General features: G+C 47.5%; 60 protein-coding genes (2 of these 60 only partly in view). 18 read left to right on the forward strand and 42 right to left on the reverse strand.

The window, feature by feature from the left end; translation table 11 throughout:
• From strainIA91_RS11430 to strainIA91_RS11440, 3 genes are all read right to left on the reverse strand, one after another.
• Positions 1–55: the 5' portion of a hypothetical protein gene (locus tag strainIA91_RS11430; RefSeq protein WP_400166923.1), read on the reverse strand. The gene continues 977 nt to the left of window position 1, outside the view; only the first 55 of its 1032 coding nucleotides appear in the window; its start codon is at positions 53–55; its stop codon lies off the left edge, out of view.
• A gap of 76 nt (positions 56–131) precedes the next feature.
• Positions 132–341 (reverse strand): KTSC domain-containing protein, encoded by a 210-nt coding sequence (locus strainIA91_RS11435; protein ID WP_400166925.1) that lies wholly within the window; start codon positions 339–341, stop codon positions 132–134.
• A gap of 146 nt (positions 342–487) precedes the next feature.
• The gene (locus strainIA91_RS11440; protein ID WP_400166927.1) at positions 488–1468 is read right to left on the reverse strand and encodes a helix-turn-helix transcriptional regulator; all 981 of its coding nucleotides are present in this window, start codon (positions 1466–1468) and stop codon (positions 488–490) included.
• 96 nt (positions 1469–1564) lie between these two features.
• Between strainIA91_RS11440 and strainIA91_RS11445 the strand changes: the two genes are divergently transcribed.
• A complete protein-coding gene (locus tag strainIA91_RS11445; protein WP_400166929.1) occupies positions 1565–3622 on the forward strand; it encodes a hypothetical protein in 2058 nt (685 codons plus the stop codon).
• Between the two features lie 23 nt (positions 3623–3645).
• Positions 3646–4011, forward strand: a complete 366-nt coding sequence (locus strainIA91_RS11450) for a hypothetical protein (protein WP_400166931.1) — start codon at positions 3646–3648, stop codon at positions 4009–4011.
• A gap of 169 nt (positions 4012–4180) precedes the next feature.
• On the opposite strand, the gene strainIA91_RS11455 is transcribed toward strainIA91_RS11450, so the two are convergent.
• From strainIA91_RS11455 to strainIA91_RS11495, 9 genes are all read right to left on the reverse strand, one after another.
• Positions 4181–5209 (reverse strand): FAD:protein FMN transferase, encoded by a 1029-nt coding sequence (locus tag strainIA91_RS11455; RefSeq protein ID WP_400166933.1) that lies wholly within the window; start codon positions 5207–5209, stop codon positions 4181–4183.
• A gap of 108 nt (positions 5210–5317) precedes the next feature.
• A complete protein-coding gene (locus strainIA91_RS11460; RefSeq protein WP_400166935.1) occupies positions 5318–5728 on the reverse strand; it encodes a hypothetical protein in 411 nt (136 codons plus the stop codon).
• Between the two features lie 97 nt (positions 5729–5825).
• The gene (locus strainIA91_RS11465) at positions 5826–6260 is read right to left on the reverse strand and encodes an RrF2 family transcriptional regulator (RefSeq protein ID WP_400166937.1); all 435 of its coding nucleotides are present in this window, start codon (positions 6258–6260) and stop codon (positions 5826–5828) included.
• Positions 6261–6584 carry an iron-sulfur cluster assembly protein gene (locus tag strainIA91_RS11470; protein ID WP_400166939.1) on the reverse strand — a complete coding sequence of 108 codons (324 nt, stop codon included), beginning with the start codon at positions 6582–6584 and terminating at the stop codon, positions 6261–6263. It lies immediately after the preceding gene.
• A gap of 11 nt (positions 6585–6595) precedes the next feature.
• Complete coding sequence (locus tag strainIA91_RS11475) at positions 6596–7810, reverse strand: aminotransferase class V-fold PLP-dependent enzyme (RefSeq protein WP_400166940.1); 1215 nt, start codon at positions 7808–7810, stop codon at positions 6596–6598.
• Entirely contained in the window at positions 7803–9176 is a 1374-nt protein-coding gene (gene sufD, locus strainIA91_RS11480; protein ID WP_400166942.1) for a Fe-S cluster assembly protein SufD, read from the reverse strand. The genes strainIA91_RS11475 and sufD overlap by 8 nt, the downstream gene beginning before the upstream one ends.
• Entirely contained in the window at positions 9173–9931 is a 759-nt protein-coding gene (gene sufC, locus strainIA91_RS11485) for a Fe-S cluster assembly ATPase SufC (protein ID WP_400166944.1), read from the reverse strand. Before sufC ends, sufD begins: the two co-directional genes overlap by 4 nt.
• 22 nt (positions 9932–9953) lie before the next feature.
• Entirely contained in the window at positions 9954–11396 is a 1443-nt protein-coding gene (gene sufB, locus strainIA91_RS11490; RefSeq protein WP_400166946.1) for a Fe-S cluster assembly protein SufB, read from the reverse strand.
• Positions 11397–11498: 102 nt separating this feature from the next.
• The gene (locus strainIA91_RS11495; RefSeq protein WP_400166948.1) at positions 11499–12089 is read right to left on the reverse strand and encodes an NUDIX hydrolase; all 591 of its coding nucleotides are present in this window, start codon (positions 12087–12089) and stop codon (positions 11499–11501) included.
• A gap of 220 nt (positions 12090–12309) precedes the next feature.
• On the opposite strand from strainIA91_RS11495, the gene strainIA91_RS11500 reads away from it, so the two are divergent.
• On the forward strand, positions 12310–15135 hold the full coding sequence (locus tag strainIA91_RS11500) for a PAS domain S-box protein (RefSeq protein WP_400166949.1): 2826 nt from the start codon (positions 12310–12312) through the stop codon (positions 15133–15135).
• A gap of 5 nt (positions 15136–15140) precedes the next feature.
• Here the strand turns inward: strainIA91_RS11500 and strainIA91_RS11505 are convergent, their stop codons facing one another.
• The 21 genes from strainIA91_RS11505 to rpmE all read right to left on the reverse strand — a co-directional run bounded on the left by strainIA91_RS11505 (position 15141) and on the right by rpmE (position 38608).
• Complete coding sequence (locus tag strainIA91_RS11505; protein WP_400166951.1) at positions 15141–16457, reverse strand: hypothetical protein; 1317 nt, start codon at positions 16455–16457, stop codon at positions 15141–15143.
• Positions 16454–17452, reverse strand: coding sequence for an L-glyceraldehyde 3-phosphate reductase (gene mgrA / locus strainIA91_RS11510; protein WP_400166953.1), 999 nt, complete (start codon positions 17450–17452; stop codon positions 16454–16456). The genes strainIA91_RS11505 and mgrA overlap by 4 nt, the downstream gene beginning before the upstream one ends.
• A 347-nt stretch (positions 17453–17799) precedes the next feature.
• A complete protein-coding gene (locus tag strainIA91_RS11515) occupies positions 17800–18759 on the reverse strand; it encodes a D-2-hydroxyacid dehydrogenase (protein ID WP_400166954.1) in 960 nt (319 codons plus the stop codon).
• Positions 18760–18762: 3 nt separating this feature from the next.
• Positions 18763–19149, reverse strand: coding sequence for an FMN-binding protein (locus tag strainIA91_RS11520; RefSeq protein WP_400166955.1), 387 nt, complete (start codon positions 19147–19149; stop codon positions 18763–18765).
• On the reverse strand, positions 19146–19919 hold the full coding sequence (locus tag strainIA91_RS11525) for an esterase/lipase family protein (protein ID WP_400166957.1): 774 nt from the start codon (positions 19917–19919) through the stop codon (positions 19146–19148). The genes strainIA91_RS11520 and strainIA91_RS11525 overlap by 4 nt, the downstream gene beginning before the upstream one ends.
• A gap of 112 nt (positions 19920–20031) precedes the next feature.
• Positions 20032–21123, reverse strand: a complete 1092-nt coding sequence (locus strainIA91_RS11530; RefSeq protein WP_400166958.1) for a glycosyltransferase — start codon at positions 21121–21123, stop codon at positions 20032–20034.
• A complete protein-coding gene (locus strainIA91_RS11535) occupies positions 21105–22790 on the reverse strand; it encodes a capsule assembly Wzi family protein (RefSeq protein WP_400166960.1) in 1686 nt (561 codons plus the stop codon). The genes strainIA91_RS11530 and strainIA91_RS11535 overlap by 19 nt, the downstream gene beginning before the upstream one ends.
• Entirely contained in the window at positions 22787–23884 is a 1098-nt protein-coding gene (locus tag strainIA91_RS11540; protein WP_400166961.1) for a glycosyltransferase, read from the reverse strand. The genes strainIA91_RS11535 and strainIA91_RS11540 overlap by 4 nt, the downstream gene beginning before the upstream one ends.
• Before the next feature lie 3 nt (positions 23885–23887).
• On the reverse strand, positions 23888–26074 hold the full coding sequence (glgB, locus tag strainIA91_RS11545) for a 1,4-alpha-glucan branching protein GlgB (protein WP_400166964.1): 2187 nt from the start codon (positions 26072–26074) through the stop codon (positions 23888–23890).
• A 15-nt stretch (positions 26075–26089) separates the two neighbouring features.
• Positions 26090–26641 (reverse strand): NUDIX domain-containing protein, encoded by a 552-nt coding sequence (locus strainIA91_RS11550; RefSeq protein WP_400166965.1) that lies wholly within the window; start codon positions 26639–26641, stop codon positions 26090–26092.
• A 179-nt stretch (positions 26642–26820) separates the two neighbouring features.
• Positions 26821–27498: a phosphatase PAP2-related protein gene (locus tag strainIA91_RS11555; RefSeq protein ID WP_400166966.1), complete on the reverse strand. Its 678-nt coding sequence runs from the start codon at positions 27496–27498 to the stop codon at positions 26821–26823.
• Complete coding sequence (locus strainIA91_RS11560) at positions 27495–28238, reverse strand: glycosyltransferase family 2 protein (RefSeq protein ID WP_400166968.1); 744 nt, start codon at positions 28236–28238, stop codon at positions 27495–27497. Before strainIA91_RS11560 ends, strainIA91_RS11555 begins: the two co-directional genes overlap by 4 nt.
• Before the next feature lie 144 nt (positions 28239–28382).
• Positions 28383–28871, reverse strand: coding sequence for a tRNA (N6-threonylcarbamoyladenosine(37)-N6)-methyltransferase TrmO (tsaA, locus tag strainIA91_RS11565; protein ID WP_400166969.1), 489 nt, complete (start codon positions 28869–28871; stop codon positions 28383–28385).
• Positions 28872–29290: 419 nt separating this feature from the next.
• Positions 29291–30289: a diaminopimelate epimerase gene (gene dapF / locus strainIA91_RS11570; protein ID WP_400166970.1), complete on the reverse strand. Its 999-nt coding sequence runs from the start codon at positions 30287–30289 to the stop codon at positions 29291–29293.
• Between the two features lie 39 nt (positions 30290–30328).
• Positions 30329–31639: a M20/M25/M40 family metallo-hydrolase gene (locus tag strainIA91_RS11575; protein ID WP_400166972.1), complete on the reverse strand. Its 1311-nt coding sequence runs from the start codon at positions 31637–31639 to the stop codon at positions 30329–30331.
• A 112-nt stretch (positions 31640–31751) separates the two neighbouring features.
• A complete protein-coding gene (locus tag strainIA91_RS11580; protein WP_400166973.1) occupies positions 31752–33080 on the reverse strand; it encodes a glycine--tRNA ligase in 1329 nt (442 codons plus the stop codon).
• Positions 33077–35398: a type I DNA topoisomerase gene (topA, locus tag strainIA91_RS11585; RefSeq protein ID WP_400166974.1), complete on the reverse strand. Its 2322-nt coding sequence runs from the start codon at positions 35396–35398 to the stop codon at positions 33077–33079. The genes strainIA91_RS11580 and topA overlap by 4 nt, the downstream gene beginning before the upstream one ends.
• Positions 35399–35463: 65 nt before the next feature.
• Positions 35464–36336 (reverse strand): peptide chain release factor N(5)-glutamine methyltransferase, encoded by an 873-nt coding sequence (gene prmC, locus strainIA91_RS11590; protein ID WP_400166975.1) that lies wholly within the window; start codon positions 36334–36336, stop codon positions 35464–35466.
• A gap of 4 nt (positions 36337–36340) precedes the next feature.
• A complete protein-coding gene (prfA, locus tag strainIA91_RS11595; protein ID WP_400166976.1) occupies positions 36341–37402 on the reverse strand; it encodes a peptide chain release factor 1 in 1062 nt (353 codons plus the stop codon).
• Positions 37402–38391 carry a DUF1385 domain-containing protein gene (locus strainIA91_RS11600; protein ID WP_400166977.1) on the reverse strand — a complete coding sequence of 330 codons (990 nt, stop codon included), beginning with the start codon at positions 38389–38391 and terminating at the stop codon, positions 37402–37404. Before strainIA91_RS11600 ends, prfA begins: the two co-directional genes overlap by 1 nt.
• A gap of 7 nt (positions 38392–38398) precedes the next feature.
• Entirely contained in the window at positions 38399–38608 is a 210-nt protein-coding gene (gene rpmE / locus strainIA91_RS11605; protein ID WP_400166979.1) for a 50S ribosomal protein L31, read from the reverse strand.
• A 372-nt stretch (positions 38609–38980) separates the two neighbouring features.
• Between rpmE and strainIA91_RS11610 the strand changes: the two genes are divergently transcribed.
• From strainIA91_RS11610 to strainIA91_RS11680, 15 genes are read left to right on the forward strand one after another with little or no spacing between them, the layout of a single operon-like run.
• Positions 38981–39241 (forward strand): ArsR/SmtB family transcription factor, encoded by a 261-nt coding sequence (locus strainIA91_RS11610; protein ID WP_400166980.1) that lies wholly within the window; start codon positions 38981–38983, stop codon positions 39239–39241.
• A 12-nt stretch (positions 39242–39253) separates the two neighbouring features.
• On the forward strand, positions 39254–39745 hold the full coding sequence (locus tag strainIA91_RS11615) for a Na+/H+ antiporter subunit E (RefSeq protein WP_400166981.1): 492 nt from the start codon (positions 39254–39256) through the stop codon (positions 39743–39745).
• Positions 39735–39995 (forward strand): monovalent cation/H+ antiporter complex subunit F, encoded by a 261-nt coding sequence (locus tag strainIA91_RS11620; protein WP_400166983.1) that lies wholly within the window; start codon positions 39735–39737, stop codon positions 39993–39995. The genes strainIA91_RS11615 and strainIA91_RS11620 overlap by 11 nt, the downstream gene beginning before the upstream one ends.
• Positions 39995–40339 carry a monovalent cation/H(+) antiporter subunit G gene (gene mnhG / locus strainIA91_RS11625; RefSeq protein WP_400166984.1) on the forward strand — a complete coding sequence of 115 codons (345 nt, stop codon included), beginning with the start codon at positions 39995–39997 and terminating at the stop codon, positions 40337–40339. Before strainIA91_RS11620 ends, mnhG begins: the two co-directional genes overlap by 1 nt.
• Positions 40336–40584 (forward strand): Na(+)/H(+) antiporter subunit B, encoded by a 249-nt coding sequence (locus strainIA91_RS11630; protein WP_400166985.1) that lies wholly within the window; start codon positions 40336–40338, stop codon positions 40582–40584. Before mnhG ends, strainIA91_RS11630 begins: the two co-directional genes overlap by 4 nt.
• Positions 40577–41263 carry a hydrogen gas-evolving membrane-bound hydrogenase subunit E gene (gene mbhE, locus strainIA91_RS11635; RefSeq protein WP_400166986.1) on the forward strand — a complete coding sequence of 229 codons (687 nt, stop codon included), beginning with the start codon at positions 40577–40579 and terminating at the stop codon, positions 41261–41263. The genes strainIA91_RS11630 and mbhE overlap by 8 nt, the downstream gene beginning before the upstream one ends.
• 3 nt (positions 41264–41266) lie before the next feature.
• Positions 41267–41617, forward strand: coding sequence for a sodium:proton antiporter (locus tag strainIA91_RS11640; protein ID WP_400166988.1), 351 nt, complete (start codon positions 41267–41269; stop codon positions 41615–41617).
• Complete coding sequence (locus strainIA91_RS11645; protein WP_400166989.1) at positions 41614–44745, forward strand: proton-conducting transporter membrane subunit; 3132 nt, start codon at positions 41614–41616, stop codon at positions 44743–44745. The genes strainIA91_RS11640 and strainIA91_RS11645 overlap by 4 nt, the downstream gene beginning before the upstream one ends.
• Complete coding sequence (locus tag strainIA91_RS11650) at positions 44742–45647, forward strand: respiratory chain complex I subunit 1 family protein (RefSeq protein ID WP_400166990.1); 906 nt, start codon at positions 44742–44744, stop codon at positions 45645–45647. The genes strainIA91_RS11645 and strainIA91_RS11650 overlap by 4 nt, the downstream gene beginning before the upstream one ends.
• A gap of 7 nt (positions 45648–45654) precedes the next feature.
• Positions 45655–46296, forward strand: coding sequence for an NADH-quinone oxidoreductase subunit B (locus strainIA91_RS11655; RefSeq protein WP_400166993.1), 642 nt, complete (start codon positions 45655–45657; stop codon positions 46294–46296).
• Positions 46297–46304: 8 nt separating this feature from the next.
• Positions 46305–46841 (forward strand): NADH-quinone oxidoreductase subunit C, encoded by a 537-nt coding sequence (locus strainIA91_RS11660; protein WP_400166995.1) that lies wholly within the window; start codon positions 46305–46307, stop codon positions 46839–46841.
• Positions 46838–48016, forward strand: coding sequence for an NADH-quinone oxidoreductase subunit D (locus tag strainIA91_RS11665; RefSeq protein WP_400166996.1), 1179 nt, complete (start codon positions 46838–46840; stop codon positions 48014–48016). The genes strainIA91_RS11660 and strainIA91_RS11665 overlap by 4 nt, the downstream gene beginning before the upstream one ends.
• Positions 48017–48018: 2 nt before the next feature.
• On the forward strand, positions 48019–49809 hold the full coding sequence (locus tag strainIA91_RS11670) for an FAD-dependent oxidoreductase (protein ID WP_400166997.1): 1791 nt from the start codon (positions 48019–48021) through the stop codon (positions 49807–49809).
• Positions 49806–50285 (forward strand): hypothetical protein, encoded by a 480-nt coding sequence (locus strainIA91_RS11675; protein ID WP_400166998.1) that lies wholly within the window; start codon positions 49806–49808, stop codon positions 50283–50285. Before strainIA91_RS11670 ends, strainIA91_RS11675 begins: the two co-directional genes overlap by 4 nt.
• Entirely contained in the window at positions 50285–50884 is a 600-nt protein-coding gene (locus tag strainIA91_RS11680) for a peroxiredoxin (protein WP_400166999.1), read from the forward strand. Before strainIA91_RS11675 ends, strainIA91_RS11680 begins: the two co-directional genes overlap by 1 nt.
• Here the strand turns inward: strainIA91_RS11680 and strainIA91_RS11685 are convergent.
• The 9 genes in view from strainIA91_RS11685 to strainIA91_RS11725 are tightly spaced (at most 47 nt apart) and all read right to left on the reverse strand, a layout consistent with a single transcriptional unit that may run on beyond the window.
• The gene (locus strainIA91_RS11685) at positions 50854–52527 is read right to left on the reverse strand and encodes a penicillin acylase family protein (protein WP_400167000.1); all 1674 of its coding nucleotides are present in this window, start codon (positions 52525–52527) and stop codon (positions 50854–50856) included. The two genes, strainIA91_RS11680 and strainIA91_RS11685, sit on opposite strands and share 31 nt — an antisense overlap.
• Positions 52524–53213 (reverse strand): DUF3108 domain-containing protein, encoded by a 690-nt coding sequence (locus strainIA91_RS11690; RefSeq protein WP_400167002.1) that lies wholly within the window; start codon positions 53211–53213, stop codon positions 52524–52526. Before strainIA91_RS11690 ends, strainIA91_RS11685 begins: the two co-directional genes overlap by 4 nt.
• A 47-nt stretch (positions 53214–53260) precedes the next feature.
• Positions 53261–54106 (reverse strand): lysostaphin resistance A-like protein, encoded by an 846-nt coding sequence (locus strainIA91_RS11695; protein ID WP_400167003.1) that lies wholly within the window; start codon positions 54104–54106, stop codon positions 53261–53263.
• A 9-nt stretch (positions 54107–54115) separates the two neighbouring features.
• Entirely contained in the window at positions 54116–54949 is an 834-nt protein-coding gene (locus strainIA91_RS11700) for a hypothetical protein (RefSeq protein ID WP_400167005.1), read from the reverse strand.
• Complete coding sequence (locus strainIA91_RS11705; RefSeq protein ID WP_400167006.1) at positions 54933–55637, reverse strand: DUF2225 domain-containing protein; 705 nt, start codon at positions 55635–55637, stop codon at positions 54933–54935. The genes strainIA91_RS11700 and strainIA91_RS11705 overlap by 17 nt, the downstream gene beginning before the upstream one ends.
• A complete protein-coding gene (locus strainIA91_RS11710) occupies positions 55627–56097 on the reverse strand; it encodes an NUDIX pyrophosphatase (RefSeq protein ID WP_400167007.1) in 471 nt (156 codons plus the stop codon). Before strainIA91_RS11710 ends, strainIA91_RS11705 begins: the two co-directional genes overlap by 11 nt.
• Positions 56098–56108: 11 nt before the next feature.
• A complete protein-coding gene (locus strainIA91_RS11715) occupies positions 56109–56579 on the reverse strand; it encodes a single-stranded DNA-binding protein (protein WP_400167008.1) in 471 nt (156 codons plus the stop codon).
• Entirely contained in the window at positions 56572–57081 is a 510-nt protein-coding gene (locus strainIA91_RS11720) for a hypothetical protein (RefSeq protein ID WP_400167010.1), read from the reverse strand. The genes strainIA91_RS11715 and strainIA91_RS11720 overlap by 8 nt, the downstream gene beginning before the upstream one ends.
• Positions 57078–57671: the 3' portion of a YggS family pyridoxal phosphate-dependent enzyme gene (locus tag strainIA91_RS11725; RefSeq protein WP_400167011.1), read on the reverse strand. The gene runs 90 nt beyond the window's last position; the window shows 594 of its 684 coding nt (coding positions 91–684); its start codon lies off the right edge, out of view; the stop codon is at positions 57078–57080. Before strainIA91_RS11725 ends, strainIA91_RS11720 begins: the two co-directional genes overlap by 4 nt.

Genomic DNA, 57671 nt, shown 5'->3' on the forward strand with positions numbered 1-57671 from the left:
CAAAGGGACTTATTTCTACACGTTTAAGCTTTTGATTGATTTTTAATATGGCCATTTGATTTCACCTCATTTTTCTAAATTTTTTGGGAATATCAAGATTTAATCCGGTGACTTATAAGTCAGCCCTGAAATCACATTTTATGATCAATATATTTATTACGGATATTAGCGTTAAAATATATCCCGTGTGAATCTGCACTCATCAATTCCTCATAAACCTTTTTGGGGACATCAAAATACTGATAGACGCCTCCATGCTGAAATTCAATTTCCAGAATTTCCTCATGCTCATCATAACCTACCGATGCCAAATTCGATGATTCAACTGCTTTTCTTTCCATGGTTTGCTCCTTTTATATTCACAATAAATCTATTTAAATCGTTGCTAAGCCTATTATGATTAGTCATAAATGCTTTTTTCTGCTTTATTTATAGTATGGTTCTTACATCTGAAAATCAAGACGAACAATAACTTTTTATGAAGTTTTTAATATAACTTGCACAATTCTTTCCCGATTTCTCTCATTTTCTTCACCAACCCCTCCGGTTCCAGCACTTTCATACCCACTCCCCAGCTCAAAATCCAACTGATAAAATCGGGCACAATGGGGACATCCAGGGTGAGGGTGAGGGATCCGTCATGGTTTTCAGTAAGGGTTTGCGATTCATGCCAGATTCGGCCGATGAAGTGACGTCGGATGTCTTTGCTAATGTTAATTTTCACATGTTCAGGTTCACCGGAGAAGACACCAAACCGGCTGACGGTAAAATCTTCCGGGGAGAAGGAAGGCCGTGTCCCGGTTTTCTTTTCACTTTTACTTATTGCTTTGATGTAATGAACCAGAAAAGAAACCGGCTTTTCATAATGGTAAACCGTAGCCAACATGTATAAACTACCGCGGTAGGTGTAAATCCGATGGGGAAAGATGGTCAGTGTTCGGCTCTTGTCGGCATCCACCGGGAAGTAATCCATATCTATCCAGGCTTTATCCCCGATCGCCTGAATCACACGGTTCAGAATATGATCGTAATCCGAATAGTCAAAATATCCCTTGTTCTGATCATAGACCAGTTCTTCATCTGTACACGTGGAGGGAAGGATCACATCCCCCGGAACCAGGGTTTCCAGTTTCTTTTCCAGGGCTTCAATGTCTTTGGCAATGGCACTGGTCTTAAGTGTTTTAATAAAGGATTTGAGATAGTGAAAGGCCAGCATTTCATTTTGATGAATGACGGGAAGGATCATCCCCCGGTAATAGCGGGGTAAAACAAACTCCTGCTCACGTCCCCGGACAGTCCGGTTATCCAGAGGAAGAATATCCGCAATATCCTGCAGGTCCCGCTGAAGGGTCCGTACGGTGACACTGTCCCCGAATTCTTTCTTTAACACCGCCGCCGATACGGCTTTGCCGCTGCTTAACAGTTCCAATATACGGATCAGGCGTTTTTTCTGTGACACATCCGGCATGTTGAAAAATCCCCCACTTTTTTAAAATAATGATTCTTTGCGACAATATATGTCGTTTTAAGGGTTAGTTTCAATGAAAAAGAAGGAGAATAAAGGATGGATAAAAAGAAAGGTGTTTTGATGGATTTTGATATGGAGGAACGGTATGAGATTCTGCAGCATGCCAAATCCCAACTGAAAAAGGAGTTATTCGGGATTGATAACGTGATTGATCAGGTGGTGGATCTGTGCAGTTCCTGGTATCTCTATCCGGATCTGCAGGAGAAACCGGTTGTGATCAATCTGTGGGGACTCACGGGTGTGGGGAAGACCTGTCTGGTGAAACGGCTGAGTGAACTGCTGAAGTTTGAGGAACGTTATTACCATATCGATGTGGGCGGCAATAAAGAGAGTATTTTCACGCTTCGGGACAAGATTGAGGATATTTACACCTACGATAACGGGTTTCCCGTCATGATTGCCCTGGATGAATTCCAGCATGCCCGGAGCCTGAATGAAATGGGTTTCGAAACAGGCAATTCGTACGCGCGGATTATCTGGGATCTTCTGGATACCGGAAAATTTCAGGCGGACAGGGATTTTCGCGATATAGAAGTCCTGTGTGAACTCCGGGATTTTCTCCGATTTCTCCAGGGGAAGGGGGTTGTGGTGAAACAGGGAAATGTGGTGAAAGGGCGGGAGATTTATCTGACAGCTGCTGAGCGACTGAAATTCCGGGCTTTTGCCGATGAAATCAGCAAACATCCGCCGATTCTCACATCGGAACAGCAAAATGTGATTTACGATTGCATGCGGGATCAGTATCTAAATTACGAAGTGCTGGAAAATCAGATTGCCCAATTCACCTTGCCTGAAGTCATAAAGCTCATTGAAAGGGCTATTATTCATGCCGGTAGCGAGCGGGAAGTGGATTGCACTAAAGCATTGATATTTGTCTTGGGGAATCTGGACGAAGCCTATACCATGAGCAGCAATTTCAGTACGGAAATGGATGCAGATGAATTTCACAAACAGTCCCTGACGATCACAATCCCCATGATAAAAAATGCCCTGAAAAACCGGCTTCGGAGTGAACAGATATCCCGGCTCGGGAATTCCCATATCATTTACCCGGCCTTCAACCGGAAAACATACATTCAGATCATCCGGGCGGAACTGCATAAAATCGCAGAGAAATTCGGCAGAAAAACCGGCTTTGCCATTCATTTTGAGGAAAGTATTGAAAAGCTGATTTATCGGGAAGGGGTTTATCCCACCCAGGGAACGCGACCCGTCTTTACAACCATCCATCAACTGATCACATCCTATATCGGGGATATCGTGGCGTACCGTTTTTTAGAGGATATCCGTGCGGAAAGTCTTCGCTTAGCCTATCATGAACATAAAATCCGTGCAGAGTTCTTCTATCAGGGAGCTAAAAGTGGGGAGACATCCTTTACACCTGTCCTTACCCTTCATACGCTCCGGAAAAGCCGTCAGGATGACCGGCAGGCGGTGGTTGCCGTCCACGAATCGGGACATGCCATACTCAGTTCCGTCCTTTTAAACAGAATCCCCGAAGGAGTCTATTCGGTGATATCGGATAGTGAAGGCGAAGGGGCAACACTCTTCTCACAGGATAAGCAGTTTACATCCAAAGATCAGATCATTCCCAGTGTAGCCATGCTTTTAGGGGGATATGCGGCTGAAAAGATCATCTTTGGTGAAGAAAGAATCACGGACGGATGTGAATCGGACATCTCCAGGGCAACAGGATTTGTCATGACGATGGTCCGGAGTTCAGGAATGGGAGGTTTTCCTGCCTCTTATCAGGTAAAATCCCATGAAACGCCGGAACACCTGCATGACACGGATGACGTTGTAAACGCATCAGGGAAGGAAATCCTCCAAAAAGGATTACAACTGGCGGAAAAAACCCTGACCCGGGAGCGGGCATTGCTCCTGCACATGGCGGATTATCTCAGTGATCATAGGATGATGGATAAATCAGGGATATTAACCTGTCTGAAAACTCATTCCGTTTTATACCCGCAAAAACAGACATCGTTTTCATACCGGACCTATTTAAAAACCCTTGTTCAGAAACCGGTCATGGAAACAGACGGACAGATATTCACAGAAGCGGTGCTCAATAAAGATAAAAAAAGTTATTAGTTTTATCCGAGGAGAGTTATAAAATGGCACAAGAAGACAAAGAATTCAGCAGAATTAAAGCATTTATCCTTGAGCAGGCCAAACAACATGATGACTGTGAAGATGAGGATGAATTTTGCTGGGCTGAAATTGAGCTGGACACATTTAAAGAGATCGTCAAATATGCCCAACAGGAAGGTTATAAACCGGTGGGATTTGATCTAGACACCTTTCTTCATTGGGAAGAGCATGACGACACCGATGAAAACAATGAATTCTGCACAGTCTACGACCTCATGGCAAACCTGCAGGATATCATGGACCTTGATATATCCAAAAGCAAACTCCCCCCAAAAACCGCGGAGCTTTACAGGAGTATGATGAAAGCGTTTTGGGATTGGGAGGTGTAATGGATCATTATATTAATTTAATATTTAATATGAAATAAAAATTCATCTTCTTGAAGATATCGAAAAAAATAACTGAAACTGTTTTGGGTTTTGGCGGCGGAATTCATTTCTTGATAAACTTATAAATGGAATGAACCTTTTCATCAACGACAGAAAAAGCGGCTTAATTCTATTTGACAAGATAATCAGCAAATCCGGGGGTCATTGTTTCCCGGATCGTCACAGAGTCCTGTCTGAAAATAAAATATCCCTCCACCGAATCCAGGCTTTCCAGCCATTCAGGTGCCGTATTACCCATGACGATGCAGGCTGTTGCAATGGCATCCGCCCGGGCACAATCGGGGGCAATAATGGTCACACTGGCTAAGTTATGCGTCACCGGTTCACCGGTCTTTGGATTGATGGTGTGTGAAATTCTCCGCCCTTTATCTATGTAAAAATTCCGGTAGTCTCCGGATGTGGCCACGCCCTGTCCTGAAATGGAGATGACAGAGCTGAGGCTTTCACCGGGGAGGGCAAAATCCTCGGGGCGGTCAATCCCCAGTTGCCAAGAGCGGTTTTTCACCTTTCCCATGGCAAACACTTCTCCACCGATCTCTACCAGGTGATTCGTGAAACCCCGGCTTTTCAGATATCGGGATACTGCGTCTACGCCAAATCCTTTGGCAACTGCTGCCAAATCCAGCCGGACACGGGAATCTTTTTTTGTCAGTTTCGTGACTTCCCACCCAATCAGATCAAATCCGGTATATTCCAGACAGGTTTTTATTTCATGGGGATCCGGAATTTTTTTTTCTTTTGACCCGGCACCGAATCCCCACACATCCACCAGGGGACCAACAGTCGGATCAAAGGCGCCGTCAGAGCTTTCCCAAATTCTTCCGGATATGTCCAATACCCGGGCAAACTCCGGTGAGATGTCCAGGGTATCTCCTGCTTTCAAACGGTTAAACCGGGAAATTTTACTTTCCGGATCCCAGGGGTTCATCTGTTGATTGATGGATTGCAACACGGAATCAATGCCATCATGTATCTGCAGATGCCGGGCTTCATCCATCTCCGGACCATAAACACTGATATGGTAAAATGTCCCCATGGTCTGACCGGACCATTTTGTAACAACCATTGGCGGTTCACAATGGGTCATTAGCACTATCAGTATTGAAATTAGCAGAAAGACTTTTAATTTTTGTGTCATGGTATATTGCTTGTCGGGGTTAAACCCCATGAAATACGCTTCACTTATTTCACAGGGAAGGTTGAGTGTGATTCTGCACGTCAATGGAGGTCTCTCTCCATCTCTCTATCAGCCCATAGGGTCCTGGGCTTTTTCCCGAAGTGTTTTCAGAATTTTCCATTCACTGTTGACGGCATCGTAATATTCCCAGAATATCCAGCCGTTGGTGTTTACGTGGGTAATGTCCATAACGGCGGCAGAGGGTGATTTAAACTTTTTCCCGTTGAAAATGATTTGTCCTTCGTTGACTTCCGCATAATACTGAATGCCCTTGTATGTCCCCCGGAGTTTGGTGCCGTTGGGTATCACGGTCCCCCGGACAGCCAATCCCGGCTCTTCACGGATCTCTTCTGTTTCATCCGGCATCAGGGCCGGCAATCCAAAATTCCGCCTTAATACATCATTGGGTGTTTCCTTGAAAGAACGACGGCGGCGTTCTATCTCTTTATGCACATCAAAATCAATCAGAATGGTTCGCATGTCTATCATAAGCCCCTTGTTTAAAAATTCTGCTAAATTTACTAATAGTTAGAGGGTTGGTCAATGGATCACATGAGAGAATGGAAAAAGCGCTTCCTCATTTTTTTGTATCCACGTTCTCGTCCAGGATATCCTGAAGGGTTACGCCATCCAGGACCCGGTCTACGGCCTTCTGTACAGAAAACCAGAGGGTGCGGAGAGAACAATATTCGACAGGTTCACATAATTTATGTGTGTCCGAATGATATTTGTAGCAAAAGTCTGACTCATATAATTTTCCACCAAGGGCGTTCACTACCTGGCTGACGGGAATATTTTTCGGGATATCGGCCAGGATATATCCTCCATGTTTCCCACGTTCGCTCAGGACCAGGTGCTTCAATCGCAAAATACGGAGAATTTTGGCGGTATAAGCTTCTGAAATGCCCTCTTTTTCACTGATTTCATGGATGGTAATGCCGTTTTCCTTGCCGGACCGGGCAATTCGCAGAATACAACGCAGGCCATACACTTCCTGTGTGGAGAGCTTCATTTACATCAACCCAAGAGCCAGTTTCCCGTCTTCGGTGATCATATCCTGGTTCCAGACCGGTTCCCACACAATTTCCACCTCCACGTGATTTACGCCATCAATATAACTCAGTTTGCTTTCCACTTTTTGGACCAAAGTTTCAGCGATGGGACAGGTAGGTGATGTAAGGGTCATCTTGATATAAACGTCCAGGTTGTCATTAATGTCAATATCATACACAAGGCCCAAATCGTAAATGTTAACCCATATTTCAGGATCATACACGGTTTTCAGCACCTTGATCACTTCTTCGCGGACCTCTTTCATACTTCGTTTTTCTGTCATGTTTCCTCCTTTCAGGTGAAGAGTTTCACCAGATCGCGGAGACTTTCCGCCAGGTAATCCACTTCATCAGTGGTATTATAAATCGTCAGGGAGGCCCTGGCGGTTCCAGGAATGCCATAACGCTGCATCACAGGCTGTGCACAATGGTGACCGGTCCGTACGGCAATACCCCGGGCATCCAGGAAGCTGCCGATATCCAGGGGATGAATCCCTTTAATAAGAAATGAAAAGATGGATGTTTTCCGTTCAGCGTCCCCATAAAATGTGAGTCCCGGAATGGCAGAGAGTTGTCTACGGCCATGTTCAAGAAGTTTTTGTTCATGTGCTTGAATCACATCATAGCCTGTATTCCGGATAAACCGGAGGGCTTCGGCAAATCCCACCACACCGGACATGTGGGGTGTGCCCGCTTCAAAGCGGTAGGGCAGTGAGGCAAAGGTGGGATATTTCCCAAAGGCCACTTCTTCAATCATTTCACCGCCGCCATGATAGGGTGGCCAGGATTCAAGATGCTTCTTTTTTACATAAAGAGCTCCAATACCTGTTGGGGCATAGGCCTTGTGACCCGATACGACATACATGTCGCAATCCAGGTCCTGAAGATCCACTTTTTCATGGGCAATGGCCTGGGCGCCGTCTACCAGGATGGGCACTCCGTGCTCATGGGCAATGGCCGTCATCTCTTTGACAGGATTTACTGTACCCAATACATTGGATACATGCACTACGCCCACCAGGCGTGTCCGGGGACTGAATGCCTCTTGATAGGCTTCCAGATCCAATTCACCCCGGTCATTAAAAGGAATCACTTTGATGGAAAATTTCAACTCACGGGCCAGCATCTGCCAGGGAACAATATTTGCGTGATGTTCCATCCCCGAGAGAATGATTTCATCGCCGGCATTCAGTTGGGATCGTCCGAAAGAAGCCGCGATCAGATTGATTCCCTCCGTCACTCCACGGACAAAGATAATTTCTTCGGTTGACGGTGCATTAAGGAATGACCGGACCTCCTCACGGGAGGCTTCAAAAAGGTCTGTGGCTTTCTGGCTCAGAGTATGAACTCCCCGGTGGACATTGGCATTCTGATGAAGGTAATACCTGGAGATGGCGTCAATCACCTGCCGGGGTTTTTGGGTGGTGGCTGCATTATCCATATAAATCAATGGATGTCCATTAATAGTCTCCTGAAGAATGGGAAAAGCTTTTCTAATATCATCAGTCATTTCTTGGCTCCTTTATGGTATGTAGCGATTCAAAATCCTCTGCAGATCCCCAGTCCCGTCCAAAGCGGTTATAAAGCCGTTTATAGAGGAAAAACCGGACCGATCCCAGGATAATGGAATCCACCACATCGTTGGCAAAGGCAAAGGTCAGCATGGAACGGGCGACCTCTTTGGCAATGCCCCGACTTTGAAGGTAAAACATGGCCGTTTTATCCAGCTGTCCCACTGTGGCACCATGGGAACACTTGACATCATCGGCAAAAATCTTGAGCTGGGGTTTTGAATCGGCGTGGGCATTGTCTGAAAGAATCAGGTTTCGGTTTAACTGATGGGCTTCGGTTTTCTGGGCATCCCGGGCTACCAGGATTTTACCATTAAAGACGCCTCTTGATGTTCCGTCCAGAATACCTTTGTACACCTGATTGCTTGTGGCGTGGGGTGTGTGATGGGTTATAACAGTCCGGTTGTCCATCCGTTGATGATCTTTGCCGGCATATAAACCAAAGAGCTGGCAATCACTGCCCGGACCGGTCAGGTCGGCATCCACATCCTTCCGGGCCAGGCGGCTTCCCAACGATACCCAGGTGTTCAGGTACCGGCTGTCCTGCGGGAGGGCAATATTTGTACTCCCGAAAAAAAAGCTCTTTTCATTCTGAAGTTGCAGGATGTGATGACGCAAATCAGCATTTTCTCCGGCAAACACTTCCGTGACGGCGTTCGTCAGAGCAGGTTGCTGATCCAGGCTGTCGTATGTTTCCACAACGGTCGCAGAGCTTCCGGCTCCCATCAGGATAATATTCCGGATGGCTGAGTAGCGAAGATCTCCATTCCCCACCGTCAGATACATCAGATGAATGGGGCGTTCGCATGCATAGTTTTCCGGAATGCGGATTACGGCTCCATCAGTAAAAAAAGTACCGTTTAAATAAGAAAAATAATCGTTTCCTTTTTTATCTGCCTTTCCCAGGTGGGCTTTGATTATGTCGGGATCTCTTTGGGATGCTTCTGTAAAACTTTCCACACACATATCGACGGGAAGATCATCTGTCCTGGAAAACCGGGGTGCGTAATGGCCGTTCACAAAAACCAGAACATGGCTTTTCATCTGATTGAAAGTATAGGGATATACCGCTTCAGGTGTAAGACCGTCCAAATCGGAGGAAGCTGACGGTGTTGGCACCTGTGTTGAGAGGTCTGTTAAATCTGTGTATTTCCATTCTTCATGTTTCAGTGTTGGAAAGGGTGCCTGTTCCAGTTTTTTCAGGGAAGCTTTCCGGAAATTTCTCAGAAACGGTTGTTGATTGTCAGGGGAGGGCATCCGGAGATTGTGATAGAAATGGTGAGTATCCGTCCTGCGTGATGTCATCGGCTCTCTCCCGATTTGGCTTTGATCCAGTCGTATCCCTTCCGTTCCAAATCCAGGGCCAGGGTTTTATCGCCTGATTCCACAATACGTCCGTCATAGAGCACATGCACGTAATCGGGCACAATATAATCCAGAAGCCGCTGATAGTGGGTTACCACCAGGGTGGCATTATCTTTGTTTTTCAGGGAATTCACCCCATTGGCCACGGTTTTCAGGGCATCAATATCCAATCCGGAATCGGTTTCATCCAGGATGGCCAGCCGGGGTTCCAGAACCGCCATCTGCAAAATTTCATTTCTTTTTTTCTCTCCGCCTGAAAAGCCTTCATTCACCGGTCGCCCCAGGAGGGAGGGATCCATATCCACCAGTTTCATCCGTTTGCGGACCAAGGTCAGAAAATCCATGGCATCCAGTTCAGGCAGTCCCCTGTGTTTCCGGATTTCGTTCAGGGCTGTTTTTAAAAAGGTGGTGTTGGAAACACCGGGAATTTCAATGGGATACTGAAAAGCCAGGAAGAGTCCTTCCCGGGCCCGTGCTTCCGGTGCCAGTTCCAAAAGGTTTTTCCCCTCGAAGATCACCTCTCCGTCTTCCACCACATACCCCTCCCGTCCGGCCAGGATATGGGCCAGGGTGCTTTTTCCAGAGCCATTGGGGCCCATTATGGCGTGGACTTCGCCGGGGTGGATTTCAAGATTGATCCCTTTGAGGATATGATTTCCTTCGATGGATGCTTTCAGATTCCGAATGCTTAACATACGCATGTCCTTTATTTTCAGATTAACCCACGCTGCCTTCAAGGCTGACGGTGAGAAGTTTTTGGGCTTCCACGGCAAACTCCATGGGCAGGCGTTTAAAAACCTCCCGGGCATAGCCATTGATAATCACACCGATGGCTTCTTCTGTGCCGATTCCCCGCTGATTACAATAAAAAAGCTGGTCTTCGCTGATCTTGGATGTGGTGGCTTCATGTTCCACATTGGCTGTAGGATTGTCTACTTCCAGGTAGGGAAAGGTGTGTGCGCCACATGTATCCCCAATAAGCAGGGAATCGCATTGGGAATAATTTTTTGCATGATCGGCCCTGGGACCGATTTTCACAAGACCCCGGTATGAATTGTTGCTATAGCCTGCGGAAATTCCTTTGGATATAATGGTACTCCGGGTGTTTTTACCCAGATGGATCATTTTAGTGCCTGTATCGGCCTGTTGCCGGTTGTTGGTAAGGGCCACGGAGTGGAATTCCCCCACTGAATTGTCTCCCCGAAGGATCAGGCTGGGATATTTCCAGGTGATGGCGGATCCTGTTTCCACCTGAGCCCAGGAGATTTTAGAATTATGACCGCATACCCCCCGTTTTGTGACAAAGTTATAGATGCCTCCCTTTCCATTCTTATCTCCGGCATACCAATTCTGCACGGTGGAATACTTGATCTCTGCCCCATCCAGGGCAATCAGTTCCACAACAGCGGCATGGAGCTGATTTTCATCACGAATGGGGGCAGTACACCCCTCCAGATAACTCACATAGCTTCCCTCATCTGCCACAATGAGTGTCCGTTCAAACTGACCGGTGTTGGCGGCATTGATGCGGAAATAGGTACTGAGTTCCATGGGGCAACGGACTCCTTTGGGGACATAGACAAAGGTGCCGTCAGTAAACACGGCTGAATTCAACGCCGCAAAAAAATTGTCTGTCGGGGGGACCACTGAGCCCAGATATTTTTTGATCAGATCGGGATATTCACGGATGGCTTCTGAAATGGGAAGAAAAATAATGCCCAGTTCTTTGAGCTTGCTTTTAAAGGTTGTTGCAACCGACACGCTGTCCATCACCGCATCCACGGCCACACCGGCCAGGGCTGCCCGTTCTTCCAGGGGAATGCCCAGCTTGTCAAAGGTCTCCAAAATTTCCGGATCCACTTCATCCAGGCTTTTCGGTCCTTCTTTCTTTTTGGGCGCAGCGTAGTAGTAAATTTCCTGATAATCGATAGGAGGATATGTGACAAAAGCCCAGGTGGGCTCCGACATCTTTGTCCAGCGCCGGTAGGCCTTCAGACGCCAGCGCAACATCCTTTCCGGCTCCCCTTTTCGCTCGCTGATAAGGCGGATGATATCTTCATTGAGCCCTTTCGGCGCCATTTCCATCTCAATATCAGTCACAAAACCAAATTCATACTCTTTCTTCGTCAGTGAATCAATATGTTCGCGATCCTTGCCCATGGTCTCCTCGGTTTCTTTGAAGCAGAGTTTACTTAAATCTGTACTATTTTGTCAAGATTAAAAGCCACAATGGCCTAACTCTCAACTCAAAACTCCAACCCATTACTCTAAACTCATCACTCTAAACTCATTCAATATCATTGCTGTTGCGCCCCACACATTCACATTGGAAAAAAGAAACCCCGGTACGTTCCACCCATTATCCAGTTTAAAGGTTTTGTTTTCCGGATGCCTCAGGAGTTCTTCCAGAGAAACAGGGATTACTTCGTCCACTTCGGCAGGATCCGGTTTAAAGGTCAGGGCATCTTCCGTCAGGGCGACATAGGGGTGTACAATAAATCCGCTGCGTGTGATGGCAAGGGGCGAAAGTTTTCCGGCAATTTCCTGAGGTTTTATCTGAACCCCGATTTCTTCTTCTGTTTCACGGATGGCCGTTTCCAGGTAGCTCTCTCCTGGTTCATGATGCCCACCCGGCAGACCAATTTGTCCACGGTGTGCATCATCCTCCCGGTTGCTTCTGCGAATCAGGGGAAAATACTGACGCTTATCCAGGGTATAAATCAGAATCATGGTGGCTGCCGGGTAAAGATCCTCCAGGGGAATCTCTTCGCGGCCTTCCGGCCACATGATCCGGTGACTGGCCGCTCCCGGAAGTGGCTGACACAGCATCCTTTTCATCGCGTTCAATGTCATGTGTTTCATATCCTTTAGTACCCTTTTCCGGCCAAAGGTTTCTCCGTGAATACACCATAATTTACTTTCCTCTCGGGATACATCAAGATTCCCTTATTAAGTCCACACGAGTTTTTTTAGATTTCAAAACCAAATTAAGACAAACTGCCGGAAAAATGATGTTTGCTCATAAAACGTTTCAAGGCATTTTTCCCTTTTCACACAGAAAGGATTCACCCCGGTGAAACTTTTTCAAAACGTTCACAAACCACAGACCTATAAGATTTCCATCTCCATGCTCTTCGGCATTCTCAGTTTTTTTCTGAATATTTATCCGTTGAATATTAATCTGGGGCCTTTTGATATTCCTTTGTATCCGGGACTCTTTTTTCCCGTGTACATTGCCATTGTATGGGGTTGGAAATATGGGCTGGTTTCAGCTTTTTCAGGGGGATATCTTTCTATCCTTCTTTTCCGGCACGGGACAGATTACGGTCTGGTGTATTTCTTTACGTTTTATATCCTGTGGGTTTTATGGCACGGCCTGGGTGAAAAATTTTCCCGGGAAACGGGGAATACCATCTGGACGGATATGATTGTCCTTGAACTGCTCTACCGTTTTGTGGTGATTTTAAGTGCCTTTACCCTTTTCCCCGTGCTTATCTCTTTAAAGTCTACTCTTGGGGATGGTACGATACATATCCAACCCATTTCATCAGTAGAAATTGGATATCATATCCTGATTCAATCTGTTTTTGGATTATTTTCGATTTTATTTTTTCGGGTTGCCCTGACAAATTCACAGGTTCGGCGTTTTTTCTACCTCAAACCCCTTCCCTGGAAAAGACACGTAAATATTTTTTTTCCGGGATTGATCTTCCTGATTTTGCTGCATTGGATTATTTCGGCACTTATCCGGTATGTGATGATTTACTCCGGCACAATCCCGTTCGCAAACATTCTTTTTTATCGAATATACAATCAGTCGCTGATTCAGGATATGGTGCCGGTTTATATTCTGACATTATCCCTCATCTACCTCGAATATACCATCCGAAAGCTGCATCTCCAGTGGGATAGCGCCTTTGCGGATGTCCATAAAAAATTCCGGAAACAAGATCAACTGGTAAAAATCCATGAAAAAAGTTTTCATCTTTTCAATGATCTGCCGGATTTTCCACATCCTGATAAGGTTTTGGATAGGATCTGCCAGGAATTAAAGCAGTTTATGGAATTAAAGAGCTTTTGGATTATCAGGCTTTCACCGGAAAAAAAGTACACTTTCATCCATCCCGGCACGGAAAAAGAGAGAGACGATGTCGTCCGTTTTCTAAACAGTCCCGATGGACAAACACATCTTCATAAACTCAAAAGAAGCAAAGATATTGCTGTCGTTCCGGCTGTTGCCATCCACCGCAAAGAACTTTTTCCGGATATTTACCATGTGTTGATCAGCACCTGTCTTTCCCTTCCGTCCGGTGAATATCTTATTGCCTTTATTGTGGAGGAGGGGTTGGCCGTCAGTGAGGTTTTTTCCAATATTCTCCGCTTGTTGTCCATGCTGCTGGCCCGATTGTTTGAGAATAAAGAAAATGAACAAAGTGTGGCCGGGATTCCTGGAAAACAACAATTGAAACAGATACTAAAAGCTCATTATGCACGCCTGCCGGGTTACTGGATTATTTGCAATGCATCTTTTCACATCCGGATGGCAAGTGAGGATTTTTTATCTTTTTCAGGATACAGCCGTGCGGACATTACAGGACATGATCTCCGACGCATACTGAACATCCCGGAGAAAATCGAATCGTCCGGTGGGCCGGATACACCGGCTTCAGGCTTTCTGGTTCGGCAAAACGGGTCTCAAACACCGATCCTTATGACACGTATCCCCCTCGGCTCCAAAACAAATCCTGACTGGCTTATCTATCTGGCGGATAATTTATCCACTTACCTGAAGATGAAAGCCTATGAAGACAGGGAATTCAGATACAGGTCCTATTTCAACAACATGAGTGATGCGTCCTTTGTCATTGACCGTACAACCCGGATCCTGGATGTCAACCAGGCGGCCTGTTCACTCTTTAAATATCAACGGAATGAGATGATCGGTTTGAAAATCACCGATATTGTGACAGACGATGAAATCTCCAAAATCGACCTGCATATGCAGACGATTCTTAAAAATCAGGTTGCCCGTTTTGAAAGCACCCATGTGACCAAAAACGGGCACCGGATTGCAACAGAGGTCCACGCCCGCCGGTTCTCAGAACGGAATCACGAATTGATCCATGTGGTAATTCGCAATATCAGCGAACGAAAAGAGCAGGAAGAGGCCCTGATGCAGTTTTATGAAACGACAAAAGCCATCGGGGATGTCGGTGGTATGTTATTGTTGGGTTTCAACGAACAGGGAAATATTCGTTATGCCAATACCCGGGCAATGGAAATCTCCGGATATGATATATCCCATTTACGGGAACGTTTTTTTTACAGCACCTTCATCTCTCCGGACCGGCAAAAAGATGCTCAGAATTTTCTTGAGTCTCTTGCTCTCAGGGAGCATAAACAGGGACAAAAGATATATCCTTTCAGAGCAAAAGACGGGGCGGAAAAAATGATCCTGTGGGATTTTTCCCATATCCGGAGAGAAAAGAAATACAATCTCTATTTTGCCATTGGCATTGATGTGACCAGTTACTACAAAGAATTTGACGATATCCGGCGGGAGCGTGATGATTATATGCGATGGATGGAAAAGAGTCCGCTTCCCTGTCTCGTGACCGATCACAAGGGGACTATTTTAAAAGTTAATGCATCCTTATCGGGATTGCTGGAAAAGCCTTATCACGAATTAAAATATCAATTCCTGGATGTGTGTATGGATGCTGATGCTTATCATGACCTCTATTCTCAAATCCCCGAGAGTTCAGGGCATACAATCCTTGGGCAAAAAGGTACACTGACAGGTGCCGGCCACCGGAAGATACCTGTAATCCTTTTTATGTCCGTTCCCGATTCCCACACCGTGCTTCTGTATGCAATTCCTGAAAACAATGTCACCTGAAGGCCTTACTCTTCTCTCATCTTCCGAATGGAGGATGAAAACCATGGCAGATCATCCAGGGTAACCGGCTTATTTGATTTGTCCAGATCAATGACCATCCAGAACCCTTTTTGGATATTCTCTTCTTTCAGGCAATCAATCAATTTTTGCTGATGGCTGAATGTCCGGGTCCCACTCTCGTCATCCCACAATTCCAAAGCTGTAAGGCAGCCCAGAGAAGGTGTGAAGGGATACCAATCTTTCCCGGTATAGAAGTCGGGGTTGATGGTGGTCCCATGGGCAATAATTTCGCTTCGGCCGGCTTTGCCGGCATAATAGCTGGTATACACAGGAAGATAATCCCGCCACCGGGGAGGCAACACAGCCATGTAATCGGCCCGGTCCCACAGGGTATCGGGAGTGTTGCCATGAAAAAAATCAGCCGGTGATATTTCCCAGGGCATTTTCAAATCGACCACGGGTGTTGGACCGATAAAGACATTCTCAGACTGTGTGATTCCCTGCAGGGAATAGAGACCTTCCGGTGTATTTCCGTGTGTCACATACCCGGGTAAGCCGGAATTTGACCGCCCCAGGTGCCATACGGACCAGAGGGTCTGGCCTTCTTCCTTTTTCAGGCTTCCATCGGCAAGGCGACAAATCGTGACTCCCGGATAATCCCGGTTTTGCCTGAAAAAGGTGTAAAAAACCGGATAACCCTTTAGAAAATCCGGGGAAAGCAATTGATCAACCGGAGGCAGCTCGGGCCTGAAGTGCAGTTCCGCCCTGAACATTCCCAGAATGGGATGATTCGGCAGATGGCTGAATTTTTCTATCACGAGGTTTCTGATTTCCATCCCGGTCTGCAGATTAAACCGGGCACGATGCAGGTACAATGCTGCCATAACAAAGCGTTTGGGGTCCTTCTCCATCCGGAGAATGGACCGGACTTCCGGCACAAACTGCTCGGGATAAAGGCCGTAAGCCACTTCCAGCAACGACCGTTTCAGTTCATTATCCAGTGTTTCATAACGATCAAATGCTTTTTTAAGGGCTTTTTCCGCAACATCTGAGCGGTATTGGGCCAGCCCCATGGCCCAGCAGGCACCTTTCCATTCTTCCTCGTTGGAAGCCTCCGGGGCCTGTTGAATAACTGCCAGGATGGTTGAATCGATGAGGGTTTTCCGGAAGGTATCACGATGTTCCGCCAGGGTTCTTTCCGCATACGGCTCCCGGGGAATCAAGAAAAAAACTGCCAGAATTATAAGAAGAATAACGGCTCCGCCCATGATCAAAAGCAATCGACCTGGAGATTTAACAGAAACAAGAGGATTCTTTTTCATGCTTTGTCTTCCAGAATCTGATCGATTTTTTTCAGTTCTTCTTGCGAAAATTTCGTGTTTTTTGAAGCCTTAAGGGCATCATCAATATGTGAAACTTTCCGGGCGCCGATGATAGCAGTGGTTACTTCCGGCCTGCGAAGGACCCAGGAAACCGCCATTTGAGCCATGGTCTGTCCACGGCTTTCGGCAATTTTGCTCAACGCCTGTACTTTATTCAGCATCTCTTTTGTGATATTTTCGGGTTTTAGAAATCCTTCCGGTCTGCCGGCCCGGGACTCTTCCGGGATACCGTTCAGATATTTCCCTGTTAACACACCCTGTTGAAGAGGAGAAAATACCGCGCATCCGATCCCTTTGGACCGGAGAACATCAAAGAGTCCCTTTTCGATATCGCGGTAGAGCATATTGTATTTTGGCTGGTGTATCCGGCAGGGTGTCCCCAAATTGGACAGTACTTCGGCGGCTTTCTGTGTTTCTTCGGGTGAATAGGAGGATATGCCGACATAGAGGGTTTTGCCGCTTCTGACAATCTGATCCAGCGCCATCATGGTTTCTTCCAGGGGTGTTTCAGGATCCGGCCGGTGGTGGTAGAAAATATCCACGTATTCCAGGCCCATCCTTTTCAGACTTTGATCCAGACTGGCAATAAGATATTTCCGGCTTCCGCCATTGCCGTAAGGCCCCGGCCACATGAGATAGCCCGCCTTAGAGGAGATCACCAGTTCATCCCGGCGACCCGCCAAATCTTCTTTGAGAATCCGGCCGAATGTTTTTTCGGCTGTTCCAAAGGCAGGACCATAGTTGTTGGCCAGGTCAAAATGGGTAATGCCGTTGTCAAAAGCATGCAAAATCAGCTTCCGTGCATTTTCATGGACATCCACACTGCCGAAATTGTGCCAGAGTCCCAAAGAGATCTGTGGAAGTTTCAAGCCGCTTTTTCCGCAAAAGCGGTACTCCATTTTTTCATACCGCTCGTCGTAAGGCAGATAATTCATAGCATGCTCCTTCTTTTGAGTTCATGGTGTTCAATTGCTGCTGCGCAGCGTTTTCAGAAGTTAGAAGTTGGTAGATGTAGGGACAGGCTGCGGCCTGTCTGAAGTTAGCGTCGCGTCGCTCCTGGGACTTCAGTCGAAAGTCGAAAGTCGAAAGTCGAAAGTCGACAGTCGGCAGTTGGCAGTCTGTAGCGAAGACTGGGAACTTTTTCAGCTCCTCCGTCCATTGACGCATCCATCCAATCTCGTCACGCATCACGCGTTACGCGTTACTGCCTTGCTCTTTTTTCACAGGGCAGGCAATCAAATCAATCTCTCCAATTTCTTCCCATCACTCCCCCGTTCTATCGTCATGGCGTCACAACATGAACTGCTTTCCCGTTTAAATAGGCTTTTAAATTTTCAACTGCCGTTTTCAAAAGTCGTTCACGGGCAGAACGGGTAGCCCAGGCAATGTGTGGGGTGATGAAACAGTTGGGAATGCCGATCAAAGGATGGTCAGCCGCCGGAGGTTCCTGGTCCAGAACATCCAGGCCGGCCCCCCGAATTACCCCGTTTTTCAGGGCTTCTGCCAGATCCGGGCTTTTTATAAGTCCACCCCGGCTTGTATTGACCAGAAAGGCTGATTTCTTCATCTTTTTCAGGTGATGAATATCCACGATTTCGTGTGTTTCCGGTGTCAGTGGACAATGGAGGGTGAGGATATCACTTGATTTGAAAAGGGTATTGATTGAAACGGCCTGCCATGATATCGGGACAGAGGAGAGAGATTGTGTATCGTGATAGATGATATTCATCCCGAAACGATGACCGATTTCCGCCACAGCCTTGCCGATACGTCCAAGTCCCAGAATCCCCAGCGTCAGTCCCTCCAGTTCCGTCAGGGGGTGTTCCCAATAACAATAATCCGGAGCTTTCGACCAGTTTCCTGATTGCACACTTTGGATGTGGTCGGCAAGACGATATACCAGATTAAGGATATGGGCAAAGGTCATTTGGGCGACAGACCGGGTTCCGTACGTGGGAACGTTCGTTACTGTTATCCCCCTTTCCGCCGCCGCTTTCACATCAACGCTGTCGTACCCGGTGGCCAGTACTCCCACATATTTTAAAGCAGGCAGTTTTTCAAAAACGGACCGGCTCAACCGGGTTTTATTGGAGAGGATGACTTCTGCACCTTCTGCCCGTTTCACAATTTTCTCTTCCGGTGTCCGGTCATAAATGGTCACATCCCCCAAGGCCTGTAAATCCTTCCAGCTTAAATCCCCGGGATTGAGAGTATGTCCTTCCAAAACAACAATTTTCATCATCTGCTACTCCATCGCGGGCAACAATGCATTTTCAACGGCTTTGAGCAGGGCTTTACTTGTTGTCGTGGCACCGGTGACGGCTTCTACATTTGTTTTCTGTTCCTTTACAACTTTTTCAAGCACCCCTTCTGCTTTTTTTGCATAGTCCGAGGTTCTGTTTTGAAGCACGCGGATACCGGTAATCTGATGGTTTTCCACCAGGACTTCAACGGCATACTCAAAATTGCTATAGGTAAAACGTCCTTCATACCGGCCATCGGGAATCGCCTGCAGGGGAATGGGTTGAATCTCCATCGTCCGGACTTCGGTTAGTTCCTTCCGGGCACAGGATGTCAAAAGCAAGAACAGAACCATCAGCCCACTGAAAAGATACATGCGAAAAAATTTCATTTGCTCTCTCCTTGTTTTAATAATTCCGGAATATTTTCCAACCTTTTTCCCAGGTTGAATTCCTGATCCATAAGGGTTGAGTCAAAACGTCCGGTCCGGAAGAAGGCATCTGCCTGAACAAAGGTTTCTTTACTGAAAAGAAGGCCGGTATGGACCTGGGGGATAATCATAAAGTCGGCATACCCGGGCAATTGGGTTTCAACGACCCGCACCTTGCCATCATCGTCCCCATCCAAAAGGAGACTGAATCCGATTTCATTCTTCATCCCGCCGGCAATGATGGCAAATTCACAGGAGGGGGGAGGCAGATGTTTATAGTGGGCATGTATATTGGATAATCGCAACTCCTGTCCGGGTATATCGGTCCACCAGCGGTAGAGGGGGATTTTACTCCACAGGTCGGCAGATTGTGCTCCCTGATTGGGCGGGGCGACCATCAGCCACCGGTAAATGGGGATTTCCGGATGGGCATGATGCATTTCCCGGGCCACCAGATTTCCCATGCTATGGGTGATCAGTAAAATAGTATCCTGCTTTGTCTGGGCTTTAATCCATGTCGCCAGATCTTCTCCATGTTCACGGATTGTTTTTTCCGTGGAGGGGTAGAAAAAGTTGAGTGTTTCATATCCGGCCTGGTTCAGGCGCCATTCCAAAAGAGCGAAGACTTCCGGAAAACCCAGAATACCGTGGACCAGGATCACCGGGTAGCGGGTGGGGTCGGGATTGTTCCCCTGCAAAGGCATAATAATCCCCAGAAGGGTCAAAATCATGATCAGTAACTTTTTGCACCATTTTTTTTGCATTGTGGCAATACCTTCAACACTTTTTAAACCTCGACCTTTATACTCTCAATAAGGCATCAGAAGTTTCCAATGATTTATTTTATACAGGCTTTTTTCTTTTATTTATCAGGGCGGCAGATGTAAAAACATAGAGGGGATAAACAGGTGCCAGCAGGGGATACCAGAAGGCAAGATACTTAAAACCAAACCGCTTCCCGGCAAGCATGATTCCCGTCCATTCCAAAATTGTTTTAATCAAAAGAGAACCAGCCCATATCAAAGGGGGCAGGGTAAACATGGCAATTGGAACAGCGCCATAATACATCAGAATAAAGAGTCCAACTCCTTTATAGAAAGGTGCCAGGTGATAAATCTGGCCACTCTTTTTCAGTTGCTGTACAAGAAATTTCCGCGGCTTATTCTTAATTTTCGTTTCGACAAAACTTTCAGGATGAATCGCATGGCGGAAGGGCCGTTTTGTCTTAAGCCAAATATCCCGTGTCAGGAAAAAATCATCGCCTGTCGTGATTGAACCTGAACTTTCATAGCCATTCACCTCAAAAAAGAGACGGCGACGGAATGCCAGGTTTCGGGCTGATGAATAAGGGGGAATATTCCAATAAGCACCTGCTGTCTGGACCGCAACCTTTGCAAGCTGATCAAATTCAAGGAATCGGTGCATAAGCCCGGAGCCTTTTTCTATCGACGGAAACCCCATAACCATGCCCGTCTCTTCATCAAAACAATTTATCATCCGCCTTACCCACTGAGAACCCGGACGGCAATTGCTTTCCGTGAGCAGAATAATCTCTCCATTCGCCACTCCAACGGCCTGTGTAATCGCATTTTTCCGTCCTGTTAACCCTTCTTCACGGTCATAAATAAGGACAGGACGTATCCGTTTATTTTTCGCAGTACTCTTTTGTATTTCAGATACAATTTCACGATCCGAACTTTCAGTCACCAATAATATTTCCAGAAGGGTTTCCGGATAATCTAAACGTATCAGGGCTTCTATCAAACCAGGAAGGTTTTCTTTATCATGATCAATACAGACAATGACTGTTGCACTCAGCTCGCTTTTTCCCTGGCATATTTTTTCTTTTACCAGGGCCGCAATCACCAAACAAATGAACACAAAATAGATACCTGACAAAACAATAAAGGACATCATCAGTGTTTCACCTGCCATTCCAATCGCCCATAATGAGTCATATCACCTTCATTCCATTGCGGTTGCCATGAAATATTTAACCACATATTATTTAGCATTTGATACTGCCATTCAACATGAAGTGACATTATCTTTTCAACATCCCCCATAAGATTTTCTGTTTTATAATCGTACCCTTTATTTCGCTGATAGTAGTTTTGGTTTGCATCACTACCGATAGGATAATAATCCGGGTGGCTTTCAGGAAGAAGCTCTTTCCCTTTCTTTACAGACTGGAAAGAAAATATAAAGGATTGGGCTGAAGTCAACCATCCTCGAACACCCAGGGTATACACCCGGGAATTTGGTCCTGCAAAAAACCCCAGACAATCCCCTTTATGAGTAAAGGTATTCACATCTTTGTAATGAGTATAGGTCCAGGGTCTGACCTGTGACCGCTCAAAGAAAAATTCTCCACCCGAAATGACGGGAAGAGAAATATTCAACCCGATTTGTGTCCCATGTTTATTGCCCCACCACTGTGTACCCAATTCCCTGAAATCCAGTTCATCCAGAAAGAAATTTCCGTGAATTTTTATTCCCCGGACAGGTTGCCACTGTGCTTCAAAACTCATAAGTACATTGTCTCGATCATCAAGGTTGTGTTCTGCAGACCAAATAAATGCAGCAGGAATAAAATAGGTCCATTCCATATTGCGTAACCCATATACGACAAATTCAGAAAAAGCAAAAGAGAGATTTTTCCGGGGATACATTTCAAGTCTGTGCCCGGCTATATATTTTTCGGGATAGATTCGTGAATGCCCATCCTCACTCAGGGTATACTTTGCATTAAGCAGGCTTCCGTGGAAAAATGTAAAACGGGATCGGTAAAAATATTTTTGCCACATCATGTAAGGAAAGGGAGCCGTTTCTCCGGATAAGGTCATAGAATTTTCACCATAGCCCCAACTCAGGAAATCATTACCCAGAGTAAAAAGACCCGCCTTCGTATTCAGTTGTATATAACCCATTGCATTATCAAAGGTAGCAAGAGAGAGTACTGAATCCGTATGGGTATAATATCTTCGACTTTCGACCGGATCCTCCATAAATCCATCTTTGAAGGTTTGACCATAGGCCATGGCTTCACCAAAGACACTGACATTGCCCATTTGCGCAAATCCCCTGAAACCTACATGACCTGAGAATCGAAACAACTCGTTTTTGTTCTCAAGGCGAAGCAGTCCATCGCCCTGGAGAAAGAGATATTCATCCTCCGTTTCAAACAGAAACAGGTAATCCGGTTCACTGATAATGGAGCGTGAGACTTTTCGTTGAAGATCTTCCCGGATATGGAGAGGAAACGCATGGACGCTGTCTTCTTCAGCCAGGCGTGGATGTTTCAGGTCTGATAACTCCGGGCGGTACCTGTTGACCAGCATCTGGAGGATCTCCCGTTCTGTCCCGCTAAGTCTGCCGGTTTTTTTCAAAAGTGTTTTAAGATGTTCCGCCACATCACTTTTTATCCAGGGCCGTGTCGCCGGAAGGGGGGAGTCCAGAAGTCCCCGCGTTTCCATGGCCAGCAGAAACGGATATTCAGGATTCTCTTCAGGGACATGCATCTGTGTACCCCACAGTGTTTGAACCCCCAGGCCGAAAATGATAAGAGAAAACCATAATCCAAGCCGGCAACATGTCGTCATCTTTTCATCCTCTCTTTAGGCCACTCACGAATGGCTTCGTCCAGCCAGTCCGTTCGGTTGAACCATTGGCTCAGATCCGGTGGATGATATGCCCTGGCTGCTTTCACATTGTTTACAAGGTCCAGCTCATCCTGCCTGACAGCATAAAACCAACCACGTTTATGATACAGTTCCGCCTGATATTCCTGTTCACTTTGTCCGGGAGTGGGTACCATGACCGCCTTTTTCCCCAGCCGGACCAAATCCATGGTGGATGTATACCCGGACCGGCATATTACCATCCGGCTCCGGTTTATTAAAAGATTTATTTCGTCTCTCTCCGCCAGACCCAAAAGGGTTATATCTTCCACATTCGCCGGAAAATGACCGTCAATTCCACGGACAAGGACTTTTTTCCCCGGCAATCGGGACATTTGCTCAAGAAGTGTGTTTTCCAGCAGGGTCCTCATTGGTTCGGGTCCGGATAATATGGCCAACAGATCAATGTCTTCATCGACCTTTTGGGGTATCAGGTCTGACCACAATCCCATAAACCGGACTTTGGGATGTGTGCTTAGGGGATTGTCATGGGTAAGAGATCCGGACAGGTTTTTCTCAGGATGTGGGGAATCCAGGGCCCAGATCCCCGTAAATCCGTTAAAAACAATTCGGTTGAATATAATACTCAGGGGTTCAATATGGCGGATTGGCATATGAAAACGTAATTGATGGGTTATCAGGTAAGAAGGTATCCGCCGGTCCCAAACACCATACCGGTTATCGGAAATGATGCGATCAATTTTTAGGTGTTTCACCAGATTTTTGGTCAGACGGTGTTCCCGCTTCATACCTGCCAGCATTTTTACTGCCTGTATTCCCAGGGAAAGGGGCATCAGGATTTTATATTTTGTATAACGGATACGGGCATCTTTCAGGGGAATACAGAGATTCTGGGGAAAACGCCGTCTCAACAGAACCATGGCCTGGCCATCTGCGGCCAGAATGACCTCATGGTGCCGGTTAAGAAATTCAATCAGGGGAAAAGCGTGAATGGTGTGCCCGTATCCCCAGTTCAAAACGGCATAGAGAATACGTTTCCCTTTCTCTTCCGTCATCAGCTATTGTATCCGTTTAAAAATAACCATTCCCAGTGGGGGGAGACCGAAACGGATGGAGTGGGGGCGGCCATTCCAGGGGACTTCCTCACTCACGTGTTCACTGTTTCGGATCACACCGCTTCCGTAGTAAATCATGGCATCAGAATTAAAAATCTCCCGGTATTTTCCGGGATTGTGGACCCCTGTCCGGAATTCGAAATACGTTTCAGGCGTAAAATTACAGATAAAGAACAGGTCATTGGCCGGATCCTTCCCATGCCGTATAAATGAAATAACAGACTGTTCGGCATTGTTGGCGTCGATCCATTCAAAGCCATCGGGTCGGGTATCCCATTCCCAGAGAGCCGGTTCACTTAAATAGAGCTTATTCAAATGTTCCAGATACAGCCGGGCATTTTTATGGGGTTCCCATTGCAACAATCGCCAATCAAGCCCTTCTTGGTCGTTCCATTCGTGCCAGGGAGCCAGCTCCGATCCCATAAAGAGGAGTTTTTTCCCCGGATGACCCGTCATAAAACCCAGCAGTAATTTAAAATTGGCAAATTTCTGCCAGTCATCCCCCGGCATTTTGCTTAGAAGTGCTTTTTTCCCGTGAACGACTTCATCATGGCTCAGAACGAGAATATACTTTTCCGAATAGGCATAGAGCATGGAAAAGGTGAGTTCATTGTGGTGGTATTTCCGGTAGATGGGATCTTTGGACATATAACTGAGGAAGTCATTCATCCATCCCATATTCCATTTATAGGTAAAACCAAGACCGTTTTCCTGCACGGGTTTTGTCACACCGCCCCAGGCTGTGGATTCTTCGGCGATAATCAGAGTGTCGGGGAAGTATTCATGGAGGACGGAATTTGTGTGTTTTAAAAATTCGATGGCTTCCAGGTTCTCGTTCCCGCCGTATTTATTGGGAATCCATTCCCCTTCTTTCCGGCTGTAGTCCAGATAGAGCATGCTGGCAACCGCATCGATCCGTAATCCATCAGCATGGAATTCCTTCAGCCAGTACACTGCATTGGCCAGCAGGAAATTTTTCACCTCATTCCGGCCGTAATTGAATATATAGGTCCCCCAGTCCGGATGCTCGCCCAGGCGCGAATCTTCATGTTCATACAGGGCGGTCCCGTCAAATCGTGCCAGGGCGAAATCATCTTTTGGAAAATGGGCCGGTACCCAGTCCAGAATAACTCCGATATGGTTTTGATGGCAGACATCAATGAAATATTTCAGATCATCGGGGGTTCCGAAGCGGCTGCTGGGTGCATAATAGCCGGTGACCTGATATCCCCAGGATCCGTCAAAAGGGTGTTCCATGACCGGTAAGAATTCAATGTGTGTAAAGCCCATCTCTTTTACATGGGGCACCAATTCATGGGCCAGTTCCCGGTATGTATACCAGCTGCCATCCTCCTTGATGCGCCAGGATCCGGGATGGACCTCGTAAATATTCAATGGCAAAGTACGGGTTTGTCTACCCATACGATCTTTCAGCCATGAATCATCTTTCCAGTCATGGGTGGATTGGAAAACGATGCAGGCATTTTCAGGTCTTTTCTGAAAATATTGGGCATAGGGATCGGCTTTCACGCGGAGTGTCCGGTTCGCCGTAAAAATCTCAAATTTATAGAGAACGCCGGCCCTGGCTTCCGGAATAAAAATTTCCCACACGCCGGAATTTCCCATAGCCCTCATCTGATGATAACGGCCGTCCCAGCGGTTGAAATCTCCAACCACGCTTACACGTCGGGCTGTCGGAGCCCAAACGGCAAAGCGCACACCGGGAATCCCGTCGTGAACACAGGTGTGGGCGCCCAGTTTTTCATAGACAAAACGGTGGTCTCCCTTGTTAAACAGATACAGGTCGTCCTGGCTGATCGTGGGTGTAAACTGATACGGATCCACATAATCATAGCTGCTTCCATCCGGATATGTAGCATGAATCCGGTAATGGAAAAAATGCTTCACCCGGATTTCCGTCTGCCAGAATCCCTCTACATCCATGGGAGAAAGAGGATAGGCGGTTTTTCTTCCATCCAGACGCTGAACGGACACTTCTGCTGCGTCCGGCACAAAGACACGGATTACTTTTTTAACCGGTGAAACGGCGTGGATCCCAAGAACGTTGTGAGGATCGTGAAAATCCCCTTTTAAAATATTGACCAGTTTTTGATTGAGTGTCTGTTTCATATATCAGTACTCCCCTTAAATCCGGGTTTCAGAACGACGGTTTTCATAACTTAATAGAATGGCTGCTACAGATTTTGCATCTGTTATCTCTCCCCTCATCACCATTTGGCGGGCTTCTTCGAAGGGTACATGAAAAATTTCAAGAAATTCATCGTCATCCCGTTTCACTTCCTGACGTGACAGGCCATGTCCTTCATAGAGATAGATGACTTCATCGGTATACCCGATTCCCGGATGTGTTTTCCCCAGGTACCGGAGTTCCCGACAGGTATAACCCGTTTCTTCCAGCAATTCCCTGCGGGCTGTTTCCTCCAGGGATTCTCCGGGATCAATTTTTCCGGCGGGACACTCGATAAAAACCTGATTGGCAGGATATCTGAACTGTCTTTCCAAAACAACATCCCCATCCTCCAAAAAGGGGAGAACAACCACAGCCCCGGGATGGCGGATATACTCCCGGATGCTGGTTTTGCCATTCGGAAGTCTCACCTCATCCCGGTGAACCTTTAACAGACACCCCTCATACACCAGCATTCCGGATATTTTTTCTTCTTTCAGTAACGTCATGAAAACCTCATGCTTCAGACATAAAATGTAAAGAAACCCCTGTAACAAACAAAGGAGTTCTGTCCGGATCTATCATGTCAGGGTCCATGAATGGATCCTCACTATTTTAAGAAAAAAGATTTATAAAAGGGGAATCATATCATACCGGTTTTGTTGAGTATACACCTGTGAGGGGAAAATCAGATAAAACGGGGTTGTATATGCTTATCCGCAAAACTTTTAATGGCATAGGCAAAGAAAATTCCTGACAGCACATCGATACTGTAATGACCTCTGGAGATAAAAAGGGACGCGATAATCACACAGAGGGAAAAGAGGATCAGCCCTTTGTAGACCCTGTCCCGGGTCATCAAAACATAGATAAAACTGATACCCGTATGCCCGGACGGATACACGCCCAGTTCAAATTTGGAAAATCCGTTGAAAAGCCCTTCCGTTCCGTCAAACATGGCCGGGTGTCCCAAAGGGGTCAGGATGATGAACATTCCCCTCACCAGATGAAACATCCCGCATAAAAGCAAAACATAAGGTATTCGATGATATTGATTTTTATGCACTACATACGCGATAAAAATCAGAACGGAAACAATGCTGAAATAATCATACAAAAAATCCACATCCCAATAGGGGATATTATCCAGGATAAGATCTGACAGGGCCGGCAGGGATCTTCCATGGCTGACATATTTCCTTAGATAGGTTTGTGAAAAGAAATTCAGGCGGATACCGGCTAAAAGGGTCAGGAGTCCGATATAAAAAGACTTTCTGACCACCAGGGAATGGAGCCCAATCACCATATTATCCCATGTTTTTTTAAGAGGACCCTTTTCTGATGTGTTATTTTCTGATTGCTTCATTTTTCGTGCAACTCGTATGTATATGTGATTTTATTCCTGGGAATCTCTTTTCCGGTGATCATCCGGTACAGATGTGATTTAATATACTTCAACATGAGGGGTATCCCTCCTTCGGCTTTAGCCCGCCGGTCTGTTGTATAGAAAAAGGCTTTAAGAATAAGATATTTTAAGCCTTGGGTTTTTACTGCTTTTTTCACATAGTGGCAATCTTCGCAAATTCCCAGGGACTCGTCAAATCCACCGATTCGGTCATGGATATCCTTTGTAGAAAAAAGGCAGGCACCATAGGCAGAAAGATAGCGGGGATAGAGAAGTATCATAAAGAAATTCAAAAAATGAATGCCAAAACGGGAGAGGGGGTGATTTTCGGCGATACGTGCCCGGCCACTTGCCAGGTCTGCATGTTTTCTATCTATTTCTGCAAGGGATTTTTCCAGAAAATCAGGGGGTAATATGGTATCGGAATCCAGGAAAAGCAGTCGGGGATAATTGGCAAGAGCTGCTCCTTTATTTCTGCCGGTGGCCGGGCCGGGGGTATCATCCAGCAGAAGATACGAGAACTCCGGGAAGGCATGTTTATATTTCATGGCGTATTCTTTTGTTCTGTCCGAGCTGTGACTATCCACAATAATGATTTCAAAGGACTTAAAAGATTGACGCGATAGAGAACGGAGTAATTTCGGCAGAAATTTTTCTTCATTATGGGCGACAATAATGATGCTGAGTTTATCCTCTTTCATCTTTCCGTTTCACTTGAATGATTAGTGGGTAGGTGTCCCCGACAAATTCTGGAAAAGATAAGAAGAGTTTATCCGACAAAAAAACAAAAAAGAGGGAAGAGAGAAATGAGAGGGGAAACCCTGTTATCATTCTCGCGCTCTTTTCTATAGAAACCGTTCATCATCCTTTGTACCGGATAGTTTGTACACATTCTTTTCCAGCCACCCGACGCGGACATTTTCTTTATCATCAAACGGCGGTACATAGGGTTTAATATCCAGGAGAGGGGTTCCATCAACAATATCCACATCGCTTACATGCAAAATATTCTTCTCAATAGAGTTCAGTTTAAGGATGGAAATGCCAACGGGGTTGGGACGGGCAGGTGCACGGGTTGCAAACACACCGTGTTCTGCAGTATCCATAAATGGTTTTACCTTTAAGGAGTATGACTTTGATAAATGAAAATAGTACAATACTATAATGTGTGAAAATTCTTCCAAATCCTGAAGCCCTTCAGAAAATATAGGATTTAAAACGATTTTTCCCTCTACTCCTTTTGCGCCGGCAGGTTGGATGGGAGTTCCTTTGGGTTGTTTGTAAGGAGAGTGGATCGTTCCAATGGCTTGAAAATGAATGGTTTTATCTTTCATGAGTGCGTATCCGTCTTTTCATCTTTTACACATTAGGAAATTACAGGACAATTTAAAAGCTCTCTTTTTCCAAGAGTACTGGTAAACTGTGTTGATTTTTTAAAATCAATTTCTTTATAAGTTTTTTAAACTTTTTTGAAACAGGATTTTCATTCCCGGAATAAAACACACATATTATTAAACATTTAATACGTTAACCCGTAATAATAATATTTATAGTTTATGTTTAATGTGCTTCCCCCCGCCCCGGGGGTAAAATACACCGGTTAGAGACATCTGTCAAGCTTATATTATTATAGTTATATTCTTATGTGCGGGATTTTGATGCGGTTTGTCGGGACAAACTCTTTATATATCAATAAGCGAATCAAACACTGATGTGGTTTGAAAATAATCTCTTTCACTTTTTCTATGGGAATTCAGGGAAGACATTCGCTGCTGAGTTTCCCCTCACAGATTTTAACCACCGGTGCGGTCATGGTGAGTGATGAATCTTCATGGATTTGGATGTGTATCACTCCGCCGGGGACATGCACATTTACATCGTTGCCACAAAAACCAAGTCGATAGGCCACCGTAGCGGCGGCACAGCTGCTGCTCCCGGAGGCCATGGTATATCCGACTCCCCGCTCCCATATTTCTATGCGAATATTTCTCTCATCCAGGGGGGACATGAACTGAACATTGGTTTTGTGTGGAAAAAGAGGATGGGGTTCAATCAGGGGGCCCCAGGTTTTCGCCAGGTCCGGTGATAATTCTTTTGGATTTTCAATGAACACAACACAGTGTGGATTCCCTACCGTTACGGCAGAGATTCTGAACTGCCGGTTTTCAATCTCCAACACTTCATCCAACATTTCACGAGATTCGCCCCGGACCGGGATCACATCACTTCGCAGGCTGGCTTTTCCCATTTCCACGCGAATAAGTCCGTTCTCCCGTAAAACCTGTGCCGTCACAAGTCCACCTTTTGTCTCAATGGTGACGGGATCATGCTGTATATATTCCATATCGAAGAGATAACGGGTAAAAATACGGAGTCCGTTGCCGCTTTTTTCAAACTCGCTACCATCTGGATTATACATCCGCACCCGGAAATCGGCAGTATCAGAGGTGAGGGGACCGTGAAGCAATCCATCCGAGCCCACCCCGTAATGAGGATTGCACACACGCCGGACAAACTCCGGGGAAAACTGTCCCTCCGGCAACTCTGGTCCCATCACGATGTAATCATTACCCAAACCGTGATACTTTTTGAATTGAGAGTTTAGAGTAGTTAGAGTAGAGAGTAAAGAGTTGGAGTTCTGAGTGGGGAGTTCTGGGTGCTGATTGGCGGAGATATTTTGAGAATCATTTTTATCAGATTTGCTACAATTATTCATCGTTTTATCCTGTTCCATTCGTGTGGGCGGACACATGGGGTCGCCCTTACTCTGGGCGGACACATGGGTCCGCAGCTACTTTAAAACCATCATTTTTCTCGTCTGCACAACCGGTCCGGCAGTAAGGCGATAAAGATAGACACCTGAGGCCAGGTTTCCGGCATTAAAAGGAACTGTATATTTTCCGGGTTCGTGGTGTGAATGGATCAAACGGACTCTCTCACGTCCCTGGATATCGTAAACGGTAATCCGGACATTTCCCGCCGCAGGAACCGTATACTCAATAGTCGTGGTGGGATTAAAGGGGTTGGGATAATTCTGTTCCAAAACATAATTTTCCGGGACACGGGCTCCTGGGATTGAAGTCACCCGTCCGGTCAGATCGGCCGCCAGTCCCAGGTTCATCTGGGTCACTTTTTTCACAAGCCCCAGATTCACGGACCCCAGTGTATCATAAGAGGTATGATAGAGATAATTGCGCGCATAATAGGTTGCAGTCGTCCATGGTGGCGCATTTTCAATCATGAGGATCGCCGGATACCCTTGTTCCCAAAAACGGTCATGATCGCTGTAAGTGGCATAGGGATAAGGCGGCTGATTCATGATGAGTCCAATGTCATACAATTCATTAATATCCGCGGACCGGAGCCCAAGCCATTCGGAATTGTTGTTGGATACAATCGCTGTATAATCATATTTTGTATTATAACCAATCATATCGATGGATACGGCGCCGAGGATTGTGTGTTCTTTTTCCCTGGCTGTTGATGCAAAACGATAACTCCCCTGGTGCCCCGATCCAAAGGTTGGGTTGGATTCTTCGGCGGCAAAGGCAACCAGGACAATGCCGTACTCTTCTGAAAAATGAAAGGCGGAATCGGAGAGAATCCGGGCGATTTCCAGAATAGCCGCCACGCCGGTTGCGTTATCATCGGCTCCGGGGGCTTTCAGTGTGTCCCAATGATTTTCCCATGCAGTGTTTCCCATCCGGCTGGCAGACGCATCGTAGTGGGCTCCCAAAACAAAATACCTTTCCAGCTCACCTGTTCCCTTAATCCAGGCTTCCACATTCATCAACGGATAGGTATTATAAGGCTCCCTGGCATGTTCTACATAAAAGGTGTCCAGCACTACAGAATCAACCTGTGTTTCATTGATCAAATAATCTGCGATATATACCCGGGCACTGTCCTTTCCGGGCGTGAATGTCACACGGCTTTCATGGCCGCCGGCATATTCCAGGTTCCGGATGTGCTCCTCAATGTTCTCTATTGAAACCGAATCCATCATGGATTGTATTTTCAAGAACAGGGAATCCTGGGCAAACCCTCGTGTTGTCAGGAGACATACACTTACAAAAAAACCGAACTGTTTAATCTTTTTCAATGGAATGCATTCCTATGGAACAGAGACATGAATTGTATATGTCTTCTGCCGGGGGTTAATATTGTTTCTCCTTCACCCCTTCATACCCTCCTGTCTTCGTACCCTCGTCTCTTCATCCCCTCGTACCCACTTTCTCTTCAAGTACTTGCTCCACCTGATCCAGAGAAACGCGGATTTGTTCCAGGGAATCACGATCCCGGAGTGTAACTGTGCGGTCTTCCAGGGTTTGGTGGTCAATGGTAATACAAAAGGGCGTTCCGGCTTCATCCTGTCGGCGGTACCGTTTTCCGATAGATCCCCCCGTATCATAGAATGCGGCGAATTTAAACCGGAGGTCTTCATAGAGCTTCCGGGCAACTTCGGGCATCCCATCTTTGTTAAAGAGAGGAAAGATGGCAACTTTAAACGGCGCAACGGATGGGTGGAGGCGCATTACCACACGGTCATTTTCTTCATCTTCCCAATAGGCATCTGCCAGGAGAGTCAAAACCGTACGATCCACTCCCGCAGATGTTTCAACCACGGCTGGAATGATTTTCTGTCCCCGGTTATCCTGATCTACATAATGGAGTTTTTTCCCGCTGAGGTTAATATGCTGGGTCAAATCATAAGTCCCGCGGTCGGCAATACCTTCCAGCTCGGAAAATCCATAGGGAAACTCATATTCCACATCATAACAGGCCGTGGAATAGTGGGCCAGTTCATCTTCGTCATGGGCTCTCAGACGGAGTTTTTCCGGTGTAATTCCCAAAGACCTGAACCAATTCAGCCTTTCCTGTGCCCAGTATTCAAGCCACTGGGTATTTTCGCCGGGACGGATAAAGTATTCCATCTCCATCTGTTCAAATTCGCGCGTGCGAAAAATAAAATTCCCTGTTGTAATTTCATTCCGGAACGCTTTCCCGAGCTGGGCAATCCCAAAGGGGAGTTTTACCCGGTTGGATGACACCACATTGTCAAAATTCACAAAAATACCCTGGGCGGTTTCGGGTCTTAAATAAATTTCCTGTGCGCCTTCTTCCGTGGATCCCAGAAAGGTTTTAAACATCAGATTGAATTGCCGCGGTGCCCCCAATTCTCCCTGACATTCCGGACACTGTGTGCTTCCCTCGGGCAGATGGTCCTGGCGAAATCTTCGGCGACACTTCCGGCATTCCACCATGGGATCGTGAAAATTTTCCACATGTCCCGAAGCTTCCCAAACTTTGGGATGCATAAGAATCGCCGCATCCATGCCTACCACGTCTTCCCGGGCTGTGACGATATCCCTCCACCAGCGGTTTTTCACATTTCGTTTGAGTTCCACACCCAGGGGACCATAATCATACACCGCGTTGATCCCGCCGTAAATTTCACTACTTTGAAATAAAAATCCCCGGCGGCGGCTGAGGGCTACCAGTTTTTCCATCAAGGGATAGGACATGGGCTTTACAGACGTCATGAATGTTTTTTTCCTTTCCGTTTTCCGGATTTCTTTGCGGCACCGGCTTTGATCAGTTCGTGACATTGTTCGAGTGTCAGGGTTGCCGGATCCGTATTTTTCGGAATCGTTGTATTTTTTTTCTTATAGGAAATATAGGGACCATACCGGCCATTCAGAATTTTTAATCCCGGTTCTTCCGGAAATTCTTTGATAAGTTTATTTTTATCTTTTTCCCGTTTCGTTTCGATAAGCTCAACAGCCCTGTCCAGAGAGACGGAAAGGGGATCGTCCTCTTTTCCCAAAGAATAGAAGGTGTTTTTATGTTTTACATAGGGACCATAACGGCCGATATTTGCCGTTACCGGTTCCCCTTCATATTCACCAACAGTCCTGGGCAGCCTGAAAAGCTCCAGGGCTTCCTCCAAAGTAATCGATTCCAGGCTTTGATGATCCCGCAAACCGGCAAAACGGGGTTTCAAATCTTCATCTGCTTTCCCAATTTGAGCCATAGGCCCGTAACGGCCAATTTTCACAAAGACATCCCGGCCGCTTTCCGGATCTTTTCCCAGATAGCGTTCTCCTTTGAATTTTTCCGATTCTTTCATGGTTTTTTCAACATTTGCATGAAAGGGACCGTAAAAATCCCGGATCATGTCTGCCCAGGCCACACGGCCTTCGGCTATCCGGTCAAATTCCACTTCCACATCTGCCGTAAACCCATAATCCAGGATATCATCAAAATGTTTCATCAGGAACTGATTCACGACCTGGCCCGTATCGGTAGGAAAGAGCTTTTTCTTTTCGGCACCCTGGATTTCACTGCCGTTTTTTTCCAAAACCTTCCCGTTTTTGAGGATGAATATTTTGTAGTCCCGTTTCTCTCCGGGCCGGCTTTCATTTACCACATATTTCCGTTTCTGAATCGTGGAAATGGTGGGAGCATAGGTTGATGGACGACCGATGCCCAATTCCTCAAGCTTGCGGACCAGGGCTGCTTCCGAATACCGGGGCGGGGCTTTGGTAAAGCGCTCCCGGCCTTCCATGGTCTGAAGGATGAGTGTATCCTGTACTGTGAGTCTGGGGAGACCCGTCGTTTCCTCATTCGATTCATCATCCCGGGATTCCTGATACACCCGGAGGAAACCGTCAAAAAGAATGACCTGTCCCTTTGCTGTCAGCGTTTCTGAACGTGTGGATATATCGATGGTTACCTGGGTGTTCTCCAGTTTGGCCGGGGACATCTGGCTGGCAATCATCCGTTTCCGGATTAAATCGTATAAGCGCTGCTGGTTCCTGTCGCCCTGAATGGTTTCCCGGTCCAGATACGAGGGGCGGATGGCTTCGTGAGCTTCCTGTGCGGATTTGCTTTTTGTTGTAAAATTTCTGGGTTTTGAATATTCTTTCCCATACTGGGCTGTAATCAGCTCTTTGGCTGCACCGATGGCCATGGACGACAGATTCACCGAATCGGTTCTCATGTAGGTGATATAACCGGCTTCATATAATTGCTGGGCAACGGACATAGTCCGGGAGACGGAGAATCCCAGTTTGCGCCCGGCCTCCTGTTGAAGCGTAGACGTAGTAAAAGGAGGAGCGGGATTTTTTACGGCAGGCTTCCGAGAAATATCGCTGACTGTAAATTCAGCATCCAGGCAGTCTTCAAGAAATTTCTTTGCTTTTTCAGCCGCTGGGATTTTTTCCTGCAACTCGGCCGTAAAAACCTCATCTTCACGTTTTTCCGGATGGAATTCTCCTGTGATTTTAAAATAATTTTCAGGATTAAAATTCCGGATTTCATCTTCCCGCTCCACAATCAGGCGTACGGCCACACTCTGGACCCTGCCGGCAGAGAGAGCCGGTTTCACTTTTTTCCAAAGAACGGGGGATACTTCAAACCCGACCAGGCGGTCCAAAACGCGGCGTGCCTGCTGGGCATCCACCAGATTCCGGTCAATATGACGGGGATTCTCCAGTGCCGCTTCAATGGCGTGTTTCGTAATCTCATGAAACACAATCCTGTATGTTTTATCCGGATCCAGATCCAGAACGCGGCATAAATGCCAGGCGATGGCTTCACCCTCCCGGTCTTCATCAGAGGCTAAAAAGATCTTGTCTGCCTGGCCGACCTTCTCTTTTAAAGTCTTGATAACTTTCTTCTTATCCGGAGGGATGATATATGAGGGTTCAAAATTCCCCTCCACATTCACACCCATGCTTTTCGGCGGCAGATCCCGAACATGTCCCATGGATGCCACTACCTCGTAATCCTTACCCAGAAAGCGGCTGATGGTTTTTGCTTTGGACGGTGATTCAACAATGATCAGATTTTTACTCACCCAAACCTCCGTTTTATGAGGGCAAATTTACAAAAGTGATTCTGAATCGCAAATGTTCTCAGGCGTCAGGGGCGAAAAAAGCTTATAAATCGATCATCTTTTTGATAATCGCGATGAATTTCCAGGTCTCTATAGGCGTGAAAAATCTCCTGAACAGCCTCGCGTTGGGAAGGTCCTCCAAATTCCAGAACAGCCATTCCTCCCGGCACCAGCCACTCCTGAAACCTCCGGGCAAAATGCCGGTAAAAGGCCAGGCCGTCCTGTAGATCCGTCAATGCAAGGGGCGGTTCATAATATCCCACATTTTTCGGAAGCTGTTCCATTTCGTGTCCGGCAATATAGGGGGGATTACTGACAATGATATCATACGGCTCCGGCGCCTCCCAGTAAAAAATATCCTCCTGAATGATACCGATCCGGTTCATCAGATTATGAAAGCGGCAATTCTTTTTCAGGATATCCACTGCCTGAGGAGAGACTTCCAGCGCGTGAATACGGGCCAGGGGTAAATGTTTTGCCAAGGCAATGGCGATGGCACCTGTTCCACTTCCGATATCCAGAATGGAAAAGGGGTCGGTCCGCTTTCTGGCTACTGAAATGATATACTCTACCAGGCGCTCCGTCTCGGGACGGGGAATAAGGACATCCGGACTGACTGTCAGTTGAAAACCATAGAAATCTGCCTGTCCCACCACTTGTTGTACCGGTTGATGAGCGGCACATTGAAGTAACAAGGGTTTATATCGATTCAATTCTTCCCGGCTCATGGGCCGGTCAAAGTTCAGATATAAATCCACCCGGGACATTTTTAACACATGGGTCAGCATCCATTCCACGGCAGTGCGTGAATCCTCAATGCCCTTTTCTTGAAGATACTCAACGGACCAGCGCAAGAGATCCACTAAACGCCAGACTTTTTCTTGTGCATGTTCTGTCATGGAATCAGAGATTTTTAAGTTTTTCCATGTTATCTGCCAGAGTCAGTTCTTCAATGAGTTCATCCAGATCACCTTCCATCACCGCCGGAAGATTGTGAGCCGTATAGTTGATCCGGTGGTCTGTAATTCGCCCCTGGGGGAAATTGTAGGTGCGGATTTTCGCACTTCGGTCCCCGGTGGAAACCTGGGATTTCCGCTCTTCCGCGATAGATTTCTGCTGTGCTTCGGCCATTTCCGTATAGACCCGGCTATATAATATTTTCAGGGCTTTTTCTTTGTTTTTATGCTGCGAGCTTTCATCCTGGCAGGTGACCACAATTCCTGTGGGGAAATGGGTAATGCGGATGGCTGAATCGGTTTTATTCACATGCTGTCCACCATGTCCTGAGGCCCGGTATGTATCAATACGGATATCTTTTTCATCGATTTCCACATCCACATCATCCATTTCAGGAAGGACCGCCACGGTGGCTGCAGAGGTATGAATCCTGCCGGAACTTTCCGTGACAGGTACCCGCTGTACCCGGTGAACACCGGATTCATATTTCAATTTACTGTAGACACTCTGCCCGGTAATCAACATGGATATTTCCTTCAGGCCGCCGATTCCCAGCTCTGAAGAGGCCAGCACCTCCACCTTCCATCCCTGCCTTTCGGCATAACGGGTATACATCCGGTACAGATCAGCAGCAAACAGCGCTGCTTCATCGCCACCGGTTCCGCTTCGGATCTCCAGAATGGTATTCCGGTCATCATTGGGGTCTTTAGGGATAAGCAGGAATTTCAGATGCTCTTCCATGGATTCTTTTTCTGCCAGCAGGTCATCCAGTTCTTCCCGGACAATCTGCTTCAATTCGGCGTCATTCCCCCGGAGGATTTGTTCATCTTCGTGAATATGATCTAAAAGTTTTTCGTACTTTTCCGTCGCCTGAACGATGGGCTCTAAATTTTTCTGATCCCGTGTAAGCTGTTTATACCGTTCCTGATCCCGAAAAATATCCGGGTCTGCCAGCGTTTCCAGTATCTCATGATACCTGATTTTAATGTGTTCAAGTTTTTCTCTCATTAGTCAACTGCTTCGGCGATGTATTCTTTGCCGGTATAGGTATCCCAATCTTTGTCAAAGGCCGTTCTGAGGGCTGTTAAAGCACATTCAATCTGGCTGTCGTCCGGCTGGGATGTGGTAATGCGCTGGAGCCACAATCCCGGCTTGGTCATCCAGCCGATCCAGGGGTTATTCATGTGCCGGCTTGTCCACTTCAGAACCTCATAACCCACGCCCATCACCAGGGGAATCAAAGGCAGATGGACCAGAAGGCGGGTTGTCAAAGACATGGGGCCCTGAAAAGCCATGATCACAGAATCAATCACGGCATACATAAGGATCGCATTAATCAGAGTCACAAACAGAAAGCTGGTGCCGCAGCGGGGATGAAAAGTAGAAAAGGGCCGGATATTTTCAAGGGTCATGTCCCGTCCGTGCTCAAAGGCAAATACGGTTTTATGTTCCGCACCGTGATATTCAAAGAGACGTTTGATGTCCTTCATGCGGCTGATTAAAAACAGATAGACCAGAAAAAAGAAAATGCGAAAGAGTCCTGCCACCAGATTGAACAGCCAGGCTGTTTTTTCAATGGCGAAAACCTTCGTGGTCAGCCACAGGGGAAGAATGGCAAAAAGGCCAAGGGCCAGGGCAAAGGAAAAAAGCATGGTAAGCGTATTGTAGATCTTTTCCCAAAAGGCACTTGTCTTTTTATCCGGTTCAGGCATGGCATGATCCGCGGAAAACTGGAGTGTTTCCATGCCGATTTTCATGGACTCAAAGAGGGATACAATCCCCCGGATAATAGGAAATCCAAGCCATTTGACCCGTTTGGCTGCAGAAATAAATGGTTTTCGTTCCGTGATAATCGACTGATCCGGAATCCGCACGGCCGTTGCATAGGCGCCGGGGACCCTCATCATGACACCCTCGATCACCGCCTGGCCTCCCACAAGAATGGAAGATTTCTGAAGTATCAGAATCAGGCTCCGGGTGAACCGCCGGTATTTCATAGATGGGCTACTTTTTGGGATTGATATTGTATTTTCTGTTGTATTTCTCAATACGACCCGCCGTATCCAGCAATTTTTGCTTTCCTGTATAAAAGGGATGGCAGGCAGAACAGATTTCAATCCGCATATCTCCCACGGTGCTCCGGGTTTCTATAACATTTCCACAGGAGCAGGTAATCGTGCAGGGCTCATATTTGGGGTGAATTTTATCTCTCATGAGAATCCTCTTGTCTTTTCATTCAGCCCAGTATGTTACAAATGACTACAGAAAAAAACAAATTATATTTGTCCACCAAACGACAGGGAAAAGGGTTCCCCCTTCGGCATGAGACTTCCCACTTACGGACCTTGCGCCAGAAACAAAACCTTCAGTGACTGGCATAGCATCTTTTTTATAACAGTATCTTACCGGGATTATCATGGTTTTTGCATTCCACGGCAACTTTTTTCTTGACATACACTACGGGTATTTTCTTAAATTAACAATTGAACAAATGTTCAATTAAAAAATAGCCGGAATCCCATCAGTACAATTCAGAAGGAGAAAGAGATCAAAGCCACCGTTCTGGATAGACAATCCGCCCAAAGTATGGCGGGGATCTTTAAAGCCCTGGGTGATCCCGGCCGTCTTCAGATTGTCCGGCTTCTTCGGACTGGCGAATTGTGTGCAGGCGAAATCGCCCAAATCCTTCATACAGATCAATCCACATTGAGTCACCAGTTAAAGATTTTAAAATTTCACGGCATCGTTCTCTCCCGCAAAGACGGGAAATATCATCGTTATTCCCTGGACAATGCGTGTGTCCGGGAATTGCTGGATTTGATGGACCAACATCTTGTCAATTGTTAAGATGAGGAATGCATGAAACACGGTATACTATCTGGAGTGCTGCTATTTGGGGTCTGGCTTCTTTTAAATAATTCACTGTCCGGTGAAATCCTTCTTTCCGGATTGGTTCTCTCAATTTTCCTTGCGCTTTGGAGTTCAAAATTTTTTCCGGTTTTTAAGCATGTCTCTCTGTCTGCGAAGTCCTTTTGGGCTTTCCTGTGTTTTACCGGTGTTTTCCTGAAAGAGCTTTTTCGGGCCAATGTGGATGTAGCGGTCCGGGTCCTTTCCCCTTCTCTGCCCATCAAACCGGGAATTGTTGCCGTAAAAACCCGCCTAAAAGATCCGCTGGCCCGGTTGATGCTGGCAAATGCCATCACATTGACTCCCGGCACCTTTACGCTGGATATCCGGGACGACATCCTGTACATCCATTGGATTGATGCAGGAAACGTCCACAATCATGCCGAAACGGATGCGATCGTAAAAAAATTTGAAAAACACCTGGAGGTTCTCTTTGGCCGATAAAATTCTTATTGCCGCCGGAGTTCTGATACTCATCTCCCTAATTTTAACCCTGTATCGCTTTTTCAAGGGGCCGGGATTCGTGAACCGGGCCGTGGCAATTGATGTTCTGGGTATTATCGTCATCTCCCTTATCGGCCTGGCAGCCATTCTCTTTGAACAGGCCCTGTATCTGGATGTCGCCCTGGTTTACGGACTCCTTTCATTCTTGGGTATAATTGTCATCGGCCGATTTATTGAGAAAGGATTGTAATGCAGTATCTTGAAGTTATCGGTGCCATCTTTGTCCTTTTGGGCTCTTTTTTCCTGCTGACAGCTTCCATCGGCCTTTTGCGCATGCCGGATGTGTTTAATCGCATTCAGGCCGGAACCAAGGCCTCTACACTGGGAACCCTCCTCGTTTTATTGGGGATCGGCTTTACCCATCCCGGATGGTGGGGCCGTTTGCTGATTATCGCTGTTTTCATTCTCATCACCGTTCCCGTTTCCAACCATATCATCGCCCGGGCAGCCTATCATCATAGCCAGGAAAAAGGCCGTTTCTTCCGTGATGATCTGGGCTCGCCAGCCGAAAAAGCAAAGGAGGAAACACCATGATCACGGCTTTCTCCCTGATTCTTTCCCTTATTATTCTCGCAGCAGCCCTGGCTGCTATACGCTTTAAATCTTTGCCGTCAGCCATTATTGCCACAGGTGCCGTGAGCCTTTTTTCAAGTGTTCTCTATATCCTTCTGGCGGCTCCTGATGTGGCTATGACGGAAGCGGCCATCAGCAGCGGTCTCATGACGGCCCTCTTTTTTATGGTTCTTGGCAAGACTCGCAAGGAGGATAAACATGGTTAGAAAATTTCTCGTTTTCCTCCTCGTAGTTGCCCTGGGTTTTGTTTTCTTTACTCTTATAAGTGATTATACCATGCCGGAAACTCTGGGAGCCACAGCCCGGTATTACGGTGAAAATGGACTTGCCGAAACCGGTGCCCTGAACCTGGTTACTGCGGTCCTGGTAACCTACCGGGGGCTGGATACACTGGGTGAAGTCACCGTCCTGTTCCTTGTGGCATCTATCTTCGGCTTTTATCTGAAACAGGAAAATTCACGGCGTCCCTCACCTGCAAGTCCGCTCCTGTACACAGCCTCCGGAATGATTCTCCCCCTTATCCTCCTGACGGGCATCTATATTATTGTTAACGGTCACCTTTCTCCCGGCGGGGGCTTTCAGGGCGGGGCCTTTCTGGCATCGGCCTTTCTCCTGGCACTTCTGGCCGGAACAGGCCGTTCTGTATTCATTCGGTTTTTTTCTGTTATAGAATCTTCTTCCGGTTTTCTCTATGTCCTTTTAGGGCTCGCCGGTCTCTTTTTTGCCGGAGGATTTTTGGATTCACGGCTTCTCCCCGGCGGATTCCCGGGAAGGCTGATCTCCGCAGGAACCATCCCCCTGGTTTCTATCCTGATCGGCCTGAAGGTAGGCACCGAACTTTCCTCTATGCTGATTAAAATCACACACAGTGAAGGGGAGGCATAAAGAATGACCATCACGCTCACAACCGGATCTCTTTTGATCCTTTTAGGACTTTACGCGTTGCTGACACAGGATAACCTGCTGCGCATCATTATTGGTTTTTCCCTGGCCAATACAGGGGTTCACCTGATCATCGTTTCCCTTGGATATCTGAAAAACCGTACCGCTCCCATATTAAACGACGCCATGATTGCGGCCGGCCCCGAAACACAGATCGTGGATCCCCTGCCCCAGGCGCTGGTCCTTACCGCCATCGTCATCGGGTTTGCCATCACAGCTTTCCTCCTGGCGTTTGCTTTGCGCATCTACCACACATACGGAACCCTGTCACTCAGTAATCTGGTGGATAAATCATGACACAACCCATTCTTTATATTGCCTTGCCCCTCCTAGCCGCTTTTTTTGCCGGTTTAACCGGAAAACGGTATGGGAAAATTCCGGCGACGGTGATGATTCTTGCCCTTGCCGGAACGTTTCTGCTTTCGGCATACTACGTGTCTGCCTTCCTGCTCGGTATAAGGCAGCCTTTTACGGCATCAACAGCAGGAAGCCTGCCCCCTTTTTCCATTGCTTTCCGGATGGATCTTCCCGAAGCCCTGACCCTGCTGATAATAAACTGCCTGGGGTTGTTGGGACTTTCCGCCATGAAAACGACCTTCCGTCAAAAGGGTACCCTGAGTGCCGTGACCTATCTTCTCTATTTCATGGCCCTCAACGGAATCATTCTTACCCGGGACCTGTTCAACTATTTTGTGTTTATTGAAATCAGTTCCGTTGCCCTTGCCGGCATGGTTTTGTTTAAGGGATCCGGGCGCTGCCTGAGGGCCGGTTTTTCCTGGATGATGGCAACCGGTGTGATTTCCATCTTCCTTATTCTTTCGGCAATCCTGATATATATCCGCACCGGTGCTCTGGATGTTGACAGTATTCTGTATTCAGACCCCCTTGTTTTATTTTCCGGAAGCGCCGGTGCTTTTTTTCTTTTTCTGGCCCTTGTTTTTGAACTGAAACCATTTCCTGCCAATGGCTGGGCGTTAGATGTGTATGAAAATGCCTCACCGGCAGTCTCCGCCGTTTTCTCCGGCGCCGGAATGACCGCCGGACTGTTTGCCCTGTACAAATTTCTCCCTGTGATTGGCGACAGGTGGCTTTTCCCCCTAACCATCATTGGTCTGATGACCTTTGTCTTTTCCAATGTCCTGGCACTAAAACAATCTGCCGTAAATCGGATGCTCGGGTATTCTTCCGTAGGGCAGGCCGGGCTGATTGCTTCCGTTTTCGGAATGGGTGTTTTGTCCCAACAGGAGATGTTTTTCATTGCCGCTTCCCTCATGGCTGTCCATGCGCTGGCCAAGGCCGGACTCTTCTGGCTGAGCCACCATACCGGCTTTACATCGGTTCATGAATGGGCTGATATTCGACAAAAACCATTGTTTGTTTTTCTTCTGGGATTTTACGTCTTTGCCCTACTGGGATTACCCCCTTTTCCATCGTTTTTTGCCAAATGGTCCCTGATCACGGCACTGGCTTCCGGCCCCCAAGGGTGGATGATGGCTGCAATTCTCCTGGGCTCTCTCCTGGAGGCCGCCTGGATGGTCCGATGGTTTGGATATGCGGTGAAGGGAGAAGGCCAAACCAAGGCAGAAATCCAAAAAATTCCTCCGGCTTATAGCATGATACCTGCTCTTCTTTTACTGGGATTGATCCCTCTTTTAAATATGTCCCGTTTTGCATTTCTCCTGACCCACAACCGGATTCCACTCCTTTTTATTGCCGGTTTTTTTCTGTTGGATTTTATACCGGCACGTGTAAAAAACACGTTCATGATTGGCGGATTGGGGCTCTGTTTTTACTCTTTATATCCCACGTTAACTGAGTTCCGCCTGATTTTCGCCATCGTTTTTCTGGTCGGCGGAATGATTCTTCTTCTGGCAGGTTATCATCATAAAGGACGCCGAGCCGGTTTTTACCCTTCATCTGCCCTGATGTATTCAGGCCTTGCCGGCTTGTTGACGGCCGGGACAACCCTGGAATTTTTCTTCTGGTGGGAATTGATGACTCTGGGAAGCTACTTTCTGATTCTCCGGGGTAAAAAATCCCTTTCCCATGCCCTGTCTTACTTCCTTTTTTCCATGGGCGGAGCCTATGCCATGCTTTCAGGCTTCGGACTCCTGGCTGCAGCAAATCAAGGGTCACTTGCCCTGGAAACCCTTTCGTCCGGAGGCCCCTTTCAGTCTGTCATCTTTATCCTCCTTGCCCTTGGTTTTCTGACTAAAACCGCTGCCGTTCCCCTGCATATCTGGCTTCCGGGCGCCCACAGCGAGGCAGAAAGTGATGTGTCCCCTGTGGTGTCTGCCGTTCTTCTGAAAGCCGGTGTGTTTGGATTAATCCTCCTCATGTCCGGGATGGGCCCCCAATCTCTTGGAGGCGTGAATCTCTATGCTGCATTGGGGTGGCTGGGGGCCATAACAGCTCTGATCGGAAACCTGAGTGCCATTTTTGAAGAAGATGCGAAGCGGCTTCTGGCCTATTCAAGTGTGGGTCAACTGGGGTATGTGCTTTTTGCTTTGGCCATGATGAATCACCTGGGATGGTTAACGGCCACGGTTTTCGCCCTGAACCATTTCCTTTTCAAAGCCCTGCTCTTTCTGGCTATCGGCGGTGTGGTAATGCGGGTCAAAACCCGGAACATGTACGAAATGGGCGGACTCATTAAAAAAATGCCTGTAAGCTTCATCTCCGTGATGATCGGGATCATCGCCCTTTCCGGTGTTCCCCCTTTAACCGGCTTTGCCGGAAAATGGCTTAGTTACAATGCCACGGTTCTCAGTGGATGGTATCTTCAGGGGGTCATCATCAGCTTTGCCGGCCTGGTGGCATTCCTCTATTGTTTCCGCCTAATCTATGCCATCTTCCTGGGGCAGCTGAAAGATCATCACCGTCAGGTGAAAGAGGCACCTTTCTGGATGATGGTGCCCCAGATTATCCTCATGGGTATCATCCTCTTTTTAAGTACGGTACCCAATGTTGCCCTGAAACCGGTGGGTGCTTTTCTTACGCGATATTTTCCTGAACATGCCCTCGTCTGGGACGGCCCCCTGGCCCGAAGCCTCTATGGCTACTGGAATGGATATATGATCATGCTGGTGACCGGTGTCGTTTTTGCCGTGGTTTTTTTCTGGCTTTTCTTCATTAACCGGAAAGCCGTGAAAATAAAGCAGTTCAACATTGTCTACGCCGCCGAACGGCCATCCCGCCCTGAACTGACTCACTTTGCCTACAACTTTTTTGCGCCTTACCGGAAAGCTCTGGGATTTCTGGTGGCACCTGTCGGCATGGATTTTTGGAATCGTCTGTCCGAAGGTACCCATGCCACGGCAGGTTTTATCGCCCGGCTTTTCAGCGGAAATGGCCAAAGTTATGTAATTCACCAGATCCTCTTTGCCGTTTTGGTCTTTTTTCTTGTCCTGGGAGGAATACAATGACATTTCACTGGATGCAGATCGTATATGCCCTGGTTTCTCTATTCATCGTATTGAATGTGGGATTGGTGATTCAGGGTATCGTCCGCAAGATCGGAGCCCGTCTGGGACGTCGCTACGGGATCCGCTGGTATCAGCCCTATCTGGATCTTTTCAAGAATTATGCCATGCGGTCCACCGTATCCCACGGAATCATGTTTTATCTGGGGCCGGTTTTCAGGCTTTCGGGAGGTATTGGACTCTTTCTCTTTATGCCCGTGATTTACGGATCTGCCTGGTTTCAGAATTTTTCAGGATCGGGTGATTTAATCCTTTTGGCTTATTTCATTTTCTTTGGGACTCTTGGGATGGCCCTGGGAGCCGGAGAAGGCGGTCATCCCTATTCCGCCATCGGGATCACCCGGGGGCTTTCCCAAATGACAGCTGCTGAAGTCCCCCTTATTCTGGCGATTATCGCCATTGCCGTACAGTACCAGACCCTGTCGGTGACAGATATTGTGGCAGCACAGCAGGGTAGCATTCTGAACTGGACACTCTTTACCAATCCCCTGGCAACAGTTGCCGCCATGCTGGGATTTCTGGGTTCCATGATGCGTTCCCCCTTTGATGTGGTTCTGGCGCCCCAGGAAATCCCCATTGGTCCTCCGACAGAATTTCATTCCAATTTCCTGGCCGTCCTCCAGACAAACCGGGCAATCTTCCCGATGGCCAAAACCATCCTCTATGTGAATCTGTTTTTTGGCGGTGCCACAAACTGGCCGGTGCTTATTGTGAAAGTTTTTCTGCTCTATATGTGGCCTGTCTTTATCGGTGTGGCTTTCCCACGCTTTCGTGTGGATCAGTCCATACGTTGGTTTCTTCGGATTCCCGCCCTGATTGGAATTCTTGCAATCCTTTTTATATGAGGCAATTATGTCCAATGATGACTTGAAAAAACGCCGTGTAAAAGGTCCTGACGGAATTGAATTTGAAGTGAATCCCATGGAGGATTACTTCTGCACGGAACGTCCCCATCCCGAATCACCGGCAAATCGTATCCTGGAAAAATTTTTCAACTGGGCCCGGTCTGAATCCGTGTGGATCCTGGGATATGGAACCGGTTGCGGCGCCATTGAAATGCGTCCCCTCATGACACCCCGATTTGACGCATACCGTTTTGGCATCCAGTGGCGGCCGACACCCCGGCAATCCAATTTACTCATGGTCTCCGGATATCTCTCCGTCAAAACCCTCAAACGGGTGATTCGAAGTTATGAGCAAATGCAAAACCCGAAATTCGTGATGGCCCTGGGCAGCTGTACGATCAACGGCGGCATGTATTGGGACAGCTACAACACCATCAACCGTCTGGATCATTACCTGCCGGTGGATGTATACGTCGCCGGTTGTATGCCCCGACCCGAGTCTATTTTGGCCGGACTCGAGGAACTGAAAAAACGCATTCGCGCCGGAAAGGGGGAGGGTGCCAACACCTATATCGAAAATTTGGACTGGTATAAAGCCAATCAGAAAAAAATCATCAAAGACTGGGATATGCCGGACTATAACTGGTAGGAATATTCATGGATTATGTCATTCACGAGCTGAAAACACACTTTTCAGGAAGGACTTTTGAAAAGAAGCGGGAAGATCTCCTGTTTACCACCCTGGAGACCGGAGTATTGGTTCACGCACTGAAACATCTGCGGGATGTGCTGGGCTTTCGTCATCTGGTGCTGATCACTGCCGTGGACTGGATTGAGGAAGATCAGTTTCAGCTCACCTATCTTCTGAGGAATCATACCCAAAAGACAGATGTGGGCCTCCGGGTCTTTATTCCACGGCAAAATCCCGTGATGGAATCGGTTCACACCTTATGGGAAACGGCGGCCACCTATCAGCGGGAATTACACGAAATGTTCGGAATCGATTTTCCCGGGAGTCCCAGAGTAAACAAACCCTTTATCCTGGAAGGCTGGCAGGATATTCCTCCTTACCGGAGAGATTTTGACACAAAAAAATATTCGGAAGAGACCTATTTCCCCAGGCCGGGGCGGAAAACTCACGATCCTGAGACATATATGAAACAGAAACTCTATCCCGATGGAACGGAATCATGAAATATTTTGAAGAAGACAGGAGCAAATTCCCCCCGAAAAATGCTGACGGTTCTTTTCAGATAGACCCGGAAAGTCACAAATTCACCCATATCTGGCAGGGCCCTCAACACCCTGGAATTACAGGAAATATGTCTCTTGAACTCATCATCCAGGGTGATGAGGTGATGCAGTGTGAAACCCACGTGGGTTACCTGCACCGGGGATTTGAAAAGCTGATGGAGCGGCGGAAATACATCCAGTGTTTTCCCCTGGTGTGCCGTATTTGCGTTCCCGAGCCCGATTTCAATGAATACTGTTTTGCCGCCGGCGTAGAAGAGCTGGCCGGTATTCATGTCCCGGAAAAAGCCCTCTGGATTCGCACCCTGGTTTTGGAAATGGCTCGACTGGCCAGTTATCTCATGTGGATGGGCGGCGCAGCGGGAAGTCTGGGACACGGCCTGCCGGGACAGTGGACCAATTACCTGCGGGATTATATTCTGGATCGGTTTGAAGAACTCACCGGCGGCCGAATCTATCACATGTATATTTTGCCTGGCGGGGTTCGGAATGACCTGCCGGAGGGATTTAAACAGCGACTTTTGGATGTATTGGATGATATAGAACGGGTTATGAAAGATGTAAAAACCGTCATGTTCAACAATGCCGTTTTCAAAAAACGAACCCAGGGACTCGGCGTCATAGATCCCTCGTGGATCGAACCTTATGGCATTACCGGTCCCAATGCCAGGGCAGCAGGAATCCCCCTGGATGTCCGGAAGGATTCCCCCTACCTGAAATATCCGGAGCTGGATTTTGAACCGGTCGTCGGGATAGAATCCGATGCCTATACACGCCTGGATGTCCGGCGGCGGGATTTGCTTGTCACCGTGGATCTGATCCGCCAGATTCTGAATAAAATGCCGGAAAACGGAGAATATATGGCGCCTTTGCCCAATGTGCTGAACTGGGAAATCCCCCGGGGAGAAACCTATGTCCGGGCAGAATGTACCCGGGGTGAATACGGGTATTACATGGTTTCTGACGGTTCCATGTATCCCCGGCGGGTCAATGTGCGGGGACCCTCGTACACCCATGCCGTGGCACTCATGGAAAAACTGGTCGTCGGCGTGAATATTGCCGATGTGGCGGCCCTGATGACCTCTCTACATACCTATCCACCTGAAATTGAGCGGTAACCATGAAAATCAGCGATATACTTCAGCCTTTAACGGCCTGGAAAAATCTGGTAAAAGACCCCATCACAATTAAGGTTCCCCTGAACCGGGATGGAGCTCCGCGCTACCGGGGCTTCCACAAAAATGATCTGGATACCTGTATTGGATGCGGCACCTGTGAAGCCATTTGTCAGAATGCCGCCATCGACATGGTTCCGGTAGAGGGCGTTGAGACAAAAGACGGTGACAGCGGCCTGCGCCCGCGTATTGACTACGGACGCTGCTGCTGGTGTGGCCTCTGTGTTGATATCTGCACGACGGGATCGTTGACCATGTCCAATGCCTATCAATGGATTGACAATGATCCGGAAGTTTTCCGGTTTATTCCCGGTGCAGAGGAAAAACCCTGGGATACGGCCGACAAGGGATACAAGCGGCCGGAAAACTATACCCTGAACCCGTTGGACCGGGTCTCCATGGAAGAGCTCAACCCGGCAGACCGAATCCAGGGCTTTATGGAAATTGTAAAGGGATACAGCCATGAGCAGGCACTGCGGGAAGCTGACCGGTGTGTTTCCTGTGGGATCTGCGTTGCTACCTGCCCGGCACACATGGGTATTCCCGCTTATATTGAGGCAATTCGAAACGATGATTTGAACCGGGCTATACGTATTCTCTATGAGACCAATCCGCTTCCGGAAGTCTGTGGCCGGGTGTGTACCCATAAATGCGAAACCGTCTGTTCCATTTCCCACCGGGGGGATCCTGTATCCATCCGGTGGTTGAAACGCTATATTGCCGATCAGATTCCTGAACATAAATATGCTTCCCTGCTGGATTCTCCACAGGAAGAGACCGGAAAAAAGATAGCCATTATCGGTGCCGGTCCGGCCGGTCTTTCTGCCGCTTACTATCTCCGCCTTCAGGGACATGCCGTTGTGATTTTTGAAGCTCAGCCCGAGGCCGGCGGGATGATGAGATATGGAATTCCTGAATATCGCCTTCCCTATGACCAGCTGGATAAAGACATTGAACACATAAAACACCTCGGCGTGAAAATCAGGACCGAAACACGTGTTGGGCGGGATATATCACTGAAATCCCTCCATGAAGAATTTGACATTGTCTATGCGGCAACAGGGCTTCATGAAGGCCGGAGCACCCGGGCTCAGGGAGCTGATCATCCCCAAGTATATCAGGCGGTGAATCTGCTCCGGGATTTTACCAAAGGACTAAAAATCCCGTATGAAGCGCCGGTGGTCGTCATCGGAGGCGGAAATGTCGCCATGGATATCGCCCGAACGCTTGCGCGCCTGCACATGCAAAAGATGGGCCGGGTGAACATCACCCTCACCTGCCTGGAAACAGAGGATATAATGCCGGCGGACCGGGAAGAAATCGTAGAAGCCCGGGAAGAAGGGATTCAAATCATTCCCGGCTACGGCCCCCTGGAAGTTGTCAGCGAAGGCGATACCCTGAAGGGCTTGAAAACCGTTCGGTGTGTTTCGGTTTTTGACGAACATGGCCGCTTCAATCCAAAATTTGACCCCTCAGATACCCGATTTTTACCAGCATCCATTGTCGTTGAAGCCATCGGGCAGGGCATGGACCTCTCATACATACCCGAATCATTCAAAAAAGAGATAAAAACCGATGCACGGGGACGGATTCAGGTGGATGCGTATTATCAAACATCCCTGCCCTGGTTTTTTGCAGGTGGTGACATCATAGAGGGGCCGGATGTGATTCACGCCATTGCCAACGGTCACACGGCGGCAAAACGTATAGACCATATTTTACGAGGTGAACTATGACACATTTAACTGTACGGGATATTCTTGAACACGCGGAACGCATTGAAACTGAAAGTCATGTGTTTTATGTCAGGGCTGCCGGTTTTCTCAATGATCCGGACGCGCGCCAACTGGCCATTGAGCTTTCAGAAGAAGAAACCAAACACTTCAATCATCTGCGGGATTTATTAAACCAGACCCATTTGTCCTCCCACGAACTGGATAAAACACTGGGATCAGAGGTTAACCTCTCTGACCGGGTTGTTAAAACATCGGATATCAACGAAGAATCGGATGCAGATACGATTTTAAACGTTGCCCTGGAGCGTGAGAAACAAACCGAAGCCCTATATCGTTTATATCTTACTCTAACCGGCATCCCCGATCACCTTGTCCGGGTTTTTGAAGACCTTCGGCAACAGGAGGTCGGACATCAGAAGCGTATACTGAAAATGATCGAAAAACGAAAAAGAAACACAAACGGGAAGGAATCATAATGACTGTTCTCGTATCCCGTGAAGCGCCTGATTTCACGGCACCGGCCGTCATGCCGGACAATACGATCAATCCATCATTTCGTTTATCGGATTATAAAGGAAAACCGATCGTTCTTTTTTTCTGGCCCCTGGATTTCAGCTTTGTGTGTCCAACGGAAATCATTGCCCATGACCGGCGTCTGGATGCTTTCGACAAACGGGGTATCCGGGTGATTGGCGTGTCTGTAGACTCACAATATACCCATCTGGCCTGGAAGAATACTCCCCGGACAAAGGGGGGGATTGGGCCGGTACGTTTTCCCATTGTCGCAGATGTCAATCATGAAATCACCCAAAAATACGGCATTGAACATCCGGACGGTGTGGCACTCAGGGCCTCTTTTCTCATCGACCCGGATGGGATTGTGCAATCACAAATCATCAATAACCTGAATCTTGGCCGGAATGTTGATGAAATCTTGCGCGTGGCCGACGCCCTGGCCTATACCCGGGAAACAGGCAGGGTGTGTCCTGCCGGCTGGGAATCGGGAAAATCTGCCCTGGAAGCCAGTGCCGAAGGCGTTGAAAGTTATCTCAGCGAATTTTCTGAAGATTTGTAATTTGGAATCCAGACAAAACTGTTATAAATAAAGGTTCCGTCATCCTTGAGAACAATGGCAAGGGGGATTTTTATATCTTTGGAAAAGTGCCGGTAGGCGCCAGTCAATATATGAAAACGACCCAAAGGATTGCCACGGCCCTCTTCTATGTGTACGGATAATTTCCCCTGACGATATTGTGAAAACACAGCTTCCCCGACATCTGTCATAATATCATCCATTCGTTCAACAGTATGTGGCGTTTGCCGGTTATCCCACCATGCCGAGTAGGGATTTTTCATCATCATCAGGAGGTGTTTCAGAAAAAGGTCGGGATAATCACCGGGCCAGGAGGCAAAGGCAGGAAAGATAACCTGCACATCGTCCCGGTAAACCCGTTCCAGCAAAGTCCTGACAAAAGCCCCCCACAGGGCAGGATCATGGGTCCGGCACAAGCGGTTTAGGGCTTCATGATCCGGGTATTTCCGGCAAATCTCCGCAGCCAGCTCCTTTTCTGAAACGCCCCGGATCATGGAAGGCACTGAATCATATGCGGTAACTCCGGCAGATACGGCATACGAAAAATCTTTTAAAAAACGGATATCCAGACTATCCTGATTCATCAGGTGTGCGAACACATCTCCTCTTACATCAAAGAGCCGGGTGGGAATCTGCAGAGAAAAGTTAAGTAATGCGATCTGGAAGGTCGTGTCCGGACGGTTTGTACTACCCCGTTGTAAATCAGCTCCGGTGGGTATCACATGACATCTTGCCGGGCCGGCGTATCCTTTCTCTCCATAAAAAACAAGAGGCAGGCCCGTGTGTTGAAGAATCCGGGTCGTGGAAGAATCCCTGTGGACCACGATATCAATCCAGTCCTCGTTTTCTCCTCCGGAATAACCAAAAAGGGGAAATCCTGCCATACCCTGTTCCGGAAATACAGGCATGAGTCCCACTTTTTCACGAACATTCCGATCCAGTGTATAGAAGGCCATGAAATCCCGGATGTGCCCGGGTTCAAAACCGGGCAGGGATACATTTAAAATCGTTTCAAATTGTTTTTTAACCTGCCGCCCGTAGTAAATTTCAGCATACCGGATAAAGAACGGCAATGACCAGCTTTCACATTGAGCCCAACGCAGAAGGTGCCAGATGGCCAGGACATCTTCGGCCATCCAGGGAGTTGTATCCACATGATACCAACGGCATCCCGACGGTGGCGGAAGTGAAGAAAATCGCTGATTGATTCCATTAACGAAGTGTTCAAGGTTATCCCGTGTTTCATCCGGGAGCCCGGACAGGGTTTTCGAGGCAAGGGTTTGAAAGGGCCAGGCCTTCAGGTAGGCATCGGCCGATCTGTATTCTTCTCCGAAATACCGGGAAAGCTCTCCCCGGGCACTTAGTCGCAAATACATCAACCGGTCGCCCACCGCCCACGCCTGGGCAAACCCAAGAGCCTGGAAAAAATCCTCCTCCTCTGAAAGGTGAATGTGGAGTTTTGTCCCATCTTGGTCGGGGCGCACAAGAAAGGTTCCTTCCCGTTCCATGCGGATTTCGGGATAGGCGGCCATTTCCCCCTGGCGCAACCAGGATCGGAATATAAAGAAACCCGCACCCGCCAAAAACAAAACAAGGCAGGTCAGATACACGGCCTTACGCATCATGAGTCCCCCAGGATACGTGCTGTGAGTGTATAGGGCGAAAGGGTGAAACGGGCGGCAACGATATGGCCGGAGGATATATCAACACGGATAAATCGTTGGGCTTCCGGATCCGCCAGGCGGGAGGTAAAAAGGTCTGTTGTGGCTAAAACAGAGGAACCTCCGTCCGGCAATAACAGAATTTCCCACTCCAGAATATTTGAGTTTTTCTCCCGTGGTATCATCAGGGCTGAATAATAAGCCCCTTCAATCTCAAGAGGAATACTGAATTCCCGGGGTGTGTTAACACGTGTCAGGGCCAGAAGCAAAGATAACATCGTATGCCGGCCTGTTTCTGAAATTCTTTCATCTCCCGTGGAATAGATCGTTTTTTCGGGCTTGTATTGGGTGTGGAAAGATTGTTGAAAATTTTTCTGGGAAATTTTTTTTTCATAGGAGACAATCCGGCTCATGGACGTGTCCATTGTCACCCGATAGCGGTTATTCACCTTATAAATAGCGGAAAAAAAGGGGTTGGTCCGGGCGGTATACTCATAGGTAACAAGTGTTGGATTATCATCGGGAATTTGTTGAATGTGAACACGCACAACAGGAATTCCGAGAAAAGTGACCTCATAATCCTGACCCCACAGGGTTATGGGTATGCATAGCAGGAAAAAGGCGGTTATCGGAAAAAATCGTTTTATCATCACAGCGCAAATATACACAAGAGAAACGAAAATCATCGGACCGAATTTTATTCTTTTTTAATGTCCTGGGGCGGTGGGGGAGCCGGAAAGCGGAAATGGGGCTTCAACAAGTAGATCCCCAACCACAGCAGCAAACCGGCGACCAGCACCCACGCATTCCTCACGCGCCCTTCCGCTACATACCAAAGGGGTTCACTGTCCAGATTCAGAAGAATCATAGAAAACAAATTATACGCTCCGTGGCAAAAAACTGCCGGCCATACCGACCGGAGGCCGGACGCAAGGGTTCCGAGAACAATCCCCAGGATAAAAATTTGAACAAAGTACCAGGGCAATGCATGCACCAGGGCAAAGAAGAGAGATGAGATGACGATAGCAGATTTGGTGTTTCGAAATGCTTTTTCCATGGACCCAAGGAGCATCCCCCTGAAAATTACCTCTTCTGCAAAGGCAGCCACCCCGGATACGGCGATAATCATCAGAACAGCCTCGCCGATACCGGACCACTTCATCCCTTCCAGAAGGGAAAAATATTCAGGTGGTATTTCCAGCCACCGCAAAAGCAGCCGGTCCACCGCATCCGCCAGGATCAGAAGGCCAGCCATAAAAGAGATCACCCCTGGCCAGGAGCCCTTATCAGGAGCTGAAAGATTAAAAAGGTGGATGAGAGAGTACTCTCCCTTTTTCCTCCCCACATACCACAAAACCGGTGCAAGGAAAATCAGCTCCAGAATTATCATACCCAAAACCGTCCGGTAGTAGGAATCCGGGATAAAAGAGGATGTGAGTAGGGGTGATAACACCAAAGACAAGCCCCAGCCCGCCAGCAGAAGGGCTAAAGATGTTCTTAAAGGGAGTCCCCCGTCGTGTGTATTGAAATCCTGATGTGTCATATTACCTGATTAGAAGCGGTTTAAATCACCGTTAATGATAATTCCTCCGGGCTTGGTAAAGGCAACCGATTCAAAATAGGGGTTAAACACCGTAATATTGGGGATACTTTCCGCCAAAATCAGAGAGGCGGGATGATTATCCTTGCTCCAGTCCTCCGGGGGGCCGGGCATTTCTTTGCTTGAATCGGTAAGGACATAGAGGGGAATTTTTTTCTCCCGGCAAAGGCGGGACACCAGGCCCGTCCCGATTTTATTCACAAATCCGTCTTTCCAGTACCAGTCCGTGCCTACCATGGCCAGATCACAGGTTTCTATGGCTTTTTCCATGGCAGAATCGGTATACAGCATCACTTCGATTTCGTAACGTGCCAAAAACTTTGCCAGATTCACGGCCTCATTGACCGGGCGGCATTCTGTAGTGTGAACCGTAAAGGTGATATCATTTTGCATCGCCCGAACCAGTGATTTTCGAACAATAGAACTGTGGCTGAATGAGAAGACCCGGGCGCCGTCTTTAATCAGGGATGAGGCGGTTTCCACGGTTTTATCAATTTTATCATTCAGCGCTTCGCGGAATATCTCAATGATTTCAGGAACCGTTTGTTCACCATTCTGAAACGTATCCATGATTACCTTGTACAGGTTGGGAAAAATAGCCATGAGGGGATGGGCCTCTGTGACTTTTTCATAAAAGAACTGGATTTTTTTTCTTTGTTCTTCACGTGTAAAATCGCTGTTTTCCGTAAAATACCGGGTCAGAATATTTAAAAATTTCAGCAAGAGTGTTGTGGCCCCCGCTTCCTGTTCAAGCAGGAGGGTTTCAAATTCAGGATAATACTTCATCAGGACTCTCCTCACGGGGAAGGTGAACAATCCCCGATTTTTTTTCATTGATGAGCTTCCACTGGAAATCAAAAAGCTTGCGCATCATTTTTATGGATGTATCCAGATTGTACAAATTTTTTCTGGCTTTGTCGAAGTCTTTATTTCGCCGGTGCATATCCGCCATCAGATAATGGGACATGGATACATCTTTTGTATTCATGTCTGTTTCCAGCAAAGACCGTTCAAAATATTCAATCGCTTTTTTCCTGTTTTCGACCGCCTGAATATCATCCCCCTCATCGTCGAAGAGCCAGGCAATGCGCATGAAACAGTCACCGATAAGGTAGGAGCGGGCGCCATCCACCGCCAGAATGCCCTGGTAGGCCCTGAAGAGCTCCAGCGTCGTTGGATTGTTGTCCGAAAATTGGTCCAGATAGGCCGGGCTTTCAACATAAACCGATACTTCCTGAAGGTTTTTGGGCGGTGAGGCAAAGTCATGACTCACGTAATAACACACCGGACACTGGATCAGCCAGTCGTCCAACAGATCATCCTGGAGTGTGTGGATTCTAAAATCGGTGTCTATGGCTTCAATTTCGAAAAGCATGTCTTTCGGATTGTTGGGGATATTGGTACCACAGACCGGGCAGGCGACGGCCCGTTGTCCGTTATCGATATCTTCTGGAACGTAATTGTCATGATTCATTGAGTTGGATCTCCAGCCATTTTTTTGCTTCAAAGCCTTTCTGCATCATCCGGGCAATGGCCCTGAGGGCCCGTTTGTGATTTTCCCAGGACACTTGTTCAACAGCATCTTCCAGAGAAAGCCAATCATAACTTTCGTGTTCCTGGCCTATCTTCACCAGTTCCTTTTCCACTTCAGCGGCAAAAACGGGAACAAGGTTCATGCGGTCTTCTGCTGCTTCGTAAAAAGAGCTGGTAAAATCGGCAACCCAGAATCGGACGGGACTCAACCCGGTTTCTTCGGACATTTCGCGCAACGCTGTTTCCCACGCCATTTCTCCAGGGAGGATTTTTCCATGAACACAGTGGTAAATGCCAGCGTAAATACGCTCCGATGCCCGTTTCATAATCAAAAAACGGAGTCCGTCGGGTGTTCGCCTGAAAATCCAGCAATCAATAACCCGTGTAATAATGCGTGTCATATTCTTTTAATTCAGAAGGGAAGGTCGTCGTCCTGTGGCAGATTTTCCGATGTTCCGGTATTGGAAGATGTATTCTCGTTTTCGTCATATTGAATCGAAACATCTGAGGCAGATCCACTATCATCCTCATCTTGTCCGGCGCCCCGGCGATCCAGAAGAATCAGGATATCTACAAGAATTTCCGTTGTGTACCGGTCGTTTCCGTCCTTATCCTGCCATTTCCGGGTTCGGATCCGTCCTTCCACATAAACTTTCCGCCCTTTGGTCACATATTGGTTGATATAATCTGCCGTTTTTCCGAAGGCCACACAACGATGCCATTCGGTTATTTCTTTGATTTCGCCGCTTGAGCTATCCCGGTAAGACTCCGTTGTCGCCACGGAGATGTTTGATATGGCCCGTCCATCTGGCAAAGCCCTCCGCTCCGGATCCCGTCCGAGGTTACCAATAATGATCACTTTGTTCATGGAATTTTTATGCATCTGTTTCCTCCCGTTTTTTTTGACGCTCTTTGTTCAATATCCGTAATTCCTGTACAATCAATGCTTCTACCTGGTCGCGGTCGCGGTAAAGCAGTCCCAAAATTTTTTTCTTCTGGTGGGATCCGAGAATGGCATTCCAGACAAGTGGATCGCAGCGAACGATGTTTGGTTTATCAATATCGCCGGCGGTTACAATCATGGATGGAAGTTTTTGGCTGACCGGTGAATTGAAAACAAAACTCATGTCCGGAAATCGCGGTCCCAGATCGTCTCGATTTTTTCCCACCAGGGGATTATAACCACTGGCGTTGATGTAATCCTTTACATAGACCAGCTCCTCCGGCAAATCCCGAACAAAGGCCGTAAAAATCAACAATTCGTAAGGTCGAAACAGGTCCGGGTTTGCATCGCGGGACAAGGTCATCACATCCGCGACCTTTTCATTGGGAAAAAGGGTTTGACGGGTCATGTCCACAATGAGAATCTTTTTGTTTTGAGTCATTGGTTCTCCGGTCTTGGTCCGAAAAGTCCCTGCCCGATCCTCAACATGGTGGCTCCTTCTTCCAGGGCAATACGGTAATCACCGGACATCCCCATGGAATACTCCCTGAAAGAAAAGGTATCTGTTTCGAGGGGCCGGAGCGTATCTCCGATTTCCCGGAGGAGGCGAAAGGCTTTACGGATTCTGTTTTCATCTTCTGTCAGCGGCCCCATGGTCATGAGTCCGCGGATATGCAGCCCCGGGGTCTCTTTTTGCAGGGTTTTGACAAAGTCCGATACCCGGTCGGGTCGAAGGCCGCTTTTGGTTTCTTCGCCACTTGTGTTCACCTGAATACAGATATTTACGGAGGATTCCTTCTCGTAAATTTTCCGGGCAATTTTTATGTGATCCAGGCTGTGAAGCCAGTGAAAATAGTCCACCAGTTTCTGAACTTTGTTTGATTGTAATACCCCGATAAAGTGCCGGATTACGCCAGGTAGTGGATCTTTTTCAAATTTTTCCAGGGCTTCCTGCATCCGGCTTTCTCCCAGATTGTCTATTCCCAGATCTGCAGCCTGTTGCAGAACCGAGATGGGAAAACGCTTTGTAAC

The sequence above is a fragment of the Candidatus Neomarinimicrobiota bacterium genome (assembly GCA_041154365.1).
Lineage (GTDB): Bacteria > Fidelibacterota > Fidelibacteria > Fidelibacterales > Fidelibacteraceae > Fidelibacter > Fidelibacter multiformis.

Coding starts and splice junctions, on each gene's coding strand:
- strainIA91_RS11435 (WP_400166925.1), bottom strand. CDS start 341: ATGGAAAGAAAAGCAGTTGAATCATCGAATTTGGCATCGGTAGGTTAT.
- strainIA91_RS11440 (WP_400166927.1), bottom strand. CDS start 1,468: ATGCCGGATGTGTCACAGAAAAAACGCCTGATCCGTATATTGGAACTG.
- strainIA91_RS11445 (WP_400166929.1), top strand. CDS start 1,565: ATGGATAAAAAGAAAGGTGTTTTGATGGATTTTGATATGGAGGAACGG.
- strainIA91_RS11450 (WP_400166931.1), top strand. CDS start 3,646: ATGGCACAAGAAGACAAAGAATTCAGCAGAATTAAAGCATTTATCCTT.
- strainIA91_RS11455 (WP_400166933.1), bottom strand. CDS start 5,209: ATGACACAAAAATTAAAAGTCTTTCTGCTAATTTCAATACTGATAGTG.
- strainIA91_RS11460 (WP_400166935.1), bottom strand. CDS start 5,728: ATGCGAACCATTCTGATTGATTTTGATGTGCATAAAGAGATAGAACGC.
- strainIA91_RS11465 (WP_400166937.1), bottom strand. CDS start 6,260: ATGAAGCTCTCCACACAGGAAGTGTATGGCCTGCGTTGTATTCTGCGA.
- strainIA91_RS11470 (WP_400166939.1), bottom strand. CDS start 6,584: ATGACAGAAAAACGAAGTATGAAAGAGGTCCGCGAAGAAGTGATCAAG.
- strainIA91_RS11475 (WP_400166940.1), bottom strand. CDS start 7,810: ATGACTGATGATATTAGAAAAGCTTTTCCCATTCTTCAGGAGACTATT.
- sufD (WP_400166942.1), bottom strand. CDS start 9,176: ATGACATCACGCAGGACGGATACTCACCATTTCTATCACAATCTCCGG.
- sufC (WP_400166944.1), bottom strand. CDS start 9,931: ATGTTAAGCATTCGGAATCTGAAAGCATCCATCGAAGGAAATCATATC.
- sufB (WP_400166946.1), bottom strand. CDS start 11,396: ATGGGCAAGGATCGCGAACATATTGATTCACTGACGAAGAAAGAGTAT.
- strainIA91_RS11495 (WP_400166948.1), bottom strand. CDS start 12,089: ATGACATTGAACGCGATGAAAAGGATGCTGTGTCAGCCACTTCCGGGA.
- strainIA91_RS11505 (WP_400166951.1), bottom strand. CDS start 16,457: ATGAAAAAGAATCCTCTTGTTTCTGTTAAATCTCCAGGTCGATTGCTT.
- mgrA (WP_400166953.1), bottom strand. CDS start 17,452: ATGAATTATCTGCCTTACGACGAGCGGTATGAAAAAATGGAGTACCGC.
- strainIA91_RS11515 (WP_400166954.1), bottom strand. CDS start 18,759: ATGATGAAAATTGTTGTTTTGGAAGGACATACTCTCAATCCCGGGGAT.
- strainIA91_RS11520 (WP_400166955.1), bottom strand. CDS start 19,149: ATGAAATTTTTTCGCATGTATCTTTTCAGTGGGCTGATGGTTCTGTTC.
- strainIA91_RS11525 (WP_400166957.1), bottom strand. CDS start 19,919: ATGATTTTGACCCTTCTGGGGATTATTATGCCTTTGCAGGGGAACAAT.
- strainIA91_RS11530 (WP_400166958.1), bottom strand. CDS start 21,123: ATGGCAGGTGAAACACTGATGATGTCCTTTATTGTTTTGTCAGGTATC.
- strainIA91_RS11535 (WP_400166960.1), bottom strand. CDS start 22,790: ATGACGACATGTTGCCGGCTTGGATTATGGTTTTCTCTTATCATTTTC.
- strainIA91_RS11540 (WP_400166961.1), bottom strand. CDS start 23,884: ATGACGGAAGAGAAAGGGAAACGTATTCTCTATGCCGTTTTGAACTGG.
- glgB (WP_400166964.1), bottom strand. CDS start 26,074: ATGAAACAGACACTCAATCAAAAACTGGTCAATATTTTAAAAGGGGAT.
- strainIA91_RS11550 (WP_400166965.1), bottom strand. CDS start 26,641: ATGACGTTACTGAAAGAAGAAAAAATATCCGGAATGCTGGTGTATGAG.
- strainIA91_RS11555 (WP_400166966.1), bottom strand. CDS start 27,498: ATGAAGCAATCAGAAAATAACACATCAGAAAAGGGTCCTCTTAAAAAA.
- strainIA91_RS11560 (WP_400166968.1), bottom strand. CDS start 28,238: ATGAAAGAGGATAAACTCAGCATCATTATTGTCGCCCATAATGAAGAA.
- tsaA (WP_400166969.1), bottom strand. CDS start 28,871: ATGAAAGATAAAACCATTCATTTTCAAGCCATTGGAACGATCCACTCT.
- dapF (WP_400166970.1), bottom strand. CDS start 30,289: ATGTGTCCGCCCACACGAATGGAACAGGATAAAACGATGAATAATTGT.
- strainIA91_RS11580 (WP_400166973.1), bottom strand. CDS start 33,080: ATGACGTCTGTAAAGCCCATGTCCTATCCCTTGATGGAAAAACTGGTA.
- prmC (WP_400166975.1), bottom strand. CDS start 36,336: ATGACAGAACATGCACAAGAAAAAGTCTGGCGTTTAGTGGATCTCTTG.
- prfA (WP_400166976.1), bottom strand. CDS start 37,402: ATGAGAGAAAAACTTGAACACATTAAAATCAGGTATCATGAGATACTG.
- strainIA91_RS11600 (WP_400166977.1), bottom strand. CDS start 38,391: ATGAAATACCGGCGGTTCACCCGGAGCCTGATTCTGATACTTCAGAAA.
- rpmE (WP_400166979.1), bottom strand. CDS start 38,608: ATGAGAGATAAAATTCACCCCAAATATGAGCCCTGCACGATTACCTGC.
- strainIA91_RS11610 (WP_400166980.1), top strand. CDS start 38,981: ATGGCGGGGATCTTTAAAGCCCTGGGTGATCCCGGCCGTCTTCAGATT.
- strainIA91_RS11615 (WP_400166981.1), top strand. CDS start 39,254: ATGAAACACGGTATACTATCTGGAGTGCTGCTATTTGGGGTCTGGCTT.
- mnhG (WP_400166984.1), top strand. CDS start 39,995: ATGCAGTATCTTGAAGTTATCGGTGCCATCTTTGTCCTTTTGGGCTCT.
- strainIA91_RS11630 (WP_400166985.1), top strand. CDS start 40,336: ATGATCACGGCTTTCTCCCTGATTCTTTCCCTTATTATTCTCGCAGCA.
- mbhE (WP_400166986.1), top strand. CDS start 40,577: ATGGTTAGAAAATTTCTCGTTTTCCTCCTCGTAGTTGCCCTGGGTTTT.
- strainIA91_RS11640 (WP_400166988.1), top strand. CDS start 41,267: ATGACCATCACGCTCACAACCGGATCTCTTTTGATCCTTTTAGGACTT.
- strainIA91_RS11645 (WP_400166989.1), top strand. CDS start 41,614: ATGACACAACCCATTCTTTATATTGCCTTGCCCCTCCTAGCCGCTTTT.
- strainIA91_RS11650 (WP_400166990.1), top strand. CDS start 44,742: ATGACATTTCACTGGATGCAGATCGTATATGCCCTGGTTTCTCTATTC.
- strainIA91_RS11655 (WP_400166993.1), top strand. CDS start 45,655: ATGTCCAATGATGACTTGAAAAAACGCCGTGTAAAAGGTCCTGACGGA.
- strainIA91_RS11660 (WP_400166995.1), top strand. CDS start 46,305: ATGGATTATGTCATTCACGAGCTGAAAACACACTTTTCAGGAAGGACT.
- strainIA91_RS11665 (WP_400166996.1), top strand. CDS start 46,838: ATGAAATATTTTGAAGAAGACAGGAGCAAATTCCCCCCGAAAAATGCT.
- strainIA91_RS11670 (WP_400166997.1), top strand. CDS start 48,019: ATGAAAATCAGCGATATACTTCAGCCTTTAACGGCCTGGAAAAATCTG.
- strainIA91_RS11675 (WP_400166998.1), top strand. CDS start 49,806: ATGACACATTTAACTGTACGGGATATTCTTGAACACGCGGAACGCATT.
- strainIA91_RS11680 (WP_400166999.1), top strand. CDS start 50,285: ATGACTGTTCTCGTATCCCGTGAAGCGCCTGATTTCACGGCACCGGCC.
- strainIA91_RS11685 (WP_400167000.1), bottom strand. CDS start 52,527: ATGATGCGTAAGGCCGTGTATCTGACCTGCCTTGTTTTGTTTTTGGCG.
- strainIA91_RS11690 (WP_400167002.1), bottom strand. CDS start 53,213: ATGATAAAACGATTTTTTCCGATAACCGCCTTTTTCCTGCTATGCATA.
- strainIA91_RS11695 (WP_400167003.1), bottom strand. CDS start 54,106: ATGACACATCAGGATTTCAATACACACGACGGGGGACTCCCTTTAAGA.
- strainIA91_RS11700 (WP_400167005.1), bottom strand. CDS start 54,949: ATGAAGTATTATCCTGAATTTGAAACCCTCCTGCTTGAACAGGAAGCG.
- strainIA91_RS11705 (WP_400167006.1), bottom strand. CDS start 55,637: ATGAATCATGACAATTACGTTCCAGAAGATATCGATAACGGACAACGG.
- strainIA91_RS11710 (WP_400167007.1), bottom strand. CDS start 56,097: ATGACACGCATTATTACACGGGTTATTGATTGCTGGATTTTCAGGCGA.
- strainIA91_RS11715 (WP_400167008.1), bottom strand. CDS start 56,579: ATGCATAAAAATTCCATGAACAAAGTGATCATTATTGGTAACCTCGGA.
- strainIA91_RS11720 (WP_400167010.1), bottom strand. CDS start 57,081: ATGACTCAAAACAAAAAGATTCTCATTGTGGACATGACCCGTCAAACC.